The sequence below is a fragment of the Collinsella sp. HCP3S3_E11 genome (genome assembly GCF_052067375.1).
Classification (GTDB): Bacteria; Actinomycetota; Coriobacteriia; order Coriobacteriales; family Coriobacteriaceae; genus Collinsella.
Genome location: NZ_JBQHQI010000009.1, coordinates 1 through 57,671, shown reverse-complemented (window position 1 = coordinate 57,671; position 57,671 = coordinate 1). Strand labels below are relative to the sequence as shown.

Below are 57,671 nucleotides of genomic sequence, written 5' to 3'. Positions count from 1 at the left end.
GTTCAAGCAGATGGAGATGGATGACAACAAACGTAGACGGAATATGATCCTCTACGTGCTCATCGCCTTCGTCGTCTACCTCGTGCTCTCGACCGTTCTGTTCCCCAACATCGGTCACACGCAGCAGATTACGAAGACCGATTACTCGACGTTTGTCAAAGCGCTCGACAAGAAGAGCGTCGATAAGGTCGAGTACAACACGGACGATTACTCGATTTATTACACTAAGAAGGGTGAGGACGAGAACATCGCCTACAAGACGACCGGTGTGCCGAATGATGCGGGCTTTACCGATCGCGTGCTTGAATCTGGCGCCTCGCTTGAGTCGGTCGTTCCCGATAAGAACTCGGGTCTGATGACTTACTACCTGCTCACCCTCATTCTTCCCATGGCGATTTTCTTCCTGATCGGCTGGTGGCTCAACCGCCGCATGAAGAAGGCCATGGGTGATGACGGCCCGTCGATGAACTTTGGCGGCGGCGGTTTTGGCGGCGGTGGACTGGGCAAGTCCGGCGCGCGCGTGATTGCCTCCAAGGATGTGGGAGTGACCTTTAAGGATGTCGCTGGCCAGGAAGAGGCCAAGGAGTCCCTCAAGGAGGTCGTCGACTTTCTGGAGAAGCCGCAGCGCTACGAGGAGATTGGCGCCAAGCTGCCGCGCGGTGCCCTCCTTGTCGGCCCTCCGGGTACCGGTAAAACCCTGCTTGCCAAGGCTGTGGCCGGCGAGGCTGGTGTGCCGTTCTTTAGTATTTCGGGCTCTGAGTTTGTTGAGATGTTCGTCGGCCGCGGCGCCGCCAAGGTTCGCGATCTGTTTAAGCAGGCCAAGGAAAAGGCCCCGTGCATCGTCTTTATCGATGAGATCGATACCATCGGCAAGAAGCGCGACGGCGGCGGCTTCAGTGGCAACGACGAGCGCGAGCAGACGCTCAACCAGCTGCTGACCGAGATGGACGGCTTCGATAACCACAAGGGTATCGTCGTCCTCGCTGCAACCAACCGTCCCGACAGCCTTGACCCGGCCCTGTTGCGCCCCGGTCGTTTTGATCGCCGCATCCCCGTTGAGCTGCCCGACCTGACCGGCCGTAAGAACATTCTTGAGCTGCACGCCAAGAGCGTGAAGACGCAGCCGCCGATCGACCTGACCGCGATTGCCCGCGCCACGCCCGGTGCCTCGGGCGCCGACCTGGCCAACATTATCAACGAGGGCGCCCTGCGAGCCGTCCGCGAGGGTCGCAAGCGCGCCACGCAGGACGATTTTGAGGAGTCGGTGGAGGTCGTCATCGCCGGTCAGCAGCGCAAGTCCACGGTGCTGTCCGACCACGAGAAGCAGGTCGTTTCTTATCACGAGATCGGCCATGCCATCGTTGCCGCTCGCCAGAAGGGCTCTGCGCCGGTCACGAAGATCACCATCGTGCCTCGCACGAGCGGTGCTCTGGGCTACACCATGCAGGTCGAGGAGGATGAGCGCTTCCTGACCACGCGCCAGGAGATCCTGGACAAGCTCGCCGTCTATTGCGGTGGCCGTGCAGCCGAGGAGCTCATCTTTGGCGAGATGACGACCGGCGCCGCCAACGATATCGAGCAGGCCACCAAGCTCGCCCGTAACATGGTGACGCGCTTTGGTATGTCCGATGAGTTTGGCATGATGGCGCTCGGTACCGTGCAGAACGCGTACCTTAACCAGGATACGTCGCTCACCTGCGCCCCCGGTACGGCCGAGCGCGTGGACGCGATTGTCGCCAAGCTGATCGAGGATGCGCACGACCGCGCCCTGCAGATCTTGAAGGAGAACAAGTTTAAGCTCCACGAGCTGGCTCGTTATCTGTACAAGAAGGAGACGATCACGGGCGAGGAGTTTATGAATCTCCTCACGCGTGAGAATCCGCTGATGCCAAAGCAGCAGTAATACTAGTTGCGCAGTGCTTTCGCCCCATTTGAGTGTCCATCTCAAATGGGGCGTTCTGCTTGGGAAGAGTTGTATATGAAGATCGTGGTAAGTGCCTGCTTGATGGGCGAGAGCTGCAAGTATAACGGGCTCGATAATTACCATCGCGAGCTGGTCGAGGCTTGCGAGCGCACGGGAACCGAGGTGCTCCTCGTGTGCCCCGAGGTTTTTGGCGGCCTGCCCACGCCGCGCAAGCCGTCCGAGATTGTGAACGGCGAAGTCCGTACCTGCGAGGGCGCCTCGGTCGATCGTGAGTTTCGCCTGGGTGCTGAGCGTGCGCTCGACATGTGCGAGCAGGCGGGTGGGCCGGAAGAGATCGCCGCGTGCATCTTACAGGACCGTAGTCCCTCGTGCGGTGCAGGTCGCATCTACGATGGTACCTTTAGTGGCACGCTCACTGCGGGCAACGGTGTCTTCGTCGACCTGCTGCTGCGTCACGGGTATCGCGTGATTCCCGCAAGTGAATTTGACCCGAGCATGTTGGAATAGCAAATGAAAGGGGGCGGCCATCGAGTAGATGGTCGCCCCCTTTACTGGCAAGCTAAACAATTTCAACAGATGTTCAATGGCATTTGCCCAGATAAAACCTGCCAAAATAAACCTGTCCCTTTTTGGTAGGTTAAGCGAGGAGGGTGTGGCCGTAGGCGTTGGCTGCCTTGATGGCGGGAAGTGCTGCAGCCAGTGCTCGCTTGCCACCGATGATTGCGACCTTGGTCGCACCGTATTCGGCCAGCGCGCTGGGCAGCTCGTCGAAGCAGTCCTCGCCGACGGTATAGTCGCTCATTCCGATCGTGCGCATGGCAACCTTCTTTCGTTCGATAAAGTGCTTTCAGGTATTTTGCTCCTAGAGAAGGTCCACAGCCGCGAGAAATTTCGAACGTATAAAACCAGTGTTGAGGGTTTTTCGTCGGCGCGGAACGTGCTAGCATACTCCGCATAAGCGTTGATGGGGACGAGTAATCGGCCGTCCGCATGCTACAGAGAGCGGGTAGTGCTGAGAACCCGTGCATGCGACCGATGAAAATCACCCCGGAGCTGCGGTCCCAACGGACGTGCCGCGCAGGCACGTCTTAGTAGATATCGCCGAGATGGTCGTCGATACAGGCCAGCCGAGTAACGGATGCGAGCGCGCGGCGACGCGGGCGAGGGCATCTAAGCTGGGTGGTTAAGCGAAGAGCTTTTACGGGCAGACTGCCTGTCTTGTGGCGCTTCGTCCCAGCTTGCAGGGACGGGCGCTTTTTTGGTGCCCAGAGGGCGTGCGCGCCCATGACAAGAAAGGGGTACCGTGGCAAACGAGTACAAGCAGACGATGAATCTGCCCAAGACCGGTTTTCCCATGCGTGCCGGTCTTTCCAAGTCCGAGCCCAAGCGACTCAAGGACTGGCAGGACAACAAGGTCTACGAGCAAGTTCTAAAGAAGAACAAGGGTCACAAGAAGTTCGTGCTGCACGACGGCCCTCCGTATGCCAACGGCCCGATCCACATCGGCCACGCCATGAACAAGATCTCTAAGGACATGATCAACCGTTACTGGATGATGCAGGGCTATGAGGTTCCCTATGTCCCCGGTTGGGACTGCCACGGTCAGCCGATTGAGCACAAGGTCGAGGAGAAGCTCGGCACCGAGAAGTTCAACCAGACCTCCACGGCTAAGATCCGCGAGCTTTGCAATAAGTTCGCTGTCGAGAACATCGAGCTGCAGAAGGCCGGCTTCCGTCGCCTGGGCGTGCTTGGCGACTGGGACAACCCGTATCTGACGCTCTATCACCAGCATGACGCCGCCGACATCGAGGTCTTCAAGGCCATGTTCGACAAGGGCATGATCTATCGCGGTCATAAGCCCGTCCACTGGTGCAAGCACTGCCACACCGCGCTGGCCGAGGCCGAGATCGAGTACTCCGACGAGACGAGCCCGTCCATCTTCGTGCGCTTTGAGATGACCACTAAGCCTGCCGGTCTCGAGAACTTCGACGGCCCGGTTGACTTCATCATCTGGACGACCACGCCGTGGACCATCCCCTCCGACCAGGCCGTTTCCCTTAAGCCCGGCGCCGCCTATGTTGCCGTTGAGCACGATGGCCGTGCCGAGGTTATGCTCGAGGACCTGGCTCCCAAGTGCTGTGAGGAGTTTGGCTGGGAGTACACCCCGGTCATGGTCGACGGTAAGCCCTGTGTGGTTCCCGCTGAGACCTTCCACCACATCCACTACAAGCAGCCGATCTTTGACGGTGTCGAGGGCGTGGCACTGCTGGCCGATTACGTTGGCGTCGATGACGGTACCGGTATCGTCCACAACTCGCCCGGCCACGGCGTCGACGACTACTTCGCTTGCCTCAAGGAGGGCATCACCGATATCTGCATGCCGGTCGATGACGACGGTAAGTTCTACACCGGCGAGGAGTTTGGTACCGGTGGCCCCTTCAGCGGTATGGATACCGACGAGGCCAATCCGCACATCATCGAGTTCCTGCGCGAGCGCGGCACCCTGGTCCTCGAGAAGAAGATCACGCACAGCTATCCGCACTGCTGGCGCTGCAAGCACCCGGTGCTCTTCCGTGCTACCGACCAGTGGTTTGTCTCGATGGACAAGACCGGTTTGCGCGAGCAGGCTGGAAAAGAGATCCGCGAGAACGTCAAGTGGTATCCGGCCCACGCGGCCAACCGCATCGGTGCCATGGTCGAGCAGCGTCCCGACTGGTGCATCAGCCGTCAGCGCAACTGGGGCGTGCCTATCCCCAGCTACACCTGCGCCGACTGCGGCGAGAAGGTCATGAACGACGCTACGCTCGACGCCGTCATCAAGCTCTTCCACGAGAAGGGCTCCGACGCCTGGTTCACCGACGCTCCCGAGAGCTACCTGGGCGAGGCTTGCGTCTGCCCCAAGTGCGGCGGCCATCACCTCAAGGCCGATAAGGACATCCTCGACGTGTGGTGGGACTCCGGCGTGTCCTGGAAGGCCGTCTGCGAGTATCGCCCCGAGCTTGAGTACCCGGCGGATGTGTACCTCGAGGGCTCCGACCAGCACCGCGGTTGGTTCCAGAGCTCGTTGCTCACCTCGGTGGGTGCCAACGGCCACGCTCCGTACAAGGCGGTCGTCTCGCAGGGCTTCACGCTCGATGGCCAGGGCCGCAAGATGTCCAAGTCGCTCGGCAACGTCATCGACCCCAACAAGGTCTGCGACGAGATGGGCGCCGATATCATCCGCCTGTGGGTCGCCTCGGTCGATACCAGCTCCGACGTCTCCATCGACCACGAGATCCTTGCTCGTACGTCCGATGCCTACCGTCGTTTCCGCAACACGCTGCGCTTCCTGCTCTCCGAGCTCGAGGGTCAGTTTGAGCCCGAGACCGACGGCGTCGCCTTTGCCGACCTGCTGCCGCTCGACAAGCTCATGGTTGCCCGTCTGACCCAGGTCCAGGCCGAGGTCGACGACGCCTACGCCAGCTACGAGTTCCCGCGCGCCTACCGTGCGCTCTACGACTTTGTGGTTACCGAGCTTTCCAACGTGTACCTCGACGCCCTGAAGGACCGTCTGTACTGCGACAAGCCCGGCTCGCTCGAGCGTCGCAGCGCCCAGACCGTGCTGGCTGAGCTCTTCTCGATGCTCATGCGCGACCTGCAGCCGATCCTGTCCTACACGGTCGACGAGGCCATGGCCTATGCGCCCGCCGGCTGCGTCGATCACCAGAAGTACGCCGCGCTGCTCGATTGGTACAAGTCGCCCATCACGGTCGACGAGGCCAATGAGTTTGAGGGCGTGCTCGAGGCCTCGCTCGAGCTCCGTAGCGCTGTGACCAAGGCCCTTGAGGATGCCCGCTCCGCCGGTACCTTCACCAAGAGCCAGCAGGTCCGCGTCAAGGCGGTCGTTCCCGCCGAGATGTATGCGCTGCTGACCGGCGACAAGGCCGTCGATCTGGCCGAGTTCTACATCGTCTCCGATGTTGAGCTGACCCAGGGCGAGGAGCTTTCCGTCGCTATTGAGGCCGCCGAGGGCGAGTGCTGCGACCGTTGCTGGAACTATCGCACCACCGTCGGCGAGTACAACGGTCACGCGCATATCTGCAAGCGCTGCGCGAATGCCTTGTAGTTACGCGGTTTTACCAAACCGCGTAACAGGTTGACGCTGCAAACCCGCCAGAGCGGCAATCTGCCTTTCAGCTTCGGCGGCATGACCAGAAGGTCTATGCCGCCTTGCTTCAAGGCACCTTGCTCGCTCTGGCGGGTTTTCGTGTCGTTGCCAAATACGCGACGTTTTTATTTCCGGACAATAGGTAGACGTTGGGTAGTCTTTTTGGGACGGGGCTTTTTTAGCTGCCCTACCTCAAATAAGGACTTAATCTTCGAAAGCGCTGGACTGGGTAGCTAAAAAAGCCCCGTCCCAAAAAGACTACCCGGTGAAGGGACAAGGGGACAGCCCCTTTGTCGCATTGGTGGATATGTCGTGCGTTCTGCGTATGGCAATATAAGATGGTTATTTGCGTTAAATGGAATTCGATTGTTTTGAGGGTAGGGGATTTCTTTGGGTCGTGGTGCGGATATGACGCCGCCTTTGCGTTGGCGGTTAGGTGTTGCTGGTGGGGTGGCGCTCTTTGTGTTGCTTGTTGACCAGCTGACCAAGCTTGCGGTTCGTGCCGTGGGCGATACCCTGCATATGACCGCTATCCCCGGCGTGATCGATTTTGTGTTTGTCCGCAATATCGGAGCTGCCTTTAGCATGGGCGAGGGCCATGGCATAGCGTTTGCCGTGCTGGCGCTTGCGGCCATTGCCGCCATTGCCGTGTACTTGCTCCGTGCTCCTCAGCTCGCTCGCCTAGAGGTCGTGGGTATGGCCATGGTTGCGGGCGGTGCCATCGGCAACGCGATCGATCGCCTGGCCATGGGCTTTGTGACTGATTTTATTGCCACTACCTTCATTGATTTCCCCGTCTTTAACGTGGCCGATATCGGCATTACCGCCGGTGTCGTGCTGGCGCTCATCGGATACATGTTCTTGAGTCCCGCCGCTCGCGAGGTCGATGCGACCGCCGAGCTCAACGCCCGTGACGAGGCCCGCGCCAAACGTAAAGCTAAGCAGCGTGGGGAGCGTGCCCGCAAGATTCGCGAAAGGAATGAGCGCTAATGGCCGACATCCATATTCTCGTTGCCGACGATTGCGCCGGTCAACGTCTCGACGCCTATCTGGGCGCCAACGATGGCTGCCCCACGCGCTCTGCCTGCGCGCATCTGATCGAGGGAGGCGCCGTTGCCGTCAACGGCGAGACCTGCCTATCTAAAAAGTATGCCGTACGCTCCGGTGACCGCATCTCGGTCGACCTGCCCGAGCCGCATGACCCGACCGACGTGATCCCCGAGGCCATCCCGCTCGACATTCGCTATGAGGACGACTATCTCATGGTGCTCTCCAAGCAGCGTGGCCTGGTGTGCCATCCTGCGCATGGTCATGAGAGCGGCACCCTTGCGAATGCCTTGGTCTATCACTGCGGCATCGACCATCTGGGTACCGTGCAGGGCGAGGACCGCCCCGGCATCGTGCATCGTCTGGATCGCGATACCTCGGGCCTTATGCTCGCGGCTAAAGACGACGACACCCAGCGCGCGCTCCAAAATCTCATTCGTACGCGCACGCTCGACCGTCGCTACATTACGCTCGTTCATGGGCACATCGCCATGGACGAGGGCACTATCAATACTGGTATCGCTCGCTCCACGCGCGACCGCGTGAAGATGGCGGTTTCCGATGACCCCTTTGCGCGCCAGGCCATCACGACCTTTAAGGTCCTTGAGCGCTTTGATTCCACGCGCTTCGACGACGGCTACACGCTTGTCGAGTGTCACCTGTTTACCGGCCGCACGCATCAGATTCGCGTTCACATGCGTCATATCAACCACGCCTGCGTGGGCGATCCACTCTATGGCAAGTGCGATGCTCGTGCCGATCAGGGTTTGACCAGGCAGTTCCTGCATTCCTGGCGTGTGGCGTTCGATCATCCCGTGACGGGGGAGCACATCGAGTGCCGTGACGAGCTGCCATGGGATCTTGCGGCGGTTCTGGATGATCTGGCCCCGCGTTCGCTCGGCCGCACTGCCGCTGGCAACGAAATCGTCCCTCAGCTCGGTCTGCTCGAGGCCTAGCCAGTATTAGGTGGTTTCTTGAACTCCGTAAGCCTGCGGTAAGATATACGGTTGTTTACGTCACGCGTTCCTGGGAGCCTGCATGCTCGCCTTTTTACAAACCAACACACCTATCGTGATCTTCAACCAGATTGTCGTCACGCTGCTTACGGTCTGTTTTCTGTACCAGGTGGTCTTCTTTGTCATCGGCGCTCTTCGTGGTGAGGTCGCGCCTCCCAAGGCCAAGAAGCTCCATCGTTATGCCTTCTTTATCGCGGCGCATAACGAGGAGGCCGTGATCGCCAACCTCGTGCGCTCCATTAAGGACCAAGATTATCCGTCCGAGCTTATCGAGGTCTTCGTGGTCGCCGATGCCTGCACCGACAACACGGCGCAGCTCGCGCGCGAGGCGGGCGCCGTCGTCTATGAGCGCAATGACTTGGCCCGTAAAGGCAAGAGCTGGGTCATGGACTATGGCTTCGACCGCATCCTTAACGAGTATCCCGATACGTTTGAAGGCTACTTTATCTTCGATGCCGATAACGTTATCGCCCGCGATTACGTGTCCAAGATGAACGATGCTTTTGACCAGGGCTTCCATGTTGTTACGAGCTATCGCAATTCCAAGAACTTTGGCAGCTCGTGGATCTCGGCAGCTAATGCCACGTGGTATCTGCGCGAGGCGCGCTTTCTCAACAATGCGCGCAACATCTGTAAGACGTCTTGCGCCGTTTCGGGTTCGGGCTACCTCATCTCCGCCAGCGTTATCGAGGGTATGCACGGCTGGCAGTTCCACACGCTGACCGAGGATATTCAGTTCACCACGTTCTGTGCCATTCACGGCATTCGCATTGGCTATGCGCCGGCGGAGTTCTTTGACGAACAGCCCGTGACGTTTAAGGCATCCTGGAAACAGCGCATGCGTTGGACCAAGGGCTTCTACCAGGTGTTCTTTACGTACGGTAAGCACCTGGTCAAATCGACCTTCCGCTATCATCGCTTTGCCGCCTACGACATGTTTATGACGATCGCACCGGGCATGCTGCTCTCTCTGATCTCGATGCTCGCTAATGCGACGTTCCTGATCGTGGGCGGCCTTTCGCACGGTTTCTTGGCTACCGAAGTCGAGATGCAGGCGTGTGCCGCTTCGCTCATCATGACCTTCGCTATGATGTATCAGACTTTCTTTATCCTGGCGCTGCTCACGACTATCTTTGAATACAAGCATATTCACTGCGCGCAAAAGTGGCGTCTGGTAACCAACCTGTTTACCTTCCCGATCTTTATGTTCAGCTATATCCCCATTACGGTAGCAGCGCTGTTCTTGAAGGTCGACTGGGTGCCGACGCAGCACGCCGTAAGCGTTACCCTCGACGAGGTCATGCAGGGCGCCAAATAACCACCATCAAAACCACCACAAAGGGGATAGAACCTTTGCGGTGGTTTTACGTTTGAGCGCTCAGTTGAGGGGTTTCGATGTTCTATATCCCGTTTTGGATTTGCATCTTTGCCGGCGCGGCGATTGATGCCCGCGAGCGGCGGTTTCCCAATGAGCTTGCCGGCGCGTGTGCGGTGGCGGCGTTTGCAGGCGTCTGGCTCGACAAGGGCGTTAACATGGCGCTTGACCACGCCGGTCTTGCGGTCATCGTCTACCTTGCCCTTGTGCTTACTGAGTCACTCTGGCGTCGCCTTCGCCATGCCCCTGGCGTTGGCATGGGGGATGCCAAGGCGCTCTTTGCCCTTTGCACCTTCGATCCCCTGAGCGGCGTCGTCGCGTTTGCAGTTGCGCTCCTGACCCTTGCCGCCGCCTGTCTCATCGTAAAATCGCGCTCGCTGCCTTTGCTGCCGTTTTTGGTGCCAATATTTGCCATAATCGAGTTCGTGGGTAGTACGCTGTAACCGTTTGCGCGCCCTTTTTAAGGAGCATGCCATGGCAATCAATCAACAGACAGCCGCCATCAAGGCGCGCCTGGATCGCATTCCCGCGGCGTTGTCGCCCGAGCTGGTCGAGCGCATTGCCGCCGACCGCGCCGCGGGTGTCGTTAATCCCTATCGATGCGGTGACGACCAGGCCATCCGCCGTGTCGATCGGGCCGCAGACGAGGGCACGCTTATGCGTCCGTCCTTTATGCGCGATATCGAAAAGATCCTGCATCTGCCAGCATACACACGTTATGCAGGCAAAACGCAGGTCTTCAGTTTTCGCAGCAACGACGATCTGTCGCGCCGCGGCCTGCACGTGCAGCTTGTCTCGCGCATCGCTCGCGATATCGGGCGTGCTCTGGGGCTCAACTGCGATCTGATCGAGGCGATTGGCTTAGGCCACGACTTGGGCCACACGCCCTTTGGCCATGCCGGTGAGCGTTTCCTCAACGACATCTATCATGAGCGCACGGGGCGTTATTTTTTCCATAACGTACAATCCGTTCGCGTGCTCGACGCGCTGTACGGCCGCAACGTGTCGCTCCAGACGCTCGATGGCGTACTGTGCCACAACGGCGAGTACGAACAGCGTGTTTTTGAGCTTTCGGACATGGGTTCCTTTAACCAGTTCGACCGAACCGTCGAGGAATGCATTGCCACGGGTTATAGCGCAATTGAGCACCTGCGCCCCATGACGCTCGAGGGCTGCGTGGTTCGCATTTCGGATATCCTTGCCTACGTTGGGCGCGATCGGCAAGACGCCATTGCGGCGGGCCTGCTGTTACCCGACGCCTTTGACGATGACCTGGGCGGTGCATACAACAGCTGGATCCTTACGCATGCCTCTATCGATATCGTCGAGCACAGCTATGGCAAGCCGCGCATCGAGATGAGCGAGGACCTGTTTGAGGAGATCCGCCGGGCCAAGCGCGAGAACTACGTTAAGATCTATAGCAAGGGCGGCATAGAAGGCGACTCCGAAGCGGAGCTGCGCGAGGCCTTCGAAAAGCTCTATGACCGTTGCCTGCGGGACATAAACGAAGGCGACGAGTCCTCGTATATCTTTAAGCACCACATTTCTCGCATTGAGCAGCAGCTTTCCTACTACGATCGCACCTATGCATGGCAGGACGATAAGGACCAGACGGTCGTGGATTACATTGCGAGCATGACGGACGGTTATTTCTGCGAGCTCACGAGCAAGCTGTTCCCGGGATTGATGTTTCCGCACCGTACCTATATTAACGAACGGTAGTTCGTATATATTCGGTATACTGTTCATGGAAAACGTTTTTGATTGATGCACGGGATGGCTATGGACGACCTTTTTTCTGCTTCGACGCGTGAGCGTTCCTTTCAGAATGCGCCGCTTGCGGTGCGCATGCGGCCCAATTCGCTCGACGAGTACGTGGGCCAGCAAAAGGCCGTCGGTAAGGGCTCGTGGTTGCGTGCCGCGATTGAGCATGACGTGCTGTCGAGTGTGATTCTGTATGGGCCGGCCGGTACGGGCAAGACGACGCTGGCCCACATTATCGCCAACCATACCAAGAGCGAGTTTGTCGAGGTCAGCGCCGTGACGGGCACAGTGAAGGACCTGCGCCGCGTGATTGACGAGGCCAAGACGCGCCTGAATACGTACGACCGTCGCACCATTCTTTTCATCGACGAGATTCACCGCTTCTCCAAGTCGCAGCAGGATGCTCTGCTGCATGCGGTTGAGAACCGTACCGTCATTATGATTGGCGCCACGACGGAGAATCCGTACTTCGAGGTCAACTCGGCGTTGCTCTCGCGCGGTCGCGTGGTGGAACTTGAACATTTAAAGGACGAGGATATCGCCACGCTTATCGAGCGTGCGCTCGAGGCGCCGCAGGGTTTGAACGGCAAGTTCTCGGCCGATGAGGATACGGTTAAGACCATCTGCACGCTGGCTGCGGGTGACGCTCGCTCGGCACTCACGACGCTCGAGCTTGCGAGCGAGATTGCCGTCACGCGTCCCGATACCGAGGGAACGCCAGCGCCGGCGGCGGGGGAGCGTTATCCCATTACCGTGGATGACGTAAAGATTGCCAATCCGCGCCGTGGTTTTTCGTATGACAAAAACGGCGACATGCACTACGACATCATCAGCGCGTTTATTAAGTCTATGCGCGGCAGCGACCCCGATGCCACGATCTATTGGCTCGCGCGCATGATCGATGCGGGGGAGGACCCTAAGTTTATCGCTCGCCGTATTATGATTCAGGCTTCTGAGGATGTTGGCAACGCCGATCCGCAGGCGCTATTGGTGGCGCATGCCGCGTTTAAGTCTGCCGAGGTCATCGGTTATCCCGAGTGCCGCATTAATCTGGCTCAGGCTGCACTCTATGTGTGCTTAGCGCCAAAATCCAACGCGTGTGAGGCCTCGATTGATGCGGCGTTGGCCGATATTCATTCAAGTGGGCTGCGCGAGGTGCCGAGCTATCTACGTGATCGTCATCGCCCGGGCAGTGACGAATACGGTGTGTATAAGTATCCGCATGATTATCCCGAAGGCTGGGTCGATCAACGCTATTTGCCCGAGGGGCTGGAGCGCGGTGCGTTTTGGCAGCCTGCCGGCCGCGGCTGGGAAGAGTGGCGTGTAGAGCAAAGCGAGCGCGACCGTAGCGGGAATGCACCGAAGTAGCTGCTGGTAATTTTGTCTCACGTTGCTGCTTTTGGCATGTTCGGTCACCTTTGGGGTACCATGAACAGCGTCTGTATTTCGATTCCTTCGGGAGGCTTGTATGAGTCCCATCCAAATCGCCCTGCTGCTGCTCGCCGTTGCCGGCGTGTGGGCTGTCATCGAGCTCGCGCTCACGCTGCGAAAGACCCGCACTGTCGTTGATTCGCTCGACAAGACGGTGAGCGACCTTAACAACACCATCGCCGAGGCTCAGCCCGTGGTAGCAAAGCTCGATGGCGCCGTCGATGAGCTCACCCCCGCGCTGGCGCAGGTTGAGCCGCTCCTCAAGTCGAGCAAGACCGCCGTCGACGCCCTTACCTCCAATCTCGTAGAGGTCGAAGCCGTGGTTCGCGACATTTCCGAGGTTACGGGCAGCATGGCCGAGGCCAGCAATGCCGTGTCGAGTGTGACCGACTCTGCGGCCGGTGCCGTTCAGAAACTCTTTAACAAGGTGAAGGCTCCCGCGGTCGACGCCGAGCATAATCTTTCCGCTGCCGCCGAAGCCGAGCAGCCGACCGAGCGTGTCCTGATTGGCGAAGCCGGGGACGATGCCGCTGCTGGTGACGATGATGCACAGAAGCCTGCTGCTAAAGCAGCCCGGTATTACACCTACACGCCCGCCGAGACCTCCGAGGAGTCCTGCGATGAGTAGTGAAGCAACTTGCTCTATCACGCTGACGGTTGCCGGGGATCCGCGTCTGGCACGCCTGGTGCGAATGACGGCGGCTAATGTCGGCGCTCTGTGTTCCATGTCCGTCGATCGCATCGAGGACATTCGTATGGCTGCCGAGGAGGCCTTCATCTTTGGCTGCACGGCCGTTGATTCTGACGTTATCTCGATCAAATTCGATGTCGACGAGTCTCACGTGGGCATGACCTTCACCTTTGGCGACCAGGCGACTGTCGATGAGGATGACCAGGCCGCCGTATATGCCGAGCTCATTCTGGCAAGCGTGTGCGATTCCTACGAAAAGACTGCGGCGCCCCTGACGCTTTCCCTCGATCTCAAGGCGGATATCTAATATGACCGAACGTTCCCGGAGCGGTAAGACCGCTTGGGACAAGGAGAAAACCCGCGAGCTGTTTCGTCGCTACAAAGAGACCGGTGATCCGGACGCCCGCGAGCAGCTCGTCATGTCCCATATGAACCTGGTAAGGTTTCTTGCCAACAAATTTAAGAATCGCGGCGAGCCGCTCGACGACCTCATGCAGGTCGGCTATCTGGGTTTGCTCAAGGCTATCGACCGCTTTGACCCCGAGCGCGGACTTGAGTTCACCACGTTTGCCACGCCCACCATCTTGGGTGAGATCAAGCGTCACTTCCGCGACAAGGGTTGGAGTGTGCGCGTTCCGCGTCGCCTACAGGAGCTCTCTGCCAAGGTTAACCAGGCCACCGACAAGCTCACTAACGAGCTACAGCGCTCGCCTAAGGTTGAGGAAATCGCTGAGTACCTAGACGTGACCGTTGACGAGGTGCTGGAGGCCATGGAATCGTCTTCGGCCTATACCTCGGTGCCCATCGAGGCCCCCGGTGCGTCCGATTCTGACGACGCGCCTTCAATTCTCGACCGTTACGCCGACGACGACAACGAGCTCGACTTTACCGATGACCGCCTGGTGATTGAGGAGGCCATCCGCGATTTCTCGCCGCGCGAGCGCGAGGTTATCGAGCTGCGTTTCGTAAAGGGCATGACCCAGATCGAGATCGCCAAGAAGCTGGGCATCTCGCAGGTGCAGGTCTCGCGCCTGCTGCGTCGTACCCTTAAGAAGGTTCAGGACAAGATCGACCCCGACGGAGTGATGGTTCGTTCATGAGTGAACACCCCCAACAAACCGATCGCGCGCTGCGCGATACCCGTATTCTGACGCTTCGCATTTGGGCCGTCGTCGGCTGCATTGTCATCGCCGCCGTCATCTTTAACCTTATGGGTATTTTGGCGCCGGTTATCGAGTTTCTAGCTGTTGGTTCCATCATCGCTTTTGTGATGTCGCCGATCACTAACTGGCTCGAGCATCACGGCGTCAACCGTGGCATTGGTTCGCTTATCGCGCTGATCGTGGTCGTTGCTGTGCTCGTCGGTGTCGTTTGCATCTTGTCGCCGATTCTCTTTGGTCAGATCATGGAAGTCTTGAGCCGCCTGCCTGAGCAGCTTCGTGTTGCGGGCGGTGATCTCAACGAGATGGTCTCGCATGCCAAGACGCTCAACAACACGCCGCTCAAAGAGTATCTGGACGATAATCTTTCTTCGCTGGTTACCGTGGCGTCCAAGTATGTATCTCAGATTGCCGCCGAGCTTGGTCGCGGTGTATTCCCGTTCATTACCAATACGGCCTCGCAGCTGTTCGTCATCTTCCTGGGTCTGGTGCTTGCCTATTGGCTGGCCTGCGACTATCCCCGTATGCACCACGAGGTCTGCACCATCATCGGGCAGGAAAAGGAGACCTCGTACCGCTTTATGGTTGCGATTCTTTCGCGCTCGGTCGGCGGTTATATGCGTGGCATGGTCGTGACGTCCATCTGCGGTGGCATCCTCGCCTTTATCGGCTTTACGCTCATTGGCCATCCCTACGCGGCGCTCATGGCCATCTTTACGGGCATCATGCACTTGGTTCCGGTTGTTGGCCCCTGGGTGAGCGCGGCGATTGCTACGGTGCTCGGCTTTATGTTCAGCCCGATGCTGGCTTTGTGGACCTTGGTCGTGACCATGGTGGCGCAAAATGTCACTGACAACGTCATTTCGCCTAAGGTCATGCAGAGCTCGGTCCAGGTGCATCCCATCATGAGCCTGACGGCACTCGTTATCGGTTCGGCGCTTATGGGCGCCATCGGCATGGTTATCGCCATTCCGCTGTGCGCGGCCCTCAAGGGCATTTTCGTCTACTACTTTGAGAACGAGACCGGCCGCCAGCTCGTGGCATACGACGGCGCCGTGTTTAAGGGCACGCCGTATCGCGATACCGAGGGTAACCCGGTCGCCGCTTATGACGCGCTTGGAGACGATACGTTCATCTATGAGTCCGAGCTCATCGGTAACGAGACTGCGCCCGAGGCGCAGGCCATGCCCAGGCCCGAGCTCGATAACCCCTGGATCAAGCTCTCGGGCCTTCAGCCCGATGCTACGGGCTTTTTCAAGAATCCTTTCGCCAAAGACGACGATTCCAACTCGGACGACGATACCAATACCGGCATCGACGGCTCCATGGACGATGATGAGCAGTAAGTCATTTCAAGTTCAAGTTCATAGGCAATAACGTGCAAATTCGCTGGAGGGTCGCTGTTTGGCGACCCTCTTTTTTGCACAGGCGCGGTGGGATGGTAATATCGTTACGTTTGAACTGTTTCGATGTGAAACCGAGGAGATTCCCTCTATGAGTGCTGACTACCCGTCAATGACTACGGCTGAGATTCGCTCTAAGTTCCTCAACTTCTTTGAGGAGCGCGGTCTTAAGCTCTATCCTTCTTCGTCCCTCGTCCCCGACGATCCTTCGCTGCTGCTTGCCAACGCCGGCATGAACCAGTTTAAGGAGTATTACCAGGGCAAGAAGACCATGAAGGAGATCGGCGCTATCTCCTGCCAGAAGTGCGTCCGCACCAACGACATCGACTGCATCGGCGAGGATGGCCGTCACCTGTCCTTCTTTGAGATGCTCGGCGACTTCTCCTTTGGCGGCGTCTCCAAGCAGCAGGCCTGCGCTTGGGCCTTTGAGCTCATCACCAAGGAGTTCAAGCTGCCGCTCGACCGCCTGTACTTCACCGTCTTTACCGAGGACGACGAGACCCATGACGTGTGGCGCTCTCTGGGCGTTGCCGAGGATCACATCTCGCGTCTGGGCGAGGACGACAACTTCTGGGCCGCCGGCCCCACCGGCCCCTGCGGTCCGTGCTCCGAGATCTACTTTGACATGGGCGAGGAGGTCGGCTGCGGCAGCCCCGACTGCAAGCCCGGCTGCGACTGCGACCGCTTCCTGGAGTTCTGGAACCTCGTCTTTACCCAGTACGACCGCCAGGAGGACGGCTCCATGCCGGAGCTGCCGCACCGCAACCTCGATACGGGCATGGGCCTGGAGCGCATGGCCGCTATCATGCAGCACAAGACCGCCAACTACGACGGCGATCTGATGCAGCACCTCATCAAGCTGGGCGAGGAGATCAGCGGCAAGACCTATGACGCCGACGATTACTCCGGTGCCAGCCGCTCGCTGCGTATCATCGCCGATCACTCCCGTGCCGTCGACTTCATGATCTCGGACGGCATCCTGCCCGGTAACGAGGGCCGCGAGTACGTCCTTCGCCGCCTGCTCCGCCGCGCTGTGTTCCACGGTCGCCTGCTGGGTATCGAGGGCGCCTTCCTGACCAAGTTCATCGACGAGGTCAACGCTCAGATGGGCGAGGCCTACCCCGAGCTGCTCAAGAACGTCGCACTCGTTAAGGGCATCGTCGCCTCCGAGGAGGAGCGCTTCTCCACGACGCTCGACAACGGCCGCGTTTACCTGGACGAGGCCCTGGCCGCGCTCGCCGAGGGCGCTGTGCTTCCGGGCGATGTTGCCTTTAAGCTGCACGACACCTTTGGTTTCCCCATCGACCTGACCGTCGAGATCGCCGGCACCGCTGGCCACGACGTCGACATGGACGGCTTTACCGCCTGCATGGAGGACCAGAAGGCCCGCGCCCGCGCCAATGCCAAGGGCGACGCCTGGGGCAGCTTCAACGACGTGTGGGTCGAGCTTTCCGACAAAGTCGCCGCGACCGAGTTCGACGGCTATGACAACGATGTGATCGAGGGCGCCAAGGTTGTCGCCATTGTTCGCAACGGCGAGTCCGTCGAGTCCGCTACCGCCGGCGAGGACGTCGAGGTTGTGCTCGACCGCACCCCGTTCTATGCCGAGATGGGCGGCCAGCAGGGCGACGCTGGTAAGCTATCCGCCGAGGGCGTTACGCTGACGGTTGCCGACACCAAGAACCACAACGGCCTGTATGCCCACGACGCCCACGTTGCCGAGGGCACGCTGACCGTCGGCGCTACCGTGACCGCCGCGCTCGACGCCGAGCGCCGTGGCTTCCTGCGCCGCAACCACACCGCCACGCACCTGCTCGATGCCGCCCTTAAGCAGGTCCTGGGCGAGCATGTTTCCCAGGCCGGCTCGCTGGTGACGCCCGAGCACCTGCGCTTTGACTTCACGCACTTTGAGGCCCTGTCCTCCGAGCAGCTCAAGGCTGTCGAGGACCTGGTCAACCAGCAGATCTTCGCTTCCAAGCCGGTCGTGACCCGCGTCATGGGCATCGATGAGGCCAAGGCCGCCGGCGCTGTCGCCCTCTTTGGCGAGAAGTACGGCGACGTTGTCCGCGTTGTCTCCGTGGGCGCCGAGGACCAGCCGTTCTCTCGCGAGCTCTGCGGTGGCACGCATGCCGCCAACACTGCCGAGATCGGCCTGTTCAAGATCATCTCCGAGTCCTCCACGGGCTCCAACGTCCGCCGCATCGAGGCCGTGACCTCTAAGGGTGCCCTCGACTACATGGCCGACCGCCTGGCACTCGTCGACGCCGCTGCCGCTGCGCTCAAGTGCCGCGTCGACGAGGTTCCCGCCCGCGTTGAGAACCTGCAGGCCGAGCTGCGCGAGACGTCCAATAAGCTCAAGAAGGCCCTGACCGGTGGCTCCTCCGACGCTATCTCCAATGCTATCGAGGGCGCCGTCGAGCTTGATGGCTACAAGCTTGTTGTCGCCGAGCTCCAGGGCCTTGAGGCTGCTGACCTGCGCAACGTCTGGGATACCGTGCACCAGAAGGTCGCCGGCCCTGTCGCCTGCGTCGTCGCCAGCGTGACCGAGAAGGGCACCCCGGCTCTGCTTGCCGCCGGCTCCGATGACGCCGTCAAGGCCGGTTTCCACGCCGGCAACGTGATCAAGCAGATCGCGGGCCTGGTCGATGGTCGCGGTGGCGGCCGTCCCAACATGGCCCAGGCCGGTGGCAAGAACGCCGCCGGTATCGCCGATGCCCTCGCGGCCGCTAAGACCGCGCTGGGCGCCTAAGAACCGAAGTAGTCGCTGTGGTCGCGCTCGCGCTGGACATAGGGGAGACCAGGATTGGCATTGCCGTCTCGAGCCGTGATGGCAAGATGGCGATGCCCGTCAAGGTGCTCCCGGCCGCCGAGGTCACCGGTATGGCCAAGACGTTTCGCTACCTGGTCGAGGACTATGAGCCCGACATCCTGGTAAGCGGACGTCCCTTGACCATGGCCGGTGAGCCCGGCCCCCAGGCCGAGCGCGTTGCCGCCGTGGCGCAAAAGATTGCCGACGAGCTCGATCTTCCGCTCGAGTTTGAGGATGAGCGTCTGTCCTCGCAAGAGGCCAAGCGTATCTTGCGCGAGCAGGGACTCAACGAAAAGCAGATGAGGGGCAAGATTGACATGATTGCCGCCAGCCTGTTTTTGCAGACGTGGCTCGATCGTAAAAACGAGGAGGTTTCGCATGCCTAGCGCTTCCGATCCGCGCCAGCCGAATCGTACACGTCAGACCGCGTCGCGCCCTGCCCAGCCTGGCCAGCGTCCGGCACAGCCGACGCAGCGCGCAGCTCAGCCTGGCGCGCGCCCGGTGCAGTCCTTCGCTCGTTCGGCCCAACCGGCTCAACGGACGGGTCAGCAGCCTTCTGCTCGTTCGGTTCAGCATCCGGCTTCTCGCGCGGCTCAGCAGCCCACTGCTCGTACGGCCCAGCCTGCAGGCGGTACCCGCTTTAAGCAGCAGGCACCTGCCCAGCGAACGCAGGCTACCCAATCGCTTTCGCATCATGCTCGCGGTTTGCATGGCGTTGCTCCGGCGACCCGCTCGAGCTACGACACGCGTGCTCGTCGCGGTGCTCAAAAGAAGAGTTCTCCGGTTCCCATGATCATCGGCGTTGTGGTGGCGGTGCTCGCGCTTGCTGCGATCGCTTTCTTTGTCGTGCCGGCCGTCAAGGGCTTCTTTGCCGGTGAGGATACGAAGGTTACGGCTGGTCAGCAGGTTACGGTGACCATTCCCGACGGTGCTTCGGGCGACACCATCGCCTCGATCCTCTCCGAGAACCATATCGTCGAAAATCCCAAGGATTACTATGCGGCGGTCAAAAAGCTCAATGCCGATATGTCGCTCAAGCCTGGTACCTATTCGTTCACCACATTCATGGATGCGACCAAGGTTGTTCAGCAGCTCATGGAAGGCCCCAATGCGGGCTCCAATGCGCTTACTATTCCCGAGGGTCTAACGGTCGATCAAGTCGCCGATCGTGTGGCCCAGGCCTACGACAGCATCTCTAAGGAAGACTTCCTCAACCAGGCCAAGGCCTCCAACTACGTGGACGACTATAGCTTCCTTAAGGGCGCCGCCAACGATTCGCTCGAGGGTTTTCTGTTCCCCAAGACCTATTCGCTGGGCAAGGACCCGAGCGCCGATGACGTTATTCGCGCCATGCTCGATCAGTTCAACACCGAGTACAAGTCTCTCGATTTTGCCGGGTGCGAGGCCAAGATCAAAGAGCGTTACGGCGTGGAGATGTCCGATTACGACATCATCAATCTCGCTTCCATCGTTGAGCGCGAGGGTCTCAACGCCGAGCAGCGCGCACATGTCGCCTCGGTCTTCTACAACCGCCTTGCCGGCAAGCTCGACGGTCTGCGTTATCTCAACAGCGATGCGACCATGATGTATGTCACCGGTGGCGAGGTTTCCGCCGACGACCTGCAGAGCGATAGTCTGTATAACACCTATAAGCACGAGGGTCTGCCACCCACGCCCATCTGCTCCCCGTCGCTCGAGGCACTCAAGGCCACGCTTGAGCCGACCGACTCCGATGACCTGTATTTCTACATTACGCAGGACGAGGAGTACTTCTCGCAAACCTACGAAGAGCACCAACAGTCTTGGAATTAAACATGAGGATTTTCAGCCCCAAACGATATGTTGCATCCGTCGACCGCATCGACCTTGATACCCTGTGGGCCGACGGCAAACGCGCCATTCTGCTCGATCGCGATAACACCCTGGTGCCGCGCGACACCGAGCAGGTTCCCGCCGCGGTTTCCGCTTGGCTCGACGCCGCCCGCGCCAAAGGCTTTAAGCTGTGCATGGTGTCTAACAACTGGCATCGCGACCAGGTCATGAGCTCGGCACACGAGCTGGGACTCGAGGCCATTAGCCACGCCATGAAGCCGGCTCCGTTTGCCCTCAAGGCGGGTCTTAAGCGCCTCGGCGCCACGGCCGACGAGGCGGTGCTGATCGGTGATCAGCTCTACACGGACGTGTGGAGCGGCAATTTCGCCGGCGTCGATACCATCCTGGTAAAGCCTCAGGCCACTCAGGACCTGTGGTATACGCAGATCTTCCGTATCTTTGAGCGCCGGGCCCTGCGCGACCTTCCCTGCGAGGAATAGGTCTCGCTATGTCCCAGCACACCAAACACGGCTGCGACCATATCTTCTTTATCGGCTTTTTGGGCGCGGGCAAATCGACGCTTGCGCGCAACGTGGGCACTATGTTCAAACGTCGCTTTATCGATACCGACCGCCTTGTCGTGCGTCGTTGCGGTAAATCGGTGACCGAGATTTTTGAGACCGAGGGGGAGGAACGTTTTCGCGAGCTCGAGACCTCGGCGCTCCGTTCGCTCCAAAGCGAGCGCAGCCTGCTGGTTTCCTGCGGCGGAGGTATCGTCGAGACTCCGGTGAATATTGAGCTTATGCACCAGATGGGTATCTGTGTGTATCTCGAAGGTGACTTTGAGGATTCGATTCGCCAGATTCGTCGGTCCGACACGCGTCCCGATTTCCGTTCGCCCGAGCATGCCGCGCGCCTGTTTGAGCATCGCCGTCCGCTATATCGCCAGGCCGCCGATATTACTCTTGATATTCGCAACAAGTCCTTCGAGGACGTTTCCTACCTTTGTGCCGAGATGCTTTTGGAGCGTGGGCTGCTATGATTCGCCGTCAACTGATCAATTTCCAAAACCGCAGTGTCGATGTCCGCGTCGGATTGGGCGCGTTCGAGGAGCTGTCGCGCATGTTTGCCTCGGCTGTGGGCAAGCCTAAGCGCGCGCTGGTGGTTTGGAACGACGCCACGTCAGAGCGTTTTGGCGAGGTCGTCGAGCATGCGCTGGTTGATGCCGGTTTTGTCGTGTCGCAGCTCCCACTCGAGGTTTTGCCTGCTGGTGCCACGCTGGCCGATGCCGATGCCATCTTTGGCGCCCTATCTGCCAACGGCATTACCTGCGACGATCTGGTTGTCGCCGTTGGTGATGCCGCAACCTGCTCGGTTGTTAGCTGGTGTGCTAATCAGTGGTGCGGTCGCACCGAGTGCGCCTTGCTGCCGACAACGTTCGACGCCATGCTCACGGTCGCGACGACCATGAAGCCGCTCGTCGCCTCGTCGTCGAATGCGCTTCCCGCTATCGCGTTCCGTCCCGAATCGGGCTTGGTCGTGTGTGACCTCGACCTTGTTCGCGAGGCGGACCCCGAGGATCTCAAGCTCGGCTATGTGGTGCTTGTTGGCACCATGCTTTCGAGCAGCAAGTCCCGCTGGAATCAGTTTACCGAGACTGTTCCCGAGATTCTTTCCGGCGAGGAGGTCGCGCTCGTCAATGCTGTGCAGTGGTCCCAGACCGCGCGCAAAGACGTGCTCATGGCCACGAACCCCAGTGCTCGCCATGCACTCGATTTTGGTAAGACAGGGGAGCGCACCCTTCGCGCCTGCCTGGGCGAGGCCGCGGATAACGTTCCCGCATACCAGCTCCTTTCCGAGGGCATGCGCTTTGAGGCGCGCTTAGCACATGATGCCTGCGACTTCGATATCGACAATGTGTTTGAGGTCGACGATTGCCTGGAGGACTTTGGCATCGAAGAGCTTGCCTTCGACTTGGAGCCCACCGCGTTTATCGAGGAGTTCCGCAAGCAGCAGTTTGCCCGCTCAAACCGCAGCATGCTGCCGCTGCCCGCGGCGCTCGGCGCCATTCGCCTGACAAATGTCGAGGACGAGATTCTCGAACGTCATGCGCAGGCGTATCTGGCTTCTCGCAAGGAACTTTTTTAACTTTATTGACATCCATCGTCTTTCGTATCATTTTGAGGGACGGGTTTTCAATCGGTTGCGAATCGCTTGTGGTTCGGCTATTCGTTTGAAGCTCGTCCTGCTCTTTTTGAGGACAATAAGAAAGGAATCTGAATGTCTGAGTTTGCTGCCGGTCCTGCCGGTCGTATCGAGCGTGTCCGTGCCCTGATGGTCGAGCGCGGCTACGATGCTATCGTCGTGCGCGATGAGGCCAACCTCCGTTGGCTCACGGGTGTAAAGGGCGTCTTCGATTACACCTTCGAGTTTCCGCACGCCGCATTTATTACGGCCGATCAATGCCTGTTCCATACCGACTCGCGCTATCTCAACAGCTTTGAGGAGAACACGCCCGCCGGCAGCCCCTGGGTCTACGACATGGACGAGGGCACCATCCCCGGTTGGGTTGCCGACAAGATCGCGGCCAACAAGTGTCGTGTCTGCGCCGTCGAGGATGACATGCAGATTAACTTTTACCAGGGTATTCAGCGTGGTCTTGAGGATCGCTCCGTCGCCTGCATGCTGCCGCTGATGCATGACGACATTCGTAAGATGCGCGCCATCAAGGATGCCGAGGAGATCGAGCTCATGCGACACGCGCAGTCGATCACCGATGCCGCCTTCCAGCACATGCTCGGCTTTATTAAGCCCGGTATGACCGAGAAGCAGGTTCGCAACGAGCTCGAGAACTTTATGTTCGCCAACGGTGCCGACAGCTTGGCCTTTGGCTCCATCGTCGCGAGCGGTCCCAACACCGCCAACCCGCATGCTGTGCCGAGCGACCGTGTCATCGAGAAGGGCGATTTCGTCCTCATGGATTATGGCGCGGGCTACTGCGACTATCGCTCCGATATGACGCGTACCGTCGTGATGGGCGAGCCCACGCAGGAACAGCTCGACCTGTACGAGCTCGTGCGCCGCACCCACGAGGAGTGCGTCGCCGCTATCCATCCGGGCGTCGAGGGTAACGATATCTTCAAGCTTTCCAAGAAGATCATCGGCGATGCCGGCTATGGCGATTACTACAACCATGGCCTGGGCCATGGTGTCGGTATCGACATCCACGAGCTGCCCAACTTCAACCGCAGCAAGAACATCATCGAGGTCGGCTCGGTTGTCACCATGGAGCCCGGCGTCTACCTGCCCGGCGTGGGCGGCGTGCGCTTGGAGGATTACGGTGTTGTCACCGAGAACGGCTATGAGCCCTTCACCAAGACCCCGCACGACTTGCACGTCATCGACTGCTAAGCCATTCAGTTCGATTTTGGAAGCGGGGCGTCCGAAATGATTCGGGCGCCCCGCGTTCTCTTTTTATGCGCTCGCCGCAGGCGCCGCCTGCAAGTGTATAATTTCGCTCGTATGTAATTTGGACGCTTGTGCGTTCTACCCATAACAAGAAAGGTCGCTATGCCTACCATTTCTACCGCCGACTTCAAGAACGGCCTCGGTCTCCGCATTAAGGACAAGGTCTACACCATCGTCGAGTTCCAGCACGTCAAGCCGGGCAAGGGCGGTGCTTTTGTGCGCTACAAGACCCGCGATATCAAGAGCGGTCGTGTCGTCGAGAACACCTGCAACGCCGGTACCAAGTTCGAGAGCGTCATGCTCACCACCCGTGAGTTCCAGTACCTCTACAACGACGGCGCCGACTACATCTTCATGGACAACGAGTCCTACGAGCAGGTTCCCGTTCCCGAGGACATGGTGGGCGAGAACTCCAAGTGGCTGCGCGAGAACGACACCTGCCAGTTGCTCTTCGCCGACGACGAGCTCATGGGCGTGACCCCGCCGATGTTCATCGAGACCACCATCGTCCAGACCGACCCGGGCTTTAAGGGCGACACCGTTCAGGGTTCCACCAAGCCGGCCACCATCGACACCGGTGCTGTCATCCAGGTCCCGATGTACCTCAACGAGGGCGAGGTCATCAAGGTTGACACCCGCGACGGCAAGTTCGTCTCCCGCGTCTAGCAACCAACTCTTCTAGGAGGACTCATGCCCCAGGAAATCAAGATTGACGGCATCGGTATTTCGCCCGATGTTCTGACCGCCATCGTCTCGCGCGCCGTCACGGATGTCGAGGGCATCGCCTCCGTGGGCGTCAAGGACCTTGCCACCAACCTTGTCTCCATGATGCTTTCGTCCAAGTCCCCGGCTTCCGATCCGGCGGTAGAGGCCGAGGTCATCGGCGACAAGCTCGCACTCACCGTGCGCGTCGTGGTGTTCTTTGGCTATCCGTTCAAGAAACTCGCCGAGGCCGTTCGCTCCGCCGTGGTCGCAGCTATCGATGCCCAGGTAGGCGTCGAGGTCGAGCGCGTTGACGTTTGCATCGACGGCCTCGTTTTCCCCAAGGAGTAACCTTTGAGCCTTAAGGTTTATCGCGGGCGTACGCTTGCCCGCAGTCAGGCGCTGCAGCTGCTGTTCCAGGCCGAGGCCACGGACAGCCCGCTCGAGCGCGTCCTCGAGGGCGATTTCCTGATCTCGAAGGGTCCCCTCGACCCCTACGCTCTGGAGCTGTGCCGCGGTGCCTACGAGTATATCGACCGCATCGACTGCGCCCTGCGCTCCATCGCCAAGAACTGGGATCTTATGCGCATGCCCGGCGCCGATCGCAATCTGCTGCGTATCGCCGTCTATGAGATGCGCTTCCTCACCGACGAGGAGGTCTCGGACGCCATCGTGATCAACGAGGCTGTAGAGCTTGCCAAGGCCTATGGCACCGACCAGTCCGCGTCGTTTGTCAATGGCGTGCTGGGCAAGATCGCGCGTAGCGAGGAGCTGCCGGGCGAGGACCTGTATCAGGAGCTGCTGGCCGAGGACCGCGCCCGCGAGGAGGCCCAGGCCGCCGAGGCTGCCGCCAAGGTTGCAGCCGCTCAGGCTGCGGCCGGCGTTCTCGACGAGGGTGCCGAGGTCGCCGAGGTCGAGACCGGTACCGTCGAGGAGTAGCCATGCCAGAGGGTTCCGTCCGCAACTTCGACGAGATCTCGGACCGCTTGGACCAGATCATCGCTACCGTTCGCTCCAAGGATACGTCCTTGGAGCGTTCGCTCGATTTGTTTGACGAGGCGATCGAACTTGGCTCCCGTGCGGTCGATATGGTCGACAAGTTTGAGTTGACGCCTCGTGAGGCCGATAAGCTCGAGCAGGAATACGATGAGGATGCGGCAAACGAATCCCAGGATAGCCAGGCCGCGTCTCCGGATACGAATGGTTGATGGCATTCATGAAACGCGTGCGTCTCGATGACGAACTGATTTCACAGGGCATCTGCGCCGACCGCGCGGATGCCCTTCGCACTCTTATGGCCGGCTTGGTCTCGAGTGGCGGCGAGCGTTTGACCTCGCCGGGCCTTAAGGTGACGCCCGGTCTGCCCCTGCACGTGAAGGGCCGTATTCCCTACGTGGGGCGCGGCGGGCTCAAGCTCGAGGGCGCGCTCGATGCGTTTGGGATCGATCCCAAGGGCCTTGCTTGCCTCGATGTGGGCTGCTCCACGGGCGGCTTTACCGATTGCCTGCTCAAGCGTGGCGCCGCAACGCTCGTTTCGGTCGATGTGGGTCGCGCTCAGTTTGATTGGTCGCTGCGCCAAGACGAGCGCGTGAGGCTCCATGAGCGTACCAACGTGACACAGCTGCCCGAGCTTGGCTACGGCGGCGCTATCGACTTGGCTGTCTGCGATGTGTCGTTTACGAGTATCGCGAATATCATCGACGCCGTGTTGGCGTGCCTGAAGCCTTCGGGTTCGTTCTGCACGCTCGTAAAGCCGCAGTTTGAGGCGCCGGCTGCGCTGGTGGGCGAGGGCGGTATCGTGACCGACCCCTCCGTCCGCCGCGATACGCTTGTGGCGGCGATTGAGCTCTTTGCCGCCAAGGGCCTGTTTCCGCTCGACGTGTGCGTGTCGCCCATCCATGGCGCCAAGGGCAACGTCGAATTTTTCCTGTACGGCACGAGGTTTGCCTCTGGCGAGCGCGCCGACGATGAGCTGCAATCACAGGTAACGGCTTTGAGCGAGAAAGCTGCAACGCTATGAAGGTCTTTCTGGTTCCCAATTACTACAAGCAAGAGGCGGTCGAGAGCGGCCTGATGCTCGAGCTTTGGCTTTCGCGCCAGGGCTACGAGGTCGCATGGGCTGCCGATCAGCGTTCCAAGATCCAGCGTGCGCCCGATGTTGACGATGCCGACCTGGTCATTACGCTCGGCGGCGACGGCACGCTGTTGCGTGCCGCCCGCATTCTCAACTACCGCGAGATCCCCATTCTGGGCCTTTCCTATGGTCATTTGGGTTTTTTGACGGCTGCGAGCCCCGAGGATCGCGATATTTTGCAGGTCGTGAGCGATGCCCTTTCCGGTGAGCTCCATGTGAGTCGCCGTGCCACCCTCGCCGCGGATATCGTTTCGGTGCGCGAAGATGGCACGAAGGATGTCGTGCGCACGTTTGCCCTTAACGATATGGCGCTTACGCGCGGGCCCCTGTCCGATATGGTTGAGTTCGACATCACGGTGTCTGGCCATCATATCGACCGCCTGCGCGGTGACGGCGTCGTCGTTTCGACAGCGACCGGTTCCACCGGCTACGCGCTTTCCGCCGGCGGCCCCATCGTCAGTCCCGATTACACGGGCATGGTTTGCGTGCCCATCGCCCCACATACCATTCAGGCTCGCGCCTTTTTGACCTCGCCAAGCGATGTCGTCGAGATTTTTATGTCCGATGACCGCCCGAGCGTGCCTGCGATCGCCATCGATGGACAGTTTATTACCTGCGATGGCACGGTCGAGAGCGTGGCCGTGCGTCGCGGTCCCGGCGATGTTCTGCTGCTGGATTACGGCCCCGAGAGCTTCTATAACTCGGTGAGCCGCGTGTTCTACGGAGTGCGTCATGATCGATGAGCTGCAGGTTTCCAACATTGCCCTCATTCGCGAGGCGACGTTGGTTCCGAGCGCGGGCTTAACGGTTCTGACCGGCGAGACCGGCGCCGGTAAGACTGCGTTGCTCTCGGCGCTTAAACTCATTCTGGGCGAGCGCGCGGATTCGTCGACGGTGCGCGAGGGCGAGACGCTTGCCAACGTCGAGGCGCGCCTGTTTGACGGCCCGCACGACACGGAGGGCTTCACCGTTCAACGCAGCCTTTCTGCCGAGGGTCGCAGCCGCGTAAAAATTGACGGCCGCATCGCCAGCGTGCGTGAGCTCTCGGAGCGCGTCGGTGTGATGATGGATCTTTGCGGCCAGCACGAGCACCAGCGCCTGCTCGACCCTGCGCATCATGTTGCCATGGTCGATGCATGGGCGGGGCGCCCGGCGCTCGAGGCGCTCGATCGCTATCGTGCTTGCCTTAAGGCATCTCGCGCGGCTGCCAAAGAGGTCCGTCGCGTCGAAGAGGCCTCGCGTGCGCAGGGGAGTCGTGTCGAGGAAGCGCGCTTCGCTCTGCAGCGCATCGCCGAGGTCGACCCCAAGCCGGGTGAGTATGAGGAGCTCGAGGAGCTGCTGCCGCGCTCCGAGCATGCCGAGGTGCTGGTGGCAACGGCCAACGATGCCCATGCGTCGCTTGCTGCCGAAGGGGGAGCACTCGATTCCGTGAACAGTGCCGTCGCGGAGCTTTCGCGCATGGCTACTGTCGATCGCAAGTTGGGTGATATCGCCGATGCGCTTTCGGATGCCTGCATCTCGCTCGAGGATTGTGCCAACGAGCTGCGTGCCTATCGAGATGGGGTCGCCTTCGATCCGCGCGAGCTGGCTCGTATGCGCGAGCGGTATTCCGACCTTAAGGGACTTTTGCGTCAGTGGGGTCCCACCATGGACGACGTGTTTGCCATGCGCGATAGCTCGCGAGAGCTGTTGTCGCTGGTAGACGATGGTGATGAGCAGATTAAGAAGGCGCGCGAAGCGCTTGGCGCGGCGGAGCGCGAACTGTTCGCCGCCGCCAAGGCACTTAAGCGTGCACGCAATACGGCAGCCCCGCGCTTTTGCCACGAGGTTGGCCGTCAGATGGCGCGCCTGGAGATGGGCGGCGCCGAGCTCGTTTGGGACTCGCGCGATCTTCCGCGCGCCGAGTGGACGCCGGCGGGCCCTTCGAGCTACGAGCTTTTGTATCGTAGCGGTGCCGGATTGACGCCGCGCCCCCTGCGCCGCATTGCGTCTGGCGGCGAGCTGAGCCGTGTCATGTTGGCGAGCAAGGTTGTTTTGGGTAACGCGGACGGCGTGGATACGTTGGTGTTCGACGAGGTCGATGCCGGTGTTGGTGGCTCTACTGCACGCGCCCTTGCGAGCGTTCTGGCAGATCTTGCCGCAACGCATCAGGTGATTGTCGTAACGCACCTGGCGCAGGTCGCCGTCATGGCCGACAAACATTACGTGGTGAGCAAAGAGCCGGGCGACGTTCCCCAAACCCATCTGGATGAGGTGGCCGGGGACGCCCGTACCGCAGAGATCGCCCGCATGCTGAGCGGCGATCAATCGGAGGCAAGCTTGGCGCACGCTAAGCAGATGCTCGAGGAAGCGCGTGCTTAGGCCGAGCCGTTACATGTATGTTCGACCCGGCCGCCACGAAACCGGACCATCTACTACGTTTAATAGGCTATCGGCAACCACGCCTTGAATTGCAAAAAGAAAACCGCAGGTAGAACGCCTGCGGTTTTTCTATTTTCGGTATGTGGTTGGGCCATACTGATAAAACGTAGTAGATGGGCCGGTTTCGTGGCGAGTGGCGTTTGTCGGCTCGCCAAAATTTCTATTCCACGACCTTATCCGGCTGGATAAGCTCCTCGTAGTAGCTGATGTGCTCTCGGGCGTCCTCGATTTCGGGCAGCAGGAAGTTGTAGATAACCTCGATGATCATCGTGGCGCTGATCTTGGAGAACGCAAAGTCGCCCGTGGTGAGCAGCGCCTCGTGGTTCACGGTATTAAAGGTGTAGTCGGCTAGGCGAGCAAGCGGAGACTTGCTGTCGCTGCTGATGACGACTACGGTGGCACCACAGCCTCGAGCCGCTTTTGCCATGCGATTCAGTCGACGCGACTTGCCAGAGTTCGAGATCAGCACGATAACGTCGCCGGGGCGCAACGTGAGCGCAAAGCCGATTGATGTCTCGCTGATGGTGCTTGACATACAGCGAAGGCCCAGTTGCGAAAACTTAAACGTCGCGTCGAGCGCAACGGCGTTGGTATTACCTACGGCTGCAAACTCGATAGCCCCTGCGTTCTTAAACGCGTGTACGACGGCTGCCAGTGTATCGTGATCAATGCCATCGATGGTCGCATTGAGTTCACTGACCTTTGCGGCGAGGATGTTTTTGAGGCTCTGCTCCATATTATCGAGCGAGACCTCGTCTGTGAGGCCTTCATTGCGCTGGCTCTCCAGATCGCGCGCCAGCGAAAACTGAAAGCTGCGAAAGCTTCCAAAGCCTAGCTTGCGGCAGAAGCGCGAGACGGTGGCCTCGGAGGTTGCGGCGGCGCGCGAGAGTTGCGCGGCTGTTAGGAGCGGTGCCTCGGACTGGTGCTCTAGGATATAGTCGACAATGCGCTGCTCGGACTCGCTGTATCCCTTGTGCGTGCTAATAAGGGAGAGTGCGCTCTTGCTGCTATCGGACATGGATGACTCCTGGTTGGCATTAAAAGCTGTCTTGTTGTGTGCCGCTCTAGTATACGGGGATTTCAATTACAAGATACACCTTGCTGTTTCAAAAGTTGATGGTAAACTTTCATCGACCGTTTACGGTTGTGAAAGAACCTTTCACCGGAGAAATAGGCTTGATTGCTTCTCATATAAGCGGTGGCTTGGTATCTTTCAGGAGTGGAAAAGCGCGCACCGTAGCGCGTGTAGGGGAGCGCCCGCGGGCGCAGTACTCAAGAAGGAGGGACACATGGCTAAGTTTGACATCATCGCCGCCACCGGTTGCCCGACCGGCATCGCGCACACCTTCATGGCGAAGGAGGCGCTGGAGAAGGCAGCTGCCGAGCGCGGTCTGACCATTAAGGTCGAGACTCATGGCCAGGTCGGTGTCGAGAACGAACTCACGAAGGGTGAGATCGCCGGTGCCAAGGCCGTCGTCGTCGCAGCCGATAAGGATGTCCAGGCGGAGCGTTTCGCCGGTAAGCCCATGGTTTCCGTCGGTGTTTCCAAGGCCCTGTCCGTCGAGGCTGCCGGCAAGCTGATCGACCGTGCTCTCGCCGCCAAGGGCGACGACACGGTTGCGGCTGCTGCCGATGTCGAGGATGAGGTCGAGGAGAAGGAGTCCATCGGTCACATCATCTATAAGCACCTCATGAACGGCGTCAGCCATATGCTGGTCTTCGTCGTTGCCGGTGGTGTTCTGACCGCCGTTTCGTTCCTGTGGGGCATAACGTCCTTCGACTCGACGGCTGCCGACTACAACAGCTTTGCCGCTATGCTCAAGATCGTCGGCGGCATCGCCATGAACCTCATGGTTCCCGTGCTTTCCGCCTATATCGCCGAGTCCATCGGCAAGCGCCCGGCGCTCGTTCCCGGCTTTGTCGCCGGTATGATCGCCATCCAGGGCCTGCCCGTTAATGCCGAGACCGGCATGATCGATGCCGGCGGTGCCGGCGTGGGCTTCGGCTTCCTGGGCGGCATCGTCGGCGGCTTCCTCTCTGGCTATGTCATCCTGCTGCTCGAGAAGGTTTTTGCCAAGCTGCCCAAGAACCTGGACGGCCTCAAGGCTATCTTCCTGTACCCGCTGTTCTCGACCGCCATCGTCGGCCTGGTCATGCTCGGCATCTCCGGCCCCATGGCTGCCATTAACACCGCCATGATGGACTTCCTCAAGGGTCTGTCTGCCTCTGGCGCTGTTGTCCTGGGTCTTGCCATTGGCTGCATGTGCGCCTTTGATATGGGCGGCCCGGTCAACAAGGCTGCTTACGTCACCGGTACCGCTATGCTCACCGAGGCCCTGGCTGCCGGTGTCGGCACCGACACCTATAACTTCGGCACCAACTTCATGGCTGCCGTCTCCGCCGCCTGCATCGTTCCGCCGCTGATCACCACCTTCGCCGTCATCGTCGGCAAGAAGTACTTCAGCCAGGAGGATCATGACGCCGGTATCGTCAACCTCATCCTTGGTTGCACCCACATCACCGAGGGCGCCATTCCGTTCATGACCAAGAACATCTGGCCCGTCATGCCCATCATGATGCTCGGTTCCTCCATCGCCTCGATTCTGACCATTATGTTCAACGTCCACGATCCGGCGCCTCACGGTGGTTTCCTGGTCCTGCCCGTTGTCGAGAACGGTCCGCTGTGGGTCCTCGCGATCCTCATCGGCGCCGTGGTCGGTGGCATCCTGTTCGTTGCTTTCAAGAAGTATGACTTCGAGAAGAATCAGAAGGCCGCTCCCGCCGCTGCCGCTAAGCCGGTCGAGGCTCCCAAGGCCGCTGCCGTCGAGGCCCCCAAGGCTGAGGCTTCCGACTTCGTGAAGGTCGAGAACGTTTTTGTCGCCGAGGATTTTGCTTCTCGTGACGAGGCCCTGAGCTTTGTCTCCAACCAGGCTGTCAAGGCCGGTATCGCTGACGACGCCGACGCCGTAATGAACGCCTTCCTGGCCCGCGAGGCCGAGGGCACCACGGGCATGATGGAGGGCTTCGCTATTCCGCATGCCAAGTCTGATGCCATTACCGAGGCCGCCGTCATCGTCGTCAAGGACGACTCTGGCGTGACCGGTTGGGACACCATGGACGGCGCTCCTGTCAACGTGGCTATTGCCCTGCTCATCCCCGGTGCCCAGGCCGGCACCACGCACCTCAAGATCCTGTCCAAGGTCGCCGAGGCGCTCATGGACGAGGGCTTCCGTGCCACCGTTAAGGGTTCCACCGACGCTGCCGAGATCGCTAAGACGATCAACGCCCGCCTGGTCTAATCCCGCAGCTTGCGAATAACATCGCCCCCTGTATATAAGGCGGAGACTCCATCAGGGGTCCCCGCCTTTTTTCAAGTTACCCGGTACTGAGGGTCATTTCCTTCCTGCCGACAGTTAGGGATACTCCTCAGTTCACAGGAGGGTATAGACAACCGCATCAACCAGATCAACCAGGCGAACAAATTATCAGCCAGAATTTCGTTCGCACGATATTGCTCTGGACCGACCGAGTTTCCGCGGCTCGCCTGCCGGGCGGGGCGGTTAAGTTTGTCGCGAGTTCCGCACGCAAAGGAAAGCACTTAATGTGCTTTCCGTCTTGCGCAGGACTGTAGAGCAGCAAACTTAACCGCCACGCCCGGCAGGCGAGCGTGCAGGAACGACATCTGTCCAACAATTCGTGCGAAACATAATGAAAAACCGTTTGATGTGAGTTAATATAATCAACGTCGTGAATATGGCTCCTGTCGCATTGCTGATAGGGGTTAAACACAAAAAAGGAGTCAATTATGGTTTCTGAGAAGGCTACCCTCGTTAATCCTCAGGGTCTTCACATGCGTCCGGCTGGCCTCTTCGCCTCCACCATGGGCAAGTATGCCTGCGACGTGACGGTCGTCACCCCCGAGAAGGAGGTCAACGGCAAGTCCCCGATGGCCCTCATGGCTGCCGGCATCCCCTGCGGTACCGAGGTCGAGGTCAAGTGCGACGGCGCTGACGAGGCCGAGGCTCTGGCTGCTGCCATCGAGCTCATCAAGAGCGGTCTTGGCGAGTAGAACTCAAACGGGTCGCATGTTGAACAACTAAGTTCATATTTGGGGGCGCAGTGACCTGTTTAAAGGGAACTGCGCTCTTTTGTCATGGATATGGCAAAACGCTTTATCACATGACACGGAGAGAGGAATAGGAATGTATCAGGGAGTCAACGCTTCCGAGGGCATCGGTATCGGCACCGTCATGGTTGCCGTCGAACCCGACTTGACGTTTGAGCCGCACGAGGTTGCTGATTCGGCAGCAGAGAAGGAGCGCTATCAGACCGCCCTTTCGGTCTTCTGCGAGAAGACCCAGGCTCAGGCCGACCACATGAAGGAGACGGTGGGCGAGGCCGAGGCCGAGATCATGAGCGGACACATTGTCCTGGCTCAGGACCCGGGCATGACCGACGCCATCAACGCCGCCATTGACGGCGGCACCTGCGCCGAGCAGGCGCTCATGGACACCTCGACCATGTTTGAGAACATGTTCCTGTCCATGGACGATGAGATGTTCCGCCTGCGCGCGGCAGACATCGCCGACATCCGCACCGGTATTCTGGCCGAGCTTTTGGGCAAGGAGGTCGTCGATCTCTCCGTCCTGCCCGAAAACACTGTCGTTGTCGTGCACGACCTTACGCCGTCCATGACCGCCACGATCGATAAGGCCCACGTTGCCGGTATCGTCACCGAGACCGGTGGCCGCACGTCGCACTCCGCGATCATCGTCCGCGCCCTCGAGATTCCTGCTGTCCTTTCGGTTGCCAACAGCTGCACCGCGCTGCGCAACGGCATGACCGTTGTCGTCGACGGTGGCAAGGGTATCGTCGAGGCCGATCCCGACGAGGAGACGCTCGCCGCCTACACCGCCAAGGCCGAGGCTTTCGCTGCCGAGAAGGCAGCCCTCGAGGCTTTCCGTGGCAAGCCGTCCGTGACTGCCGATGGCATCAAGAAGATCATTGCCTGCAACATCGGTAACCCCGATGACGTGCCCAACGCGCTCGATCACGACGCCGAGGCCATTGGCCTGTTCCGCTCCGAGTTCCTGTTCATGGACTCCGCCGAGCTTCCTTCCGAGGAGGAGCAGTTCAACGCCTATCGCAAGGTTGCCAGCGCGCTCAATGGCGCTCCGGTCATCATCCGCACGCTCGACGTGGGTGGCGACAAAGAGATCCCGTACCTGCACATGGTCAAGGAAGAGAACCCCTTCATGGGCTTCCGTGCCGTGCGTTACTGCCTGGCCAACCCCGACCAGTACAAGGTACAGCTCCGCGCTCTGCTGCGCGCCAGCGCCTTCGGTGATGTCAAGATCATGATCCCGCTCGTCACTTGCGTCGAGGAGGTCTTGGCCGTTAAGGAGCTCGTCGAGGAGTGCAAGTCCGAGCTGACCGAAGAGGGCCGCAAGTTCAACGAGAACATCGAGGTCGGCATTATGGTCGAGACGCCTGCCGCATCGCTGATCGCTGACCGCCTGGCCGAGGTCGCCGACTTCTTCTCGATCGGCACCAACGACCTGATCGGCTACACCATGTGTGCCGACCGTGGTAACGACACCATTTCTAACCTGTACCAGGTGTACTATCCCGCCGTGCTTCGCTCGCTCAAGAACATCATCGAGAGCGGCGTCAAGGCTGGCATCATGGTCGGTATGTGCGGCGAGGCCGCTGCCGATCCGCTGCTTGAGCCGCTGCTGATCAGCTGGGGCCTCGAGGAGTTCTCGATGAGCGCTCCGTCTATCCTTCGCGCCCGCAAGACCATCAGCCAGTGGACCAAGGCCGAGTGCGACGATCTCGCCGAGAAGGCGCTCGCCTGCAACACTGCCGAAGAGGTCAAGGCGCTGCTTGAGGCTGCCGCTCGCTAATTTGGTATCAGAGGTAACCGCGTGGTTGGAATGGGCTGGCCGCGCGGCCCTCAAATATACAGGGGGTACTGTAAATGTTCTACACGCTAACCGCTAACCCGGCTGTCGACATGACGGTTTCGAGCTCTCCGCTCGAGCCCGACGAGAACGTCCGCACCGGCTCGGCCAGCTACACGGCTAACGGCAAGGGCCTCGACGTGTCCTTCGCCTTTAAGAAGATGGGCGTCGACACCGTCGCGCTTGGCTTCTTCGCCGGCTTCACGGGCAAGTTCATCGTCGAGGAGGTCATGAACCTGGGTTGCCTGTGCCGCCCGGTCTGGACCGACGGCATCACGCGTATCAACACCTATGTCAACGATGGCCAGCACGAGTACGGCATCCTTAACCCCGGCGCCCCGATTACGCCGGAGCACCAGAAGGAGCTCTACAACATCCTGGACACCGCGGGCGATCTTGAGTGCCTGATCGTCTCCGGCTCTGTGCCTCCCAAAGCTACGCCCGACTTCCTGGCTCAGGTCATGGATCACGCTCAGGCTCGTGGCGCCGACGTCGTCCTGGACCTGTCTTCCGACAAGCTCAAGGAGCTCGCTCACAAGAAGCCGCTGCTCATCAAGCCGAACCATCACGAGATGAAGGCCATCTTTGGCGTGCCGGTCGACACCGACGACGAGGTCCGCGTTGCTATGAAGATGGCTCACGATGCCGGCGTCCAGAACGTGCTGCTCACCCGTGGTAGCCGCGGCGACGCTTACTTCTCCAACGGCGAGGACATCTGGTACGCTAAGCGTGAGTTCAACATCAAGCTGGTCTCTTCCGTCTGCGCCGGCGACTGCACGCTCGCTGCGTTCCTGCACAAGTGGTACAGGGATCGCGACAACGTCGAGGAGGCCATGAAGCTCGCTATGGCCACCGGCGCCAACGTTGCCGAGTCCGTGGGCATCGGCGACTTCGGTCACGTCGATGAGTATAGTAAGCGCGTTGCTGTCCGCAAGCTCGATCGCAAGTAAGCGAAACGCTACATATTCGTGGCTATATGGCGCCCCGGTTTAAGCCGGGGCGCTTATTTGTAAATTGCAAATGAGCTTCAGGGCAAGCACTCCTGATTTTTTTGCCCCGCCTTGCTGCTTTTCTGTCGACCTGCACGCGTTCTACACCGTTCGCCGAGTTGCTATGGTCTTTTCACAAGACGTGGAATATACTTTCATTATCACGTTGCTTTGTGAAAGGAACATTCATGATTTACACGCTCACTGCAAATCCCGCCATTGATTACAACATTTCCTGCGACGGACTTTCCGCCAACACCGTCACCCGCACGCGCAACGCGGTCTATACGCCCAATGGCAAGGGTCTCAACGTCTCGTTCACCCTCGATCACTACGGTGTCGACACCACGATCCTGGGCTTTTTTGCCGGCTTCTCAGGCGAGTATATCGTCAAGGGCGCCGAGGCCCTGGGTGTGCCCGTCAAGCCCGTGTGGACTGACGGCATCACGCGCGTCAACGTTTTCCTCAACGCCGGTCCCGATACCGAGTACAACATGGTCAATGCAGGCGCTGCCATCAATGCTGCCAACGAGCAGGAGATGTTTGAGCTCATCGACTCGCTCGACGACATGACCTGCCTGGTCATTAGCGGCTCGCTGCCCCCCAACACCTCCGAGGGCTTCCTGGCCGAGGTTCTTCGCCGTGTTAAGGCAAAGGGTGCCGAGTTCGTGCTCGATATTTCGAGCCATCAGCTGGCCGATCTTATTGCCATGGAGCCGTTGCTCATTAAGCCCAACGACGACGAGCTGCTCGACATCTTTGGCATTAAGGTGAGCGGTGGCGACGACGAGTCCGTTAAGTGCGCTATGGCTGAGCTGCACGCCAAGGGCGCTAAGAATGTGCTGCTGACCCTTGGTGGCGACGGCGCGTACTTCTCCAACGGCGAGCACATTTGGTTTGCCAAACGCACCTTTGAGGTCAAACTGCTCTCGACGGTCTGCGCCGGCGATTCCTCGCTTGCCGCCTTCCTGTCCGTGTGGCACGATGCCCCCGAGTGTGTCGAGGACGCCCTGCGCCTCTCGATGGCAACCGGTGCCAACGTGGTCGAGTGCCCTGGTTTGGGCGATTTTGCCAAGGTGGACGAATATAAGAAGCACATCGACGTTCGCCAGGTTTGCTAACCGTTTAGACACATCGTTGCCGAACACCCGCTTTGGATCTCCGAGGCGGGTGTTTTTATCTGTTGGCCGCATGGGACCTGCTGTCTCGTTCGCGCGAATCGACGATGTGATTTCATGTGCGCTCACACTTGTTTCTTGCTAGACTGCTTGAGAACCATCGTTTAACGCTCGCAAGCGTAGGAGGCCATAGGTATGTGTAATGTTTCGCTCAACGGTACGCAGCCCACAGATGCCTCCCTGCGTGTGCTACGTGCGCTTGAGGACGCCGGTCTCGAGGCCTGGTTCGTAGGCGGTTGGGTGCGTGACGCCCTGATGGGACGTCCCAGCCACGATGTTGACATGTGCTGTAGCGGCCTGTGGCAAGAGTCCAAGGCGGCGCTCGAGGCAGCCGGCATTGCGGTAGTTGAGTCGGGCATAAAATTTGGCGGCATTACCGCCCTTTGTGACGATGAGCGTATTGAGGTCACGACGTATCGCTTGGACGGTTTTTACACCGATGGTCGCCATCCCCAGAGTGTGGAGCGTGCGGCGTCGCTTGAGGACGATCTGGCGCGTCGTGACTTTACCGTTAACGCCATGGCTTGGCATCCCCAGCGCGGTCTTGTCGACCGTTATGATGGCCAGGGCGACCTGCAGCGTAAGCTGATTCGTGCCGTCGGAGATCCCAAGCGTCGCTTTAACGAGGATGCGCTTCGCATGCTGCGCGCCGTGCGTTTTGCCTGCCGTCTGGATTTTATGATCGAGCCTAAGACCAAACAGGCGCTTGCCGAGTGCTCGCCGCTGCTCGATGCCGTGGCACGTGAACGCGTGGGCATTGAGCTCGAGGGGATTCTATCGACCGGTCACGGGGGAGACGCGATGCTGCGCTACCCCGAGCTTGTTTGCGCCGCCGTGCCCGAGCTTGCGCCGGCTCGTGGGTTTGACCAGCGCAGCGTCTACCACGCCTTTAATGTCTACGACCATATCGCTCGCGTTTTGACGGTAGCGGGGGAGCTGGCGCTGTGTGACGGCGTGGCGCCTTCGTTGAGCTTAATGTGGGCAGCTTTTTTGCACGATGTCTCCAAGCCCGATTGCTTTACGGTCGATCATGCGGGCAGCGGCCACTTTTACGGTCATCCTGAGCTTGGTGCCAAGAAAGCGCGCGCTATTATGGATCGCTTGGCGCTTTCGCACGATTTGGTTCGCGACGTGTGTCTGCTTATCAGGTATCACGATAAGCCGTTGCGCCCCGAGCGCTCCTGTTTGCTCAATATGATGCGCTCGCTTTCGGGTGAGGGCGTCGACACGCCGCGTTTGATTGACGAGCTTATGGACCTTAAGCGTGCCGATACGCTGGGTAAGGCACCGTCGTGCTTCTATTACGTCGAGACGATCGAGGAGATGCGTTCGCTCGCCCACGAATTGTTGGAAGCTGGGGAGCCCTATACGCTTAAGATGCTTGGCATCAACGGCGGGGACCTAATTCGCGCCGGCGTCAAACCGGGGCCTGAGCTGGGACAGCTTCTCAACGTCGCCCTCGACGCCGTGATCGAGAATAACGTTCCCAATACCCGCGAAGCCCTTCTGGCCCACCTCAACCTGGGGTAGCTCATTTGGGACGGGGCTTTTTTAGCTACCCCGCTGTCAATAGGACGAACAATCGTGATTCTGGCAGGGGTAGCTAAAAAAGCCCCGTCCCAAATTAGCTACCAGGTTGACCTGTGTGTTCCATAACCTCACGACAAAATTTGGCCAATTTGGAATTTATTCTTGCGCTCGCGTTTTTTGTCCCGTAATATATGTCCTCGCAGCACGGCAGTGCAGATGTCATGTGGCCCGTTCGTCTAGCGGTTTAGGACGCCGCCCTCTCAAGGCGGAGATCACCAGTTCGAATCTGGTACGGGCTACCACTTCTTTTCTGCTGAGGCTTATGGCCCGTTCGTCTAGCGGTTTAGGACGCCGCCCTCTCAAGGCGGAGATCACCAGTTCGAATCTGGTACGGGCTACCAAGTTTTTGATACCCGACCTTCTTTTTGAAGGTCGGGTTTTTTATTACCTGCGGGCTTGTCTGTTAATCCCATTTGCCCCATAGCTTTACGTTTTGCTTATCTCCCAGACGGGTACAATAGGCCAGATACATTGACGGTCAGAAGGAGCCTCATGACGGAGTCCTCTCAGCATACCCCACAGCCTCAAGTCGATGTTTCGGGCGGCGATGACAACAAGAGCGCACGTCGTGGTGCCATCTTTATTGGCATTGTGCTGGCGGGCTATATCGTCTATTTGGTCGTGACCGGTCAGATGGGTCAGTTCTGGGCCGCCATGGCTAGCGTTCAGGCGCCGTGGCTCGCTGCCGCGTGCTTCTGCATGTTCCTATACTTGTTTTTTGGCATCGTGGCGTACGCGATTGCCGTATGGCTCGATCCCAATTCGCCTGTCGGCATCCGCGACCTCATTTCGGTCGAGGCGAGCGGCATCTTCTTTGGCAACCTGACGCCCATGATGATGGGCTCTACGCCTGCCCAGATTTATCGCCTGACCAAAGCCGGCCAAAATGTGGGCGAAGCGGGTGCCACGCAGTTCACCCGCTTTATCGTGTACCAGTTTGGTTTGGTGGCATGGGGTGCCATTCTGCTGCTCGCCCGCATGCCGTTTTTCGCCGAGCGCTATGGCGACATGACGCTGCTTTGCGTCTTTAGTTTTGGCGGCCACTGCTGCATTCTTCTCGGCATCTTTGCCGTGGCGTTGATGCCCAAGACCGTCACGCGCGTCGCACATTGTATTATCAATTGGCTCGAGCGCATGGGCGTTTCCGCTACTAAGATCGAGGGCTGGCGTACCTTTGTCGATGGCGAGATCTACTCGTTCTCCGAGAAATTCAAACTCTCTGCCGGCCATTTTTCGTCCATGCTGCTCACGGTCGTCATCACCATGTTGCAGCTGGCGTTTTTCTACCTGGTTCCGTATTTTTTGATGCTTGCCTTTGGTCAGTACGACGTTGACTTTTTCTCGGTCATGGCGGCGAGTGCTTTTGTACAGCTGTTGAGTTCCGCCGTCCCGCTGCCTGGCGGCACCGGTGGAGCCGAGGGCGGCTTCGCGTTGTTCCTGGGTCACTTTTTTGGCACGGCAGCGACTGCCGGCTATCTGCTTTGGCGTCTGATCACCTTTATCGCGCCGACCATTTTGGCCGCCCCTCTTTTGGGCCTTAAGAGCGCTCATAACGAGAGTATCCATGCGCGCTGGGACCGTATGATGTGCAAGCTCGGGCGCACTCCTCAGAAGCCTTCTGCGTCCGTTAAGGCACATCCAACCTCTCAGGTTACCGTGGACCCCAATCAGCATGCTCAAAAGACTGCTGTGGCCTCTAAACCGGCACGGAAGACCTATGTTCGTCAGACTGGCGACGGTATCCGCGTTTCCCCTGCGGCGCTCAATAAAAAGAAGCGGCCCTAGAGCCCAGTTGGTGACTCGTGCGTTCTTAATGATGCTCGTCATTGCGATGCTAGATGTAGGATAATCCTCTTACGTTGATTATCTCCCACTTGTACAGGAGCTATAGGTGGGCAGTTGACATGAAGGGGACACGTCTATGGCCACCACTAAACCGCGCCTTGACCGCCGCATCGTTCGCAGTCGCAATGCGATTCTTTCGGCATTCGAGCGACTGCTGATGGAAAAGCCCCTCGCCGATATTACGGTGAGCGCCATCGCGCGCGAGGCAAATGTCGACCGTAAGACCTTCTACGTGCACTTTGGCACGGTGGACGGCTTGCTCGATGCCATTGCCGTGGATGTGGTCGAGATGATTGTCGACTCAGTCGAGAAGACGCTTTCCTCTATGGGCGGTAACACCAACGAGCGAGCACTCGGAGCGGCGGCGACCTTCTTCAAAACCGTTAACGAGGCGCTGTGCAACAATTTGGTGCTCAATCGCCAGCTGATTGAAAACATTCCGCTCGACGACTTTATGGCTCGTCTTCGTGCGCCGCTCGAACATGAGATTGCCGAGCGCGATCTGCTGCCCCAAGGTCTCAAGGACGAGATGTTCGATTACTACCTGGCGTTTTTGCTGTCCGGTATTATCGGTATCTATCGCACGTGGGCATTATCCGACGGCTCGGTTCCCATCGAGCGCGTCTCGGCGGTCGCCAACGACCTGACCCTGAACGGCCTTTCGAGCCTAGAGACCCGTTTGTAGTAGCAATAAAACAGAGATTGAAAAAATACGTATGAATAATATCGTTTCCTTGTTTATGTTTAGTCGTTGTGATTATGAGAAAGTAAAACAGAATGCATGGGAACAAAACTGGAAAGCCATGCGGCTGTATTCTGTTGTGGCGCTTGTTGCCTTTGGAGTCATAACGCTGCTGAGTGCGGTTTCTCTGAGTATCGGAAAATATAAATGGGTGTATCTGGCCTATACGTTCCTTTCTTTGCTCTATTTTTGCATTTCTCGTTGTCAACTTAGTAGCTTCATGGGGAAAGAGCTGGTTGTATACAGCTTTTTTGCCGTGCTGCTGCTGTTTGGCATTATTACGGGAACGCTGATTACGCCGGAGGAGCTCACGGTCAACTACATTGTGTTCATGATGGTAGCGCCGCTGCTGTTTACCGCTAGAGCGGCGGTCATGAACGGGCTGATTCTGAGCAGCATGCTGCTCTATATCGGACTTGCTTTCTTTGCGCAGCATAACCCAATTCTATCCAAAAACCTCGTGAATGTTATTTTGTACGGGGTGCTGAGTATGTTTCTGACTGCCACGGTGATGCGAAGCAAGCTCCAGATAATCCTGTACCATAAGGAAATGGAAGCGTTGGAAGTCAGCAAGCGCGAATCGCAGGAACGACTCCTGAATTACGAGAGATTCCTCACGGACATGGTTCGGTATGCCGCTTCAGAAGCAACTCCGGACAAAGTACTGAATCAACTGGTGGAGTATATCGGACAGCGTGTGACCGCCGATCGAGCGTACATCTTTGAACAGAATGACCGCGGAACGTTTGACAACACCTACGAGTGGTGCAAAGCGGGCGTACCCAAAGAAAAAGATAACCTGCAGGATGTGCCGTATGAAGGCATCATTGAAACATGGTTTGCACAATATCAAGAATCTAACAATGCCATCATCCTTGACATTGAAGAATGCAAAAAAACAAACGAAGCCATCTATGAACGGCTGAAACCTCAGGGTGTCAATACCCTTGTGACAGGGCCAATCAAAATCAACGGCAAGATGGTCGGATTCTACGGTGTGGACAATCCTCCCAAAGAGAAACTGCACGAGATCTCGAATGAGATGGATATGATCGAGTTTATGGTCTCTTTTATGATAAGACTGCGCGATAATGCGAATGCACTGGAGCACAGTGCGTTATATGACCAGCTCACAGATTGTAAAAACAGAAAAGCACTGGATTGGGCGTACACAGAAAAGCTGGGGAAGTACTTTCCCCTGGCGGTTGTCATGTGCGACCTAAATGGCCTAAAGGAAATAAATGACCAAAAGGGACATGACGCCGGTGATAAAGCCATTGTGCAGACCGCACAGACGCTGAAATCTGTGTTCGGAAAGCGTCATGTGTATCGGCTTGGCGGAGATGAGTTCATTGCGGTTCTGCCAAACATCACACATCCGGCGTTTCAGAAACTACTGGAAACGGCAAAAAGCCAACTGGGGGCTACCGCGTCCCTCGGTACGACGATAAGCGGCACAAAGGACACGGATTTTGAGTCGCTTCTGAAAGTCGCAGATGCGCAAATGTATGAAAACAAGAAGCAATACTACATCTCGGCAGGGAATGATCGGAGAAAGCACAGCTTGTGAGAGGGAAAAGCTGCGCATATAAACGTAAAACTGCATGGTATTTCACGACTTTGACCGCACAGGGCAGCACGGTTCGTGATGTCGCTTTCAAGCAGATGGATGTTGCATTTAATCAGTCAGAAAATGCCCAGACAAGCATTTCGCCTGGGCAAATAGTGCACCGCCTTTCATTAATCCTATTTTTCTCCGGTTGTTGTTTCGCTAAGATATAAGGCTTAGGGACACTAATACCGAAAGTAGGTTGGGATGAGGCAGATTAAGCGTGCTGTGGCTTTTGCCCTCACCTTTATCATGTGCGTCGAGGCCCTTTTGGGTAACGGCGTTGCCAGCGCGGTTGCCCTTACGCTTGAGGACGCCCAGTCGTGGCAGGACATTGTCCAACCGTTTACCGAGACCGATGCGGCGGGGGAGTCGGATGACAAGACCGGCTCGGACGCCGCATCGGGCGTCTCGTCGAGCGATAGTTCGGATGAGGCTAGCGCGAGTGCTTCGAACGACGACAAGTCTGACTTAAACACTTCCAACAACACCACCGCCTCCAACGAGGACACTTCTGACAACCAGGATGCCGTTGACGTGGTCCCGCGCGACTGGTCGCACGATGCCGGCGCGCTCACGGTATCCTCCGAGGGCCTTGCCTTTGACAAGCGCCTGGGAGAGCTTGCTGGAGCAGGCCCCATCGAGGAAATTCCTGTGCAGCTGCCTGCCTCGCTCAACATCAAGTGTGTTCTCAACACGGCGCTGCTTGAAGGCGACACCTTTAACGTCGATCTTCCCGCCGGGCTCACATTCGACCTCGATTCGGCCAAGCTCCAGGACAATGATGGCATCAAGCGCATTGCCCTCTACCGCTTGGATGCTGAGGGCAATACCACGCGCATCCGCCTTGGGTATGCACAGCTCACTGCCTCTAAGCTTACTGTGGCCTTCGCTTCTCCGCATGACGAGCAGACCGATGCCGACCTTTCCTTTGAGGCTCAAGAGTCCTTTGCCGTCGATGCCGATGTACTGCTCGATTCCGCGCTCCTCAAAGACGAGGAGTCAACGCTTGACTGGGCGATACAACAGACGCAGACCGAGGGCGTGCGCACTTGCGAGCTCACTATTCCCGCGCGCTCCCATGTTGAGGAGCTTCTTGGGATTGATAGGGCCGATGCTTCCCCAACGGTTGCCGTCACTGCGGCGGGCACCTCCCAGGATCCGGTTTCTGCAGTGACCCCTGTGGATTCTTACGGCAGCAAGATCACGTTCACCACGCTTTGGGCCGATAACAACAACGCCAACCGCCCGTCTGCGGAGGCTCTCCAGAATCGAAACGAATACCGTGTGTTCTATTCTCTTGATGGCGGTAAGACCTATGTGGCGCTCACCAAGGACGGAGATATCCTGTCCGATGAGGCGGCCGTGCAGCTCGGATTTACCCAGGAGACCCTCGATGCCGCCAAGACCGATGGCCACTTGGTAAGCGTTGCAGCGTCCACGGTCTCCGAATACGAGGCGTCCGTGGTACTCGCTGGCAAGCTTCCCGCCAAGGTCGTGACGCGAACGGACGACGGCACGGCGCAAGAACAGCCCATCACGTATGCAATTTCCCACGTGACGGCGGGCGATGGGGCCGTGGAAGTCAAAACTGGCTCGACGCTCTATCCTAACTCCAACGCCGACCCTTCGCAGCGCTCTGAGTCTGGCGACTACATCGTGCCCGACTCCTCCATGCTGAGTGACCGTACGGACTATGTGGAGCCCTTTGCCAAAGAATGTCTGATGATGCTCAAAAACGTTAGCTTTAACGTCGATGTCCACATCGGCAACGATATGGTGGATCACAACCTTTCCGGCGATCATGGCTGGTATTCGACATGGGGTAAGTACCTGACCCTTACGGCTGCGCGGCATATGGGTGCGTCTGACGACAAGGATGTAAGCAATATCAACGGGGACGGTCTTCTGCAGCTCATCGAACACGAGCTCTTTAGTGTTACCTGGAATGACAATGCTTCCAACAACTATGTTATAAGCGGTCGCATGCCGGCCTACCATCCATCCGGCGTGTCGATGAAGTACCGCCTGATCCAGCAGACAATAAATAACTCCGGCACCTCCGGCTATCGCGATGCCTACGAGGTCTCCTACGACAACAAGGCCGTTCCCGACTATGCGAGCGATATCTCCGCGTGCTACAGCGGCGGTACTATGACGGTGCGCCATACGGGCACCACGCGGTTTGAGGCTACCAAGGTCTGGCTCGATGACTACGCGCCCGGTTCGACCGATTCCAATGGCAACAAGATTTCGCGCCCCGCGACCACCTATACCCTGTGGCGCTATTCCGCAAGGCCCGGCAACGATGCGCGGAGCGCGGCGCAGGTGGTCGCGATGACGGGTGATCGCAAAGGCGAGTTCGTAAAGCTCGAGGTCACGGCCGAGCAGAATAATAACCTGGGCGCGAGCTACAACAGTAAAGACGGTTCCATCAACAACGCTACGATGGACCTTGGAAAGATGCTGCGCGATAAGTACGACACCGATGGCTTCACGCAGCTTGCCAAGTACGATCCCGAGGGCTACCCCTATATCTACCAGCTCCGCGAGTCGACGCTCGCGGGTTATGAGCATGTGTTCGGCAAGGTCGACAACGAGGGCAACACGACGGGCGATCTCGGTCCCAACTATTTCAGTGCAAGCGATACATACATCGAGTATTTGCTTGATGGATGGATGCGCTCCGATTCCGACAACTTTGGCGTCTACAACGGCGGTACGCTCACCAATCGTCGTGCTGAGACCGAAACCGTTAGCGCCAAGAAGCGCTGGGATATCGGAGCCTATCAAGATCAGCTCGGTACCGTCGAGGTGAGCTTTCAGCTCCAGCGCATCCTTAAAGAGCATGCTACATATAACAACGGACAGTGGTTCTCTAAGGAAGATCCCATGTATGGAGCTGATGGCTCGCTTATCGGCACCTATACCTGGAACGACGTCGCTGACGGTCGCGTCACGCTTAACGGCTGGAGCGCCGAGAATTCTGAGCAGTCCTTCTCGAAGAGCGGTCTGCCCCGATATGACGAGCTGGGCAACGAGTACGTTTACCGCTGGCAAGAGGTTGAGGTGCTGGACACGCAGGATCCTGACCGGTTCTCTGCCTTGCCTACCACACCGGACGGCCCGTTTGAGTTTTTTGGCACGTTTACTGATGCTAACGGCAACCAGAATCTCCTTTCCTTTAATGGCGAATATGATGCTAAAGAGAAATGCTTTGTCAACAGCTACGTGCATACAGTTGATGCGATCGTTGATAAGTATTGGCAGGCCCTTGATGCCGATGGCAATCCTATTTGGACACAGGATGCCAATCAATGTGTTAATGGCGTTGCTCCAAAGGTAACGGTCAAGGTAATCCGTAACGATTCGCTGCTTGCAAAGATTGAGCTGGACGGTCGCGTTGATCCCACGCCCAATTTTCAGGCGATTCCTGGCTCTTCCTGGGAGCTTGGCTGGCAGGAGAGGAGTCCTTGGCATGTTGAGTTTATCTGTCTACCCAAATATGACGACAACGGATCTAAGTACGACTACCTCTTTCTTGAGGAATCGGTGGATGGCTTTAACCTAGACCATACGGTTCGCGGTATCGACCCAGAGTCTCGTAATATCTATACCAAGTTTTATAACCGGCCCGTGATTGAAGGCAATGCCTCCAGTTCGAAATTTGCGGTCTCCAAGAAATGGCTTGATAGCGGCAACGCTGCCTCCCGCGTGCCTGTTGAGATTGGCTTGTATGCGAAGCACGATATCGTTTCTCAAAGGGATGGACAGTTGGCCTATGCAGAGGGACAACTGATTACTGAGGCCACTCTTAACGAAGAGAACTCTTGGTACGACGAATTAAATGTCCCAGTTGGCGGGCTTTCCAAGGATGACGTCTCTATCAGAGAGCTGTCTACGCTTAATAGCAGCGATACACCAGACAACCTAAGATATGAGGTCATCGATCGCGATACTGCTGTTCGCAGGGCTACAGACGGCTCTGCCGAGGAGATTGCGGCCTATCGTTCGCTGCTTAGAAATTGGCCTGAGACAGATACCTCTACTCGCATGATCTCCAAGAACCTTTCGCAGGGCTTTTCGTATGAGGTTTCGTATGGGGAAAATCGCGATAAAAATTCTCTCGAGGTCACGAATCGCCGCGTTGGTTCGGTGGATATCTCTATCGATAAGACCTGGGCTGACGCTGGATCTGCTGCGAGCAAGCGCCCCAAAGCTCAGATAACAATCTCTGCGCCCGCATCGAGCTCCGAGTTTAGGTTTGTCTATGACAAGAGTCGGGAGCTGTTCGTTAGGGTTGCCGGTAAAAAAGACCAGCCTCTAAAGAAAAAAGATTCGGAGGGCAACTTTAGCCAGCTAACTGGGTCTGCTGACGCCTCCGAAAACACCGATGTGATTGTTTCAGAGGATTTAAAGTCCATTACCTTTACGGTCGATGTGTACAAGGCCTCATCCTTCTTCTCCGTCGTGGGGCTTCCTAAGTACGATCTTTCCGGCGCCATCGTTGATTGGAAGGTCGAGGAGAATATCGTCAATGCCGGTGACTATCGATCCGTCGGCGGACTTTCGAGCACAGACTTCGGTTCGCCCTGGCACCAGGAAGACCAGCTCAACTATTCGTTTACTAACAAGCGTACGGGCACCAAGGACGTGACGTTCCATACCAAGTGGTTTGACCACTACGTCAAGGACGTCCTCAACCAGCGCCCTGACGTTAAGCTGGTGCTGTATCGTGCGGCTTATACGTATGACGATAACGGCAATATCATTATAGATGGCAAAGGAAATCCCGTTATCACGCTCTCGTCGGTTTCTCCTTCCGAGTACGACGGCCACTTTGAGTGGGTGTCGTCCGACCAAGCCGATCGCCTGCGCAACGACACCAAGGGTGACTTTACCCAATACGCCACGTTCAAGAACCTTCCCAAGTACGACGGCAACGGCGGACAGTACGTCTATTACGCGCGTGTGGATATGAATGTCCAGGATGACACCAAGGGCGCGCTCGACTACTATGATGACGATACGGTTTCGAAGGATTCCTATACAAAGGACCCCGGCTCGTGGGATAAGGCAGATGACGAGGTTGGATCGTTTGCCGATTGCCTCTTTGCAGACAACGACCAGCAGCTCGTTTACCGTGAGGACTCGACGTTTAATTTCCATATCCACGGCTCGGTAACGGTCTCGGGTGAGAAGCTGTGGGAGAACGTCCCTGTCGGTTACTCCAAAGACGACCTGCCGGCGATTTCTATCTACGTGCAGCGCCGTTTGCTTGCGGGTTCGTACGGGGCTAACGGCAACTGGACCGATGTCACTGTTTTGCCTTGGTCCGGCCTTGCACTGACTGTGGATGATACGCAGGCAAAGGGCTATACCGTGGCCAGCTCTAATACGGGTAAGACCGACTCTGGTCAGGAGATCCTTGACGGCAAGACTGCTGTGGCCTGGACGGACAGCCTTGAGAAAGACGGCAACAACTGGACGTTCAGCATCGGCCAGTACGGGGACAATTCCAATAGTAACGCTCTGCCGAGCGATAATAAGCTCGCTGCCTACGATGCCGAGGGACGTCGCATTGAGTACCGTGTGCGCGAGGTCATCGATGGCATTGTTGGTAAGGACGGTTGGCACCTCACGTCCGAAAGCGAACTCGAGAAGGCCTTTGACAGGGTCTACGATATTAGATATACGGACTTCTCGATCAGGAATACCTATAAGTCTAAGCAGAGCAAGCTCACGCTGTACAAGGTCTTTACGGGGCGTGCCGACGTTGACACCAAGTACCCCGACTCGACGTTTAGGCTGTACCGCTACTACGTCAAGGATGATGACTCCAAGAGCGCTCTGACCTTTGTGGCTGAGCAGACGCTCAAGGGCAAGGACGTCAATCATGCCACCGAGTCCGGTGCTGTCACGTTTGACAACCTCGACATCTACGCGCCCTCAGGTGACAAGTGGCAATACGTTGCCGTTGAGGTTGTGCCCAACGGCTACACCGCCACGAGCGGCAAGGGCGAGCTTGCCGCCGATGCTTCCGGTTTTAAGTCTTCGGATGAGTGGGCGAATATATATGACGTCGTTCTTCCCACGGACGTAAAAGGCACCCTCTCCATGGGTCCCACCGTTAAGCTTGATGAGAACCCCTCCGCAGTGAGCGAGACGTTTAAGAATGCCTACGTGGTCGATTCGGTTGACCTAAAAGGCCAGAAGAAGTGGGTCGACAGCAATAATATCTTTGGCACGCGTCCGGAATCTATCAAGCTGACGCTTAAGCGCTGGTACCAGAGCGGTGGCCCCGATGAGGAGAACCCTGGCGTCGTCACGCTGCAAAGCGGCGATCCTTCTAGAGCTAACTACATCGAATGGGATAAATCCTCTGGAGACATCTGGACCTATACCATCAAAAACCTTGAGAAGTGGGCGCCCGACGGTACCGCTTGGAAGTATGAGGTCTCGGAATCGCCTGATGACACTCCATACCAATACAAAATCAATGCCAAGAATAAAGGCGGATCGTGCCTTTCGACCGATGGTTCTAATTCCGAGGGCGTTCAGTTCCCGTTGATCCAGAATGAGTTGATGGGCCAAGTTGGGTTTAAAAAGAGCTGGAATCAGGATGACGCTTGGGCACAGCGTCCTGCTCAGTACTACACGCTTCAGGCTCGCAAGCTTGGCTCCACCGATGAATGGCAAGAGGCCGGCTCGTTCTTTGTCTCGTGTGGGATTGTCGAGGTCGATCTCGAGAAAAATACCAATTATGACAATACGGGCCTGATCGCCTATAAGCTTCCGGGCAGTAATCGATATACGGTCGATAAGCTCACCAAGGACGATACACGTCCCACCACGTATGACTCAAACACTACTTGGACGAATCTTCCCTTGGAAGTCAAGACATCGAGTGGTGGGGTTAAGGTTGAGTACCGCGTGGTTGAGAGCCTGCTTATCTATGACAAGAAGGCAGGCAGCTCCAATACCGTCAAGGTCTATCTTGACTGCGATAAGAACGGAAACTACTCAGTAAGGCATAGCGGGGCGCGCATCTACCTGCCTTCTCAGACTGAAGAGCATGCATCTGGAAGCTCAACCTGGAAATCGAACATTACCAACGAGTTGAAGGGTACAACGACTTCGATAAAGGTTCGCAAGACTTGGGATGATGGCGACAACGCTTGGGTAACACGTCCGGGCACGTCTTCTCCAAATGACTCCTGGGCTACGACGTTTGTCCTGCAGCGCTCTTCTGATGGCGGGCGTACGTGGAAGTGGTTTACCAAGTACGGGTCCGTTGTCGACAAGCCATTCATTAAAGTTTCTAACGGTTGGATTCTTAACGATAACCTGCTTACCCGAAATGTCAGTGTCGCAGATAAAGATTTTTCGTTTAATAAGTTGCCTGCGCAAGGCGTTGTTGTGAATCCTGAGGCCGTTGAGGCCGTTGAGGCCGTTGAGTACCAATACCGCGCTGTGGAGCTGGTTAAGGGTAGCTATCTGGCTACGACCGCTCCGAGTGATGTTCTGGCCACGAGCGGCGACGGGTCGATGCGTCTTGAGCTGGTGCCGGCCTCAGAAGAAGGAGGGGTTCAGCGCTATGTGAACACGCTGGTGACGACCACAGTTACCGGTACTAAGGCTTGGAATGACTGGGGCTCGGGGCTTGCTTCGACGCTTGATCCTTCTACCTGCACTATTGAGCTCAAATTGTATCGAAAGGTTGAGGGTGTCAGTGAGGAGCTAGACAAGGTTGCCGATGACACTGGCGCCCTGCCTGCTGCGCCCACGTGGAGCAAGAATGAAGATGGCACCTGGACCTACGAGTTTACGGGATTGCCCCAGACCGACCAGAACGGCAAGGCGTATACCTACAGCGTCACAGAGGTCGACGGGTCCGTTGACGGCTGGTATAACGCTCAAAATAATAATGGCTCGCTTACCAACGCTGCGACGCGCTTGACGTTTGACAAGGTCGAGGGCGGAAGCGGTACGGGCATTGCCGCCGATACGAAGCTCAACGGCGTGACGTTTGAGATCTTCGATAACACTGGTCAGAAGGTTGCCACGTGGTCGCGCGATACGAGTGGTGCTGTCTCCGTTGGTGTCGAGAACCGTTATGGCAAGGCTGGCGCAGGTAAAAGCGCTGGCTGGATCGTGGGTTTGCCGGCAGGGGAGTACAAGGTTCACGAGGCTGCTGTTCCTGCGGGCCATGTCGCCGTCGCGGACTTTTACGTTAAGATCGCCGACAACGGCAAGGTATCGTTTGTGGGCCCGCACGGTGACCTTAAGGTTGCTGACGGCTTTACGGTAATCGTTCCCGATCCGGTCTATCGCTCGGCCTTTAAACTCAAGAAAACGTATGAGCATGGCGGGTCCCCCCTGCCGGTATCCGGTATGACGTTCGATCTCTACCGAGGTTCGTATAGCGCGGACGCGCAGAACGGCGGCGGTGTGAAGATCGCCGAGATCGTGACGGATGCCGATGGCAAGTGGTCTGCCGATGGCTCCGTTCCGTGGATGAACCACGATGACGCCTTTGGCGTGCTCGCCGGATACTTTGTCAAGCAGTCCGACGGCCTGCCCGCGGGCGAGTACTACCTGGTGGAGACGGGCGAGTCCGCGCTCACCAAGAAGCCCGGCGCGGCCGGCACGGTGACCGAGTTCACGCTTAACGCGGGCGACAGCGGTAAGACTATTTCGGTCGATGTCAAGAACGATGAGTTCAACGCGGGGTTCGCCATTGCCAAGCGCGATTCCAATACCAATGCGGCCATTAGCGGGGCAACGTTTAAGCTGGTCTATACGCCGATGAATACGACCTCTTCCGTTGAGATCACGGGACTCAAGAGCGGCCAATCTTATGCTCTTGATGGCACGGGTACGGCGCTCGATTCGAGCAAGACGTCCTATGCCTCCGATGGTGACCTTAAAGTCTCCGGACTCAAGAAGGGCGGCTACCAGCTTGTCGAGGTCGCGCCGGCTACAGGCTATAAGGCGCCTGGCGACGGTAAGGCCGACGTGGCTACGTTTGACGTTGCGGACGACCAAAACGGCTCGTCCAACGTCCTGGCACCCAACGGCGGAGAGGCCCCGGTTGTTATCAACGAACCGTATCTGGGTAGCGTGTCGATGAACAAGGTCGACGACAACGGCACCGCCGTTCCGGGTGCAAAGTTCAAGCTGCAGCGCCGTGACGGTGATAATTGGATCGATGTTGACGGTGATGTTCTTGTGACCGATAGCAATGGTGCCATTACGGTATCCGATCTCGCTTGGGGTACCTACCGCTTTGTGGAGGTTGCCCCCGCGGACGGTTACTACGTGGGTTCTGGCACTGTTGCAACCAATGAGATCACCATCTCTGCAAGCAATGTTGAGGGCTCCGTTACTACGCCTTTGAGCTGCGGAACCGTTATCAATCATGCGCTCGGGCTTAAGATTCGAAAGGTTAACTATTCCCATGACGATTTGCCGGGCGCACGCTTTGTCGTTAGGGGCGAGTTTGCCGATCGCACGACTTCCAAGGAGCTCGTAACCGATGCGAACGGCCTGGCCTCGCTGGGGTCTGCGCAACTGATCGTGGGTAATACCTATACCGTGACCGAGACCGAGGCCCCTGCGGGCTACAAGATCGGCGATGGCTCTGCGGCAAGCGCGTCCTACCGCTTTACCGTCAAGGCTGACGGCACCTTTGCGGCTGACGGCACCTATTCCAACACCGTGTGGTCTGCGGCGGGCACGGGCACGCTTGAGCTCACCATGAAGGACACGGCCAATGCCGTATCGCTCTCCAAGGCCGACGCGAGCTCGCGCGTGTTTGTTTCGGGTGCGACGTTTACCGTGTATGGTAAGTTCTCCGATACGGGTGAGGATGCCAAGACGGTGCAGCCCACCAGCGGTGCGGTTACGCTGAGTGGCCTCATTGGCGGCGAGATCTACCGTATCGAAGAGTCTGTCGCACCGGCTGGCTACGGGCGCCTGAGCTCCAGCCTGTACGTCAAGTTTGATGCTGCCGGTAGCAAGCTTTCCGTGGTGGACGCCCAAGGCAACGCGCTCGAGAGTGTTCCGAGCGGCTGGGAAATCGCCGAAAACGAGGCGATTGCCGCGCTCGACAGCAAGACGCGTTTGAGCTTTAACAAGGTTGACGCCGCGGGTAACGGTACCGGTGCCTCGAATTCGCTTAACGGCGTTACGCTTGAGCTGTTGAAGGGTTCTAGCGTTGTTGCAAGCTGGTCTCGTGATGAGAACGGAAACGTGAGCGTTTCCGTTAAGAGCGGTTATTGCGAGGCCGGCAGCGATGCCGATGCTGGTGTAATCTTTGGCTTGCCCGCCGGTGTCTATACGGTGCGCGAGTCCCGTGTGCCTGCTGGGCACCTTGCCGTTAGCGACTTTAAGGTCAACATCGATGACGAGGGCAAGGTCTCTTTGGTGGACGCTCCCGAGGGCGTCTCGCTTGACGATCACGGTGTGACCGTCACGGTGGCCGACCCGCTCTACCGCTCCGCCTTCTCGCTGGAGAAGGTCTACAGGCACGGTTCCTCCGAGCTGCCGGTTGCGGGTATGAGCTTTGAGCTTTATCGCGGTGCGTACTATTCCTCCGCTGCCAACGGCGGCGGCATCAAGATCGCCGACATTAGGACGGACGCCAACGGCAAGTGGTCTGCCGATGGCTCCGTTCCGTGGATGAACCGCGAGAACGCCTTTGGCGTGCTCGCCGGCTACTTTGTCAGGCAGTCCGACGGCCTGCCCGCGGGCGAGTACTACCTGGTCGAGACGGGCGAGTCCGCGCTCACCAAGAAGCCCGATGGGGCCGGGGCGGTGACCGAGTTCACGCTCGGCGACAACGACAGGGGCGCGGTGAAGGCCGTCAAGGTTACGAACGGCGAGTTCAACGCTCAACTCGAGATCCATAAGCAGGACGCTCTCACGCGGGCTCCCGTTAACGGCGCCGTGTTCGAGCTGCGCTACACGCCCCTGGGCTCCACTGATGCTGTGGCTATCGGCGGGCTCAAGTCCGGCTATTCGTACGCGCTTAACGCCGCGGGCACGGGCTGCCTGGCCCCCGTTCCCGCCACGCCGGGCGCGCTCAGGGTGACGGGCCTCAAGAAGGGCCATTATCAGCTTGTCGAGACCGCGCCTGCGATTGGCTATGGCTCCCTTGGGGCCGATGGCACGGTGGTGCGCGAGTTTGAGGTCCTTGGTGGCTCTGACGCTCTCGCCAACGTTATCTCCGACCCGGTTGTCGACAACGCGCCGTTGCTCGGCAGCGTGTCGATGCGCAAGGTCGATGTCGACGGCAGCGGTATCGAGTCCGCGCAGTTCAAGTTGCAGCGACTTGTCGGCGGCGACTGGACGGATGTTGCGGGCGGCCTCTATACGACCGACGCTGACGGGCGCATCACCGTGACGGGTCTCGCTTGGGGTACCTATCGCTTTGCCGAGGTCGCGCCTGCCGCAGGCTTCTACATGAGCGGCAGCGTCACCACCAAGAGCGTTACCGTTAGGGCCGATAACGTGGCGGGCTCCATCGTTTCGCCCCTCGATTGCGGCACGGTGACCAACAAGAGGCTCGGCTTCGGGCTCGTCAAGTTAAACGACGACGGCGAGCACCTCTCGGGCGCGCGCTTTACGGTGACGGGCGAGTTCTCCGACGGCTCGGCCGCGCACGATCTCGTGACCGCCGCCGACGGCACGGCTTCGCTGCCCGATGGCCTGCTCGTGGCGGGGGAGACCTATACCGTGACGGAGACTGCGGCGCCCGAGGGCTACAAGATCGGCGACGGATCCGCTGCGAGCGCCTCCGTCTCCTTCAGGGTGGGCTCCGACGGTTCCTTTACCGCCGTTGGCGATTACAAGCACGGCATCTGGTCGCTCTCCGGCACGGGCAGGCTATCGCTCGCCATGAAGGATCGGGCCAACAGCGTCTCTCTCTCCAAGGCGGACGCCGCGACGGGCGATTTCGTGGCCGGTGCGACCTTTACCGTCACCGGGCGCTTCTCCGATAGCGCCGACGGCTCAAAGACCGTCAGCCCCGTGGGCGGCGCCGTCGAGCTGCGCGGCCTCATCAACGGCGAGGTCTACCGTGTCGAGGAGACTGCCGCACCGGCTGGCTACGGGCGCCTGGACGCGCCGCTCTACGTTCGCTTCGACGACCGTGGCGAGCGCCTTGTTGTGGTCGATAAGCGCGGCGCGGCGCTCTCGCGGGCCCCCGAGGGCTGGGACGTGGCTGACGGTCGTGCGATCACTGCCAACAACGTGCGCAACCGCCTGACGTTCGATAAGGTGGAGGGCGGCTCGGGCACGGGCGCCGTTGCGGGCTCCGCCCTCAACGGCGTTGCCTTCGAGCTCTCGAGCGGCTCCGATGTGGTGGCCACGTGGGCGCGCTCCGATGAAGGCGTGGTCTCCACGACCGTTGCGTCTGGTTATGGCGAGTCCGGCTCCGGCGCTGACGCGGGCTGGCTCGTGGGCCTTCCCGCCGGCACGTACCGGGTCCACGAGTCCGTGGTGCCCGCGGGCCATGTCGCCGTGGCGGACTTCACGGTCAAGATCGATGCCGAGGGCGTCGTGACGCTCGGGGGCGCGCACGAGGGCGTCGAGCTCGACGCCTCCGCCGCCAAGATCACGGTGGCCGATCCGCTCTACCGCTCCGCCTTCTCGCTGGAGAAGGTCTACAGGCACGGTTCCTCCGAGCTGCCGGTTGCGGGCATGAGCTTTGAGCTTTATCGCGGTTCGTACAATGCTTCCGCTGACAACGGCGGCGGTGTGAAGATCGCCGCGATCGTAACTGATGCCGATGGCAAGTGGGGCGCGGACGGCTCCGTCGAGTGGCTCAACCGCGATGGCGCCTTCGGCTCGCTCGCCGGCTACTTCGTGAGCCAAGCCGACGGCCTGCCCGCGGGCGACTACTACCTGGTCGAGACGGGCGAGTCCGCGCTTACCAAGAAGCCCGGCGCGGCCGGCGCGGTGACCGAGTTCACGCTCGGCGACAACGACAGGGGCACGGTGAAGGCCGTCAAGGTCGAGAACGACGAGTTCAACGCAGGGCTCGCCGTTGAGAAACGCGATGCCGCGACCGGATCTCCGGTCAACGGTGCGGGCTTCGAGCTCGTCTACACGCCGCTTGGCAAGGCTGACTCCGTGACGATCTCCGGGCTTAAGACCGGCTGTTCATATGTGCTCGACGCGACGGGCACCCAAGTGGCGGCGCATTCCTCAAATGCGGACGGCTGCCTTAAGGTGACGGGCATCAAGAAGGGCGGCTATCGGCTTATCGAGACGGTTTCCGCAACCGGCTATGCGCCGGTTGCGCCGGGCGGCTCGCTCGTGAGCTCGTTCGATGTGCTCGATGCTGCCAATGGGGTCGGCAACGTGCTCGCCACGGCAGACGGCTCGGCTCCCGTCGTTACCAACGAGCCGCTGCTGGGTAGCGTGTCGATGCGCAAAGTCGACGAGGGCGGACAGCCCATTGCCGGCGCAACGTTTAAGCTGCAGCTCAAGAGCGGTACGGACTGGGTCGATGTGGGCGATGGCCGCGCAACCGATACGGAGGGCTCCATCGTGGCGACGGGTCTCGCGTGGGGAACCTATCGCTTTGTCGAAGTCGCCCCCGCGGCTGGCTATTACCTCGATCGCGAGGAAGTCGCTACAAACGAACTGACCGTTACGGCAGATAATGTGGCCGGTTCCATCGAGTTACCGCTCGACTGCGGCACAGTGACCAATACGGCTTTTGCCCTAAAGCTCCTCAAGCGCAATGGGTTCGGCGATGCGCTGCCCGGTGCGGTCTTTACTGTTGAAGGCCGGTTTGCCGACGGTTCCACTGTTGCCACGCTTGCTTGCGGCGACGATGGCATCGCCTCGCTTGGCTCGGCCCAGCTCGTGGCCGGGGAGACCTATACCGTGACGGAGACTGCGGCGCCTGCCGGTTACATGATCGGCGACGGCACCGCCTCGAGCGCGTCGTTCTCCTTCTCGATTGCCGCAGACGGATCTTGGTCCGCTGTGGGTGAGAGCAACCCCGCCGTCTGGTCCATGAGTGGCACGGGCTCGCTTGAGCTTGCTGTGACCGATAAGGCCCATACGGTCTCGCGTTCCAAGGACGGCATGCCCGGCACGGGCGACAGTCTGTTTGCTGTCTCTGACGCGCTCGCAACGCTTGGTCTCATGGCGCTTGCCATTGGCTTGCGTCGCACGCGTCGACGCAGCTAGGCGGTAATTAATTACGCCAAGGCGGGGCATACGGTTCATCACCGTATGCCCCGCCTTTCTTGTCTGATGCGTCATCCCGCGTTAGCAGCTGCTCTTCGCCGCTCGTATCGCTCTCGCCCATGATGGTGCCGCCGATCGCGTCGAAAATGTTGGTGTAAGGGTGACACCCTAGCGCTCGTTTAACGAAGAACGGCCTTCGTCCTAGAATCTGAAATCACCACAACAACAGGTTCTAGGAAAGGA

General features: G+C 58.7%; 39 protein-coding genes and 2 tRNA genes. 39 read left to right on the top strand and 2 right to left on the bottom strand.

The window, feature by feature from the left end:
- The first annotated feature begins 10 nt into the window (after window positions 1-10).
- Both ftsH and ACTM86_RS06530 read left to right on the top strand, forming a co-directional pair.
- A complete protein-coding gene (gene ftsH / locus ACTM86_RS06535; protein WP_195838531.1) occupies window positions 11-1,903 on the top strand; it encodes an ATP-dependent zinc metalloprotease FtsH in 1,893 nt (630 codons plus the stop codon).
- Between the two features lie 75 nt (window positions 1,904-1,978).
- On the top strand, window positions 1,979-2,431 hold the full coding sequence (locus tag ACTM86_RS06530; RefSeq protein WP_441016321.1) for a DUF523 domain-containing protein: 453 nt from the start codon (window positions 1,979-1,981) through the stop codon (window positions 2,429-2,431).
- Between the two features lie 130 nt (window positions 2,432-2,561).
- On the opposite strand, the gene ACTM86_RS06525 is transcribed toward ACTM86_RS06530, so the two are convergent.
- Window positions 2,562-2,741 carry a hypothetical protein gene (locus ACTM86_RS06525; RefSeq protein WP_441016318.1) on the bottom strand — a complete coding sequence of 60 codons (180 nt, stop codon included), beginning with the start codon at window positions 2,739-2,741 and terminating at the stop codon, window positions 2,562-2,564.
- A gap of 510 nt (window positions 2,742-3,251) precedes the next feature.
- Between ACTM86_RS06525 and ileS the strand changes: the two genes are divergently transcribed.
- From ileS to ACTM86_RS06400, 25 genes are all read left to right on the top strand, one after another.
- The gene (gene ileS / locus ACTM86_RS06520; protein WP_441016351.1) at window positions 3,252-6,029 is read left to right on the top strand and encodes an isoleucine--tRNA ligase; all 2,778 of its coding nucleotides are present in this window, start codon (window positions 3,252-3,254) and stop codon (window positions 6,027-6,029) included.
- A 504-nt stretch (window positions 6,030-6,533) separates the two neighbouring features.
- Window positions 6,534-7,061 (top strand): signal peptidase II, encoded by a 528-nt coding sequence (lspA, locus tag ACTM86_RS06515; protein WP_441053322.1) that lies wholly within the window; start codon window positions 6,534-6,536, stop codon window positions 7,059-7,061.
- Window positions 7,061-8,074, top strand: coding sequence for an RluA family pseudouridine synthase (locus ACTM86_RS06510; RefSeq protein WP_441016312.1), 1,014 nt, complete (start codon window positions 7,061-7,063; stop codon window positions 8,072-8,074). Before lspA ends, ACTM86_RS06510 begins: the two co-directional genes overlap by 1 nt.
- A gap of 82 nt (window positions 8,075-8,156) precedes the next feature.
- A complete protein-coding gene (locus ACTM86_RS06505) occupies window positions 8,157-9,452 on the top strand; it encodes a glycosyltransferase family 2 protein (RefSeq protein WP_154515488.1) in 1,296 nt (431 codons plus the stop codon).
- 77 nt (window positions 9,453-9,529) lie between these two features.
- Complete coding sequence (locus ACTM86_RS06500) at window positions 9,530-9,952, top strand: prepilin peptidase (protein ID WP_441016309.1); 423 nt, start codon at window positions 9,530-9,532, stop codon at window positions 9,950-9,952.
- A 31-nt stretch (window positions 9,953-9,983) separates the two neighbouring features.
- The gene (locus ACTM86_RS06495; protein ID WP_441016306.1) at window positions 9,984-11,231 is read left to right on the top strand and encodes a deoxyguanosinetriphosphate triphosphohydrolase family protein; all 1,248 of its coding nucleotides are present in this window, start codon (window positions 9,984-9,986) and stop codon (window positions 11,229-11,231) included.
- A 60-nt stretch (window positions 11,232-11,291) separates the two neighbouring features.
- The gene (locus ACTM86_RS06490) at window positions 11,292-12,641 is read left to right on the top strand and encodes a replication-associated recombination protein A (RefSeq protein WP_118237456.1); all 1,350 of its coding nucleotides are present in this window, start codon (window positions 11,292-11,294) and stop codon (window positions 12,639-12,641) included.
- Between the two features lie 100 nt (window positions 12,642-12,741).
- Complete coding sequence (locus ACTM86_RS06485; RefSeq protein WP_441016303.1) at window positions 12,742-13,332, top strand: hypothetical protein; 591 nt, start codon at window positions 12,742-12,744, stop codon at window positions 13,330-13,332.
- Window positions 13,325-13,702, top strand: coding sequence for an ATP-binding protein (locus ACTM86_RS06480; RefSeq protein WP_154515503.1), 378 nt, complete (start codon window positions 13,325-13,327; stop codon window positions 13,700-13,702). The genes ACTM86_RS06485 and ACTM86_RS06480 overlap by 8 nt, the downstream gene beginning before the upstream one ends.
- A gap of 1 nt (window position 13,703) precedes the next feature.
- Entirely contained in the window at window positions 13,704-14,495 is a 792-nt protein-coding gene (locus tag ACTM86_RS06475) for an RNA polymerase sigma factor SigF (protein WP_427717298.1), read from the top strand.
- The gene (locus tag ACTM86_RS06470) at window positions 14,492-15,901 is read left to right on the top strand and encodes an AI-2E family transporter (protein ID WP_427747351.1); all 1,410 of its coding nucleotides are present in this window, start codon (window positions 14,492-14,494) and stop codon (window positions 15,899-15,901) included. Before ACTM86_RS06475 ends, ACTM86_RS06470 begins: the two co-directional genes overlap by 4 nt.
- A gap of 148 nt (window positions 15,902-16,049) precedes the next feature.
- A complete protein-coding gene (alaS, locus tag ACTM86_RS06465) occupies window positions 16,050-18,707 on the top strand; it encodes an alanine--tRNA ligase (protein ID WP_441016300.1) in 2,658 nt (885 codons plus the stop codon).
- Window positions 18,708-18,724: 17 nt separating this feature from the next.
- A complete protein-coding gene (ruvX, locus tag ACTM86_RS06460; RefSeq protein ID WP_035138185.1) occupies window positions 18,725-19,153 on the top strand; it encodes a Holliday junction resolvase RuvX in 429 nt (142 codons plus the stop codon).
- Complete coding sequence (gene mltG / locus ACTM86_RS06455) at window positions 19,146-20,579, top strand: endolytic transglycosylase MltG (protein WP_441016297.1); 1,434 nt, start codon at window positions 19,146-19,148, stop codon at window positions 20,577-20,579. The genes ruvX and mltG overlap by 8 nt, the downstream gene beginning before the upstream one ends.
- Before the next feature lie 2 nt (window positions 20,580-20,581).
- Entirely contained in the window at window positions 20,582-21,079 is a 498-nt protein-coding gene (locus ACTM86_RS06450; protein ID WP_441016294.1) for a YqeG family HAD IIIA-type phosphatase, read from the top strand.
- Between the two features lie 8 nt (window positions 21,080-21,087).
- Window positions 21,088-21,621: a shikimate kinase gene (locus tag ACTM86_RS06445; RefSeq protein WP_154515515.1), complete on the top strand. Its 534-nt coding sequence runs from the start codon at window positions 21,088-21,090 to the stop codon at window positions 21,619-21,621.
- A complete protein-coding gene (locus tag ACTM86_RS06440) occupies window positions 21,618-22,727 on the top strand; it encodes a hypothetical protein (protein WP_441016291.1) in 1,110 nt (369 codons plus the stop codon). Before ACTM86_RS06445 ends, ACTM86_RS06440 begins: the two co-directional genes overlap by 4 nt.
- Window positions 22,728-22,859: 132 nt before the next feature.
- Window positions 22,860-23,990 carry a M24 family metallopeptidase gene (locus ACTM86_RS06435; protein ID WP_427717316.1) on the top strand — a complete coding sequence of 377 codons (1,131 nt, stop codon included), beginning with the start codon at window positions 22,860-22,862 and terminating at the stop codon, window positions 23,988-23,990.
- A gap of 159 nt (window positions 23,991-24,149) precedes the next feature.
- Window positions 24,150-24,713: an elongation factor P gene (efp, locus tag ACTM86_RS06430; RefSeq protein ID WP_154515524.1), complete on the top strand. Its 564-nt coding sequence runs from the start codon at window positions 24,150-24,152 to the stop codon at window positions 24,711-24,713.
- 24 nt (window positions 24,714-24,737) lie between these two features.
- On the top strand, window positions 24,738-25,100 hold the full coding sequence (locus ACTM86_RS06425) for an Asp23/Gls24 family envelope stress response protein (protein WP_441016288.1): 363 nt from the start codon (window positions 24,738-24,740) through the stop codon (window positions 25,098-25,100).
- Between the two features lie 3 nt (window positions 25,101-25,103).
- Window positions 25,104-25,688: a transcription antitermination factor NusB gene (gene nusB, locus ACTM86_RS06420; RefSeq protein WP_427717322.1), complete on the top strand. Its 585-nt coding sequence runs from the start codon at window positions 25,104-25,106 to the stop codon at window positions 25,686-25,688.
- A gap of 2 nt (window positions 25,689-25,690) precedes the next feature.
- Window positions 25,691-25,957 (top strand): exodeoxyribonuclease VII small subunit, encoded by a 267-nt coding sequence (locus ACTM86_RS06415; protein WP_154515533.1) that lies wholly within the window; start codon window positions 25,691-25,693, stop codon window positions 25,955-25,957.
- An 8-nt stretch (window positions 25,958-25,965) separates the two neighbouring features.
- Window positions 25,966-26,769, top strand: a complete 804-nt coding sequence (locus ACTM86_RS06410; protein WP_441016348.1) for a TlyA family RNA methyltransferase — start codon at window positions 25,966-25,968, stop codon at window positions 26,767-26,769.
- Window positions 26,766-27,626, top strand: coding sequence for an NAD(+)/NADH kinase (locus ACTM86_RS06405; RefSeq protein WP_427728169.1), 861 nt, complete (start codon window positions 26,766-26,768; stop codon window positions 27,624-27,626). The genes ACTM86_RS06410 and ACTM86_RS06405 overlap by 4 nt, the downstream gene beginning before the upstream one ends.
- Window positions 27,616-29,244, top strand: coding sequence for a DNA repair protein RecN (locus ACTM86_RS06400; protein ID WP_441016285.1), 1,629 nt, complete (start codon window positions 27,616-27,618; stop codon window positions 29,242-29,244). The genes ACTM86_RS06405 and ACTM86_RS06400 overlap by 11 nt, the downstream gene beginning before the upstream one ends.
- Window positions 29,245-29,464: 220 nt before the next feature.
- Here ACTM86_RS06400 and ACTM86_RS06395 read toward each other — a convergent pair whose 3' ends face one another.
- Entirely contained in the window at window positions 29,465-30,322 is an 858-nt protein-coding gene (locus ACTM86_RS06395; RefSeq protein ID WP_154515542.1) for a MurR/RpiR family transcriptional regulator, read from the bottom strand.
- 271 nt (window positions 30,323-30,593) lie between these two features.
- Here ACTM86_RS06395 and ACTM86_RS06390 point away from each other — a divergent pair, with 271 nt between their 5' ends.
- From ACTM86_RS06390 to ACTM86_RS06335, 12 genes are all read left to right on the top strand, one after another.
- Window positions 30,594-32,603, top strand: coding sequence for a fructose-specific PTS transporter subunit EIIC (locus tag ACTM86_RS06390; RefSeq protein WP_441016282.1), 2,010 nt, complete (start codon window positions 30,594-30,596; stop codon window positions 32,601-32,603).
- A 506-nt stretch (window positions 32,604-33,109) separates the two neighbouring features.
- On the top strand, window positions 33,110-33,373 hold the full coding sequence (locus ACTM86_RS06385) for an HPr family phosphocarrier protein (RefSeq protein WP_022094575.1): 264 nt from the start codon (window positions 33,110-33,112) through the stop codon (window positions 33,371-33,373).
- Between the two features lie 133 nt (window positions 33,374-33,506).
- Window positions 33,507-35,210: a phosphoenolpyruvate--protein phosphotransferase gene (gene ptsP / locus ACTM86_RS06380; RefSeq protein WP_441053319.1), complete on the top strand. Its 1,704-nt coding sequence runs from the start codon at window positions 33,507-33,509 to the stop codon at window positions 35,208-35,210.
- 74 nt (window positions 35,211-35,284) lie between these two features.
- The gene (locus tag ACTM86_RS06375) at window positions 35,285-36,217 is read left to right on the top strand and encodes a 1-phosphofructokinase family hexose kinase (RefSeq protein ID WP_154515554.1); all 933 of its coding nucleotides are present in this window, start codon (window positions 35,285-35,287) and stop codon (window positions 36,215-36,217) included.
- A gap of 227 nt (window positions 36,218-36,444) precedes the next feature.
- On the top strand, window positions 36,445-37,377 hold the full coding sequence (locus ACTM86_RS06370) for a 1-phosphofructokinase family hexose kinase (protein ID WP_427717343.1): 933 nt from the start codon (window positions 36,445-36,447) through the stop codon (window positions 37,375-37,377).
- Between the two features lie 192 nt (window positions 37,378-37,569).
- Window positions 37,570-38,964 (top strand): CCA tRNA nucleotidyltransferase, encoded by a 1,395-nt coding sequence (locus tag ACTM86_RS06365; RefSeq protein WP_441016279.1) that lies wholly within the window; start codon window positions 37,570-37,572, stop codon window positions 38,962-38,964.
- A 225-nt stretch (window positions 38,965-39,189) separates the two neighbouring features.
- Window positions 39,190-39,266, top strand: a tRNA-Glu gene (locus ACTM86_RS06360).
- Window positions 39,267-39,288: 22 nt separating this feature from the next.
- Window positions 39,289-39,365, top strand: a tRNA-Glu gene (locus ACTM86_RS06355).
- A 151-nt stretch (window positions 39,366-39,516) separates the two neighbouring features.
- The gene (locus ACTM86_RS06350) at window positions 39,517-40,809 is read left to right on the top strand and encodes a lysylphosphatidylglycerol synthase transmembrane domain-containing protein (RefSeq protein WP_441016276.1); all 1,293 of its coding nucleotides are present in this window, start codon (window positions 39,517-39,519) and stop codon (window positions 40,807-40,809) included.
- Between the two features lie 136 nt (window positions 40,810-40,945).
- Window positions 40,946-41,554: a TetR/AcrR family transcriptional regulator gene (locus tag ACTM86_RS06345; protein ID WP_441016273.1), complete on the top strand. Its 609-nt coding sequence runs from the start codon at window positions 40,946-40,948 to the stop codon at window positions 41,552-41,554.
- Window positions 41,555-41,585: 31 nt separating this feature from the next.
- Window positions 41,586-43,181, top strand: a complete 1,596-nt coding sequence (locus ACTM86_RS06340; RefSeq protein WP_441016270.1) for a sensor domain-containing diguanylate cyclase — start codon at window positions 41,586-41,588, stop codon at window positions 43,179-43,181.
- A gap of 246 nt (window positions 43,182-43,427) precedes the next feature.
- Complete coding sequence (locus tag ACTM86_RS06335; RefSeq protein ID WP_441016267.1) at window positions 43,428-57,428, top strand: SpaA isopeptide-forming pilin-related protein; 14,001 nt, start codon at window positions 43,428-43,430, stop codon at window positions 57,426-57,428.
- Window positions 57,429-57,671: the final 243 nt, after the last annotated feature.

Bases quoted from the DNA above. Each gene is read 5' to 3' on its own strand.
- ftsH (WP_195838531.1), top strand. From the start codon at position 11: ATGGAGATGGATGACAACAAACGTAGACGGAATATGATCCTCTACGTG.
- ACTM86_RS06530 (WP_441016321.1), top strand. From the start codon at position 1,979: ATGAAGATCGTGGTAAGTGCCTGCTTGATGGGCGAGAGCTGCAAGTAT.
- ACTM86_RS06525 (WP_441016318.1), bottom strand. From the start codon at position 2,741: ATGCGCACGATCGGAATGAGCGACTATACCGTCGGCGAGGACTGCTTC.
- ileS (WP_441016351.1), top strand. From the start codon at position 3,252: ATGAATCTGCCCAAGACCGGTTTTCCCATGCGTGCCGGTCTTTCCAAG.
- ACTM86_RS06510 (WP_441016312.1), top strand. From the start codon at position 7,061: ATGGCCGACATCCATATTCTCGTTGCCGACGATTGCGCCGGTCAACGT.
- ACTM86_RS06505 (WP_154515488.1), top strand. From the start codon at position 8,157: ATGCTCGCCTTTTTACAAACCAACACACCTATCGTGATCTTCAACCAG.
- ACTM86_RS06500 (WP_441016309.1), top strand. From the start codon at position 9,530: ATGTTCTATATCCCGTTTTGGATTTGCATCTTTGCCGGCGCGGCGATT.
- ACTM86_RS06495 (WP_441016306.1), top strand. From the start codon at position 9,984: ATGGCAATCAATCAACAGACAGCCGCCATCAAGGCGCGCCTGGATCGC.
- ACTM86_RS06490 (WP_118237456.1), top strand. From the start codon at position 11,292: ATGGACGACCTTTTTTCTGCTTCGACGCGTGAGCGTTCCTTTCAGAAT.
- ACTM86_RS06485 (WP_441016303.1), top strand. From the start codon at position 12,742: ATGAGTCCCATCCAAATCGCCCTGCTGCTGCTCGCCGTTGCCGGCGTG.
- ACTM86_RS06480 (WP_154515503.1), top strand. From the start codon at position 13,325: ATGAGTAGTGAAGCAACTTGCTCTATCACGCTGACGGTTGCCGGGGAT.
- ACTM86_RS06475 (WP_427717298.1), top strand. From the start codon at position 13,704: ATGACCGAACGTTCCCGGAGCGGTAAGACCGCTTGGGACAAGGAGAAA.
- ACTM86_RS06470 (WP_427747351.1), top strand. From the start codon at position 14,492: ATGAGTGAACACCCCCAACAAACCGATCGCGCGCTGCGCGATACCCGT.
- alaS (WP_441016300.1), top strand. From the start codon at position 16,050: ATGAGTGCTGACTACCCGTCAATGACTACGGCTGAGATTCGCTCTAAG.
- mltG (WP_441016297.1), top strand. From the start codon at position 19,146: ATGCCTAGCGCTTCCGATCCGCGCCAGCCGAATCGTACACGTCAGACC.
- ACTM86_RS06450 (WP_441016294.1), top strand. From the start codon at position 20,582: ATGAGGATTTTCAGCCCCAAACGATATGTTGCATCCGTCGACCGCATC.
- ACTM86_RS06445 (WP_154515515.1), top strand. From the start codon at position 21,088: ATGTCCCAGCACACCAAACACGGCTGCGACCATATCTTCTTTATCGGC.
- ACTM86_RS06440 (WP_441016291.1), top strand. From the start codon at position 21,618: ATGATTCGCCGTCAACTGATCAATTTCCAAAACCGCAGTGTCGATGTC.
- ACTM86_RS06435 (WP_427717316.1), top strand. From the start codon at position 22,860: ATGTCTGAGTTTGCTGCCGGTCCTGCCGGTCGTATCGAGCGTGTCCGT.
- efp (WP_154515524.1), top strand. From the start codon at position 24,150: ATGCCTACCATTTCTACCGCCGACTTCAAGAACGGCCTCGGTCTCCGC.
- ACTM86_RS06425 (WP_441016288.1), top strand. From the start codon at position 24,738: ATGCCCCAGGAAATCAAGATTGACGGCATCGGTATTTCGCCCGATGTT.
- ACTM86_RS06415 (WP_154515533.1), top strand. From the start codon at position 25,691: ATGCCAGAGGGTTCCGTCCGCAACTTCGACGAGATCTCGGACCGCTTG.
- ACTM86_RS06410 (WP_441016348.1), top strand. From the start codon at position 25,966: ATGAAACGCGTGCGTCTCGATGACGAACTGATTTCACAGGGCATCTGC.
- ACTM86_RS06405 (WP_427728169.1), top strand. From the start codon at position 26,766: ATGAAGGTCTTTCTGGTTCCCAATTACTACAAGCAAGAGGCGGTCGAG.
- ACTM86_RS06400 (WP_441016285.1), top strand. From the start codon at position 27,616: ATGATCGATGAGCTGCAGGTTTCCAACATTGCCCTCATTCGCGAGGCG.
- ACTM86_RS06395 (WP_154515542.1), bottom strand. From the start codon at position 30,322: ATGTCCGATAGCAGCAAGAGCGCACTCTCCCTTATTAGCACGCACAAG.
- ACTM86_RS06390 (WP_441016282.1), top strand. From the start codon at position 30,594: ATGGCTAAGTTTGACATCATCGCCGCCACCGGTTGCCCGACCGGCATC.
- ACTM86_RS06385 (WP_022094575.1), top strand. From the start codon at position 33,110: ATGGTTTCTGAGAAGGCTACCCTCGTTAATCCTCAGGGTCTTCACATG.
- ptsP (WP_441053319.1), top strand. From the start codon at position 33,507: ATGTATCAGGGAGTCAACGCTTCCGAGGGCATCGGTATCGGCACCGTC.
- ACTM86_RS06375 (WP_154515554.1), top strand. From the start codon at position 35,285: ATGTTCTACACGCTAACCGCTAACCCGGCTGTCGACATGACGGTTTCG.
- ACTM86_RS06370 (WP_427717343.1), top strand. From the start codon at position 36,445: ATGATTTACACGCTCACTGCAAATCCCGCCATTGATTACAACATTTCC.
- ACTM86_RS06365 (WP_441016279.1), top strand. From the start codon at position 37,570: ATGTGTAATGTTTCGCTCAACGGTACGCAGCCCACAGATGCCTCCCTG.
- ACTM86_RS06350 (WP_441016276.1), top strand. From the start codon at position 39,517: ATGACGGAGTCCTCTCAGCATACCCCACAGCCTCAAGTCGATGTTTCG.
- ACTM86_RS06345 (WP_441016273.1), top strand. From the start codon at position 40,946: ATGGCCACCACTAAACCGCGCCTTGACCGCCGCATCGTTCGCAGTCGC.
- ACTM86_RS06340 (WP_441016270.1), top strand. From the start codon at position 41,586: ATGAATAATATCGTTTCCTTGTTTATGTTTAGTCGTTGTGATTATGAG.
- ACTM86_RS06335 (WP_441016267.1), top strand. From the start codon at position 43,428: ATGAGGCAGATTAAGCGTGCTGTGGCTTTTGCCCTCACCTTTATCATG.